Source organism: Gemmobacter nanjingensis, from assembly GCF_014652195.1.
Lineage (GTDB): Bacteria > Pseudomonadota > Alphaproteobacteria > Rhodobacterales > Rhodobacteraceae > Gemmobacter > Gemmobacter caeni.
Map to the genome: position 1 here is coordinate 112764 of NZ_BMYI01000004.1, position 56754 is coordinate 169517.

Here is a 56754-nt window from a genome sequence, read left to right on the forward strand (position 1 = left end):
ACGCGCGGCCCGCAGCGCCGCCTCGTCCAGCGCGGGCTTGCCCGAGGAGGCGACGAGGCGGATGCCCAACACCTGCCCCGAGCGGGCGACCGTCACCTGAATCGTGACCCTGCCGACGCCCGGATACTGGCGCAGGCGGCGCTCGATCCGCGCCTGGATCGCCGCCCCCCATTGCTTCGCCAGATTGGCGGTCTGCGCCTGCGAGGGTTTGCTTGCCGCCGCCGTATCGCCACCGCCGCTGCCTGCGGCACGGCTGGCCTTCTGACCGGGCGCGGCCTTGGGAGCGCCTGCTGCCTTCGGTGCTCCGGCAGGTTTGGCCTCTGTCGTCCTGGCGGGCTTGGGCGGTTCCGCCGCCTGTTTCTGCTCCGGTCGTTTCGGCGCAGGCTTCCGGGCCGCCTCGGGCAGCACCTCGGGCGGCGGCGGGGCGGCGGGGCTGGCATCAAGGTTCGGGGCAGCCTCCGCCACCTCTGGCACCGCCAGCGCGGATGGTGCCAGCGGCACAGGTGGTGCCGCCTCTGGCGCGGGCAGATCCGGCGCTTCGGAAAGTAACGGGGCCTCGGGCGCATCCGGGAGCGACGGTTCCGCAACGGGCACGGGCGGGCGATCCCATTCCGCCACCAGCCCGGCAATCGCGGGATCAGCGGCTTGCAGCGTCAGCAGATCCAGCCCGCCTGCCCCGGACGACGCCGCCCCCGCAGCCCCGGGCCGCAGCGCAAAAGCCGCCAGATGAAGGCCCACCGCCAGACACAGCGCCAGCACGGCTTGCAGGCGCCCGCTCACTCTGCGCCTCCGGGCCGCGCCACCAGCTCGATTGCCGCAAAGCCCAGCGAAGACAGCCGGGGCAGCAAGGCCGCAAGATCGGCGGCAGGCAATGCCGCATCGGCGCGCAGGGTCAGCCGGGTCGGAACCGCGGCACAATCCACCCCGGCGCAATGTTCCACCCGGGCAGAAGCGAGGGCCTCAAGCGCCTGGTCGCCTTCGGCATCGCGATAACCGATCTTGCCGTCTGCTGACAGGAACAGCGTGAACTCCCCCAGCGCCTCTGCCCCGGATCGGGCCTCAGGTGGTTCGACCGCGAAAGGTTCGGGCGCAGTCAGCCGGGCAGCAATCAGGAAGAAGATCAGCAGCAGGAAGACCACGTTGATCATCGGCAGCAGGTTTTCATCGCCACGACAGCGGGGCGGGTCCGAGAAATCCATCTCAGGGCACCAGAACCAGACGGCTGAAGCCCGCCGCCGACAGCCTGTCCATCACCGCGACCAGCGCCTGAAGATCAGCACCGTCGCGGGCACGCAGCACGATCACATCCGATCCGCTTTCGGTCAGCCGTTCCAGCCCGGCCACCAGCGCATCGGGCGTCACGGTGACACCGTTCAGCCGCAGGCCAGCCGGTGCAAGCTCCACCAGGCGCGGGGGGCCGCTGTAACTGCCCCCCGTTCCTGCGGTGGCGACGGGCAGGGCCCGGTCGGTGCCAAAACGCGAGGCGAGCATGAAGAACACCAGCAGCAGGAACACCACGTCGATCATCGGCGTCAGATTGGGCCTCCGGCGCGGCCGGTCAGGGCCGAAGCGGATCATTCCGCCGCCTGTCGCAATTTCGGCGCGGCGGGCGGTGCGCCATGCAGGATCTGCGTCGCCGCATCCTCCATGTCGTGCCGCAGCGCATCGACCACACTGTCGAACCAGGTCAGCGCCACCTGCGCCGGAATGGCCACCGCCATGCCGGCGGCGGTGGTCAGCAGCGCCTCCCAGATGCCGCCTGCCAGCGTGGCCGGATCAGCGCGGCTGCCCGCCTCCTGCAATGCCTGAAACGCCGCGATCATGCCGGTCACGGTGCCCAGCAGCCCCAGAAGCGGCCCGATGGTCGAGGCAAGCTCCAGCCCCCGCAAACCCGCCCGCGCCTGCGCCAGCAGCTTGCGCGCCACCCGCGCGGTTTCCGCCTCGGCTGCCTCACGATCGAGGGCGGGGTTCTGCGCCGCCCGCATTGCGGCCAGTGCGAGCTGCGCACGAAGCGAGCTGCGCCCGGCCAGCAGCTGCATCGCCGCATCCCGCTGCCCTGTGTGCCAAAGCTCCAGCGCCTCGGCCGTGCGCCGCCCGCCGGACCAGGCCCCGAAGGACAGAAGCCGCATCACCTTCCACAGGATCAGGGCCAGCGCCAGAACCGACAGCACGGCGATGGCCCACATGGCAGGGCCGCCCATGGCGATGAAGGACATCAGCGCAGGGGCCGTGGCGGTGATGGGTTCCTGACCGGACATCGGCGTTTCCTCAAACGTGCGGCACGGCGTCAGCCTGAGCCATGGTTAGCAAAAATCCCCGCCCGGAGAAAGCCTCGCCCCCGTGCGGCGCCGTGTTCACGGCGGATAGCCGTCGGCCACCCTGCCGTTTTCCAGCATCCAGTCCTCAGCCCCCACGGCAACGGCCTGCCGCACCGCGCGGCCAAGTGCCTCGCCCAGGGCGGTATGCAGCCCGGCGAAACGCATCTCTCCCGGCCGGGCGGCCAGCGCGATGCAATCCGTGCCGGTGCCGGTGGCTCGGGCACCATTCCCGAGGCGCAACCCGCTGTCCATCACCGCCGCCGTGCGCGCCTCGGCCACGATGGTCAGCGCCTCAAACTGCGCAGTTTCGGTCAGCCCGGCCCCGACCACCACAGCGAGGTTGATGGTGCCCACCGGCGCGGGGGCCGTCGCGCGGCGGGCGCCCGCCGTTTCGGCATTGCCAAGCCCGACCGTGGCAATACAGGTGACGGCGATCCCCTCCACCTCTGCCTGCGCGGTGAAATGTCGCCCGATATCGCGCGAGGTCAGCATGCCGACATCCCCCGACGCGCCCTGCCCCGCCATTTCAGCCGCGAACCAGCGGTCCACGTCCAGATCCGGCGTCAAATCAGCATTACGCACCTCGCGCCACAGGATGCGGCGCGCAGTGGCAAAGCCCGGCCGCCACGGCGCGAAGCTGAGCACGCGCATCTCCTGCCCCAGATCGGCGATCAGCCAGGGACGGGCAAGGGTGAGCACAGTCATTCCGACACCGTAGCGAGCGGCTGGAAACTGGGGCCTTCGGGCGTATCGGCACGATAGGCGATGATGTCGAACACCCCGGCCAGAAGTTCAGGCGTCAGCACCGCCTCCGGCGTGCCATCGGCCACCAGCGCGCCCTGATGCAGCACCAGAAGCCGGGTGCAGTGTCGCGCCGCCAGCCCGAGATCGTGCAGCGAGACCACAACACCGCGCCCCTCGTCCGCCAGCGCGCGCAGCACCCGCATGCTGCGGATCTGCTGGGCAGGGTCGAGGCCCGCGACGGGCTCATCCGCCATGAGGAGCGGAGTATCCTGGGCCAGCGCGCGGGCCAGCAGAACCCGCGCCTGCTCCCCGCCAGAAAGGGCCGTTGCCACGCGGTTGCGGAATGGCTCCAGCCCCATGCGGGCGATGGCAGCCGCGACCGAGGGGTGATCTCCGGCCCGGCCACGCGCCATCGCGCCGAGCGAGACCAGATGGGCCACGCTGACCGGCCAGGCGATTTCACGCGCCTGCGGCAGCCAGGCGACCTGCGCCGCGCGCTCCGCCGGGCGCAGCCGGGCGAGCGAGCTCTGGCCACTGGCCTGCACCAGCCCCAGCGCCGCGCGCATCAGCGTGGATTTCCCGGCGCCATTCGGCCCCAGCAACCCCACGCATTCGCCGGGCGCGATGGTCAGGGAAATCTCGCGCAGAACGGGCGTGCTGCTGCGGGACAGGCTCAGACGGTCGAGCGTCAACAGGCTCATGTCTGCCCCCGCATGCGCCAGATCAGATGCAGGAACACCGGCGCGCCCACCAGCGCCATCAGAACGCCGAGTTTGAGATCACGCCCCGGCAGGATGACGCGCACGCCGATATCGGCCGCCAGCACCAGCGCCGCCCCTCCCAGCGCGGCCGCAGGCAACAGCCGCGACGGGCGCCCCCCGACCGCGCCACGCAAGAGATGCGGCACCACCAGCCCGACGAAGCCCACCGCGCCTGCCACCGCCGTGGCGGCGCCGACCGAGGCCGCGACGCCCGTCACCACCAGCAACCGCAGGCGGCGGAGATCGGTGCCCATGGCGGAGGCGGCATCCTCGCCCAGCGTCAGCGCCTCCAGCCCCCGACCTGTCCGCGCCAGTGCAAGCCAGCCCGCCGCCATGATCGGAAGGGCGATCCAGACATGGGCAAAGCTGCGGTCAGCCAGTGATCCCATCATCCAGAACACGATTTCATTGGCTGCAAAGGGGTTGGGCGACAGGTTCAATACCAGAGAGGTCATCGCGGCGGCCAGCGCCGACAGCGCCACCCCCGCCAGGATCAGCGCCAGCGCGCCACCGCTGCGGCCCGCCAGCAGCAGGATCAGCAACACTCCCGCAAGCGCCCCCGCCAGCGCCGAAAATGGCAGTGCCAGGGTGAAGGCCGCCGCAAAGCCGGTCTGCAATGCCAGCACCGCGCCGAGGGCCGCCGAGGCCGAAACGCCGATCAGACCGGGTTCGGCAAGCGGATTGCGCAAGAGCCCCTGCATTGCCGCCCCCGAAAGGCCAAGGCTCACCCCCACCATCACCGCAAGCAGCGCACGCGGCAGCCGGATTTCCCGCATTACCAGCGTCAACGGCCCGCCATCGCCAAAGACCAGCGCGCGCAGGGATTCCCCTGGACCCGCCGCCGCAACGCCCGTCACCAGCGAGGCGAGGAACAGCAGCGCAACCAGCACGGCCAGCAGGGTCAGCAGCCGCGCAAAGCTCATGGCCCGACCCCCTTGCGGGTCGCGGCAAGCCGTTCGGTCGCATCCAGCAGCGCGGGCAGGCCACAGACCCAGTCATTCTCCTCCAGCACCGTCTGCCCGCCGGTCAGCGCGGCAAGCGCGGGGTGGTGCAGCACCTCTTCGGCGCGCGAGGCGCCGGGATAGGGATCGCCCGCAATCACCAGATCGGGGTCGGCCATGATCAGCGCCTCCAGCGGCAGGAAGCCGCCCATGGGCATGCCCAGATCCTCGGCCAGATGGTGATAGCCCGCGCGTTCGATGATCTCGCCCGCAAGGCTCCGGCTGCCCGAGGCATAGCCGTTGGCCGCGAAGGTCGCGGCGGTTGGGCGCTGCGACGGGGCCGGTGGCAGCCGCGCGAGACGGGCATCGAACGCCTCCAGCATGGCCTGCGCCGCCGCCTCACGGCCCAGAGCGCGGCCCATCTCGATCATGCCCTGCCGCACCTCCGCGATGGAACTCGCAGGCGGGAAGGTGACCACGCGGATACCCAGCCTTTCCAGCATCGATACCGTGGCACGCGCCGTATAGGCTCCGGCCAGAACCAGATCGGGCTTCATCAGGTAAACCTCCTCGGCCTGACCCTGATTGGCCGGATAGGCCATGGCCGCCTCGACCATGGTGGAGGAGCGCGGGTCCTGCGCCAGATCGGAGACGGAAATCAACTGCCCCGGCGCGGCCAGGAGGATAGCAAGCTGATCGGTACAGAGATTGATCGAGACGACGCGCCGGGGGGCGTCCGGCGCGGCGAACCCCGGCCCGGTGCTTACCGGACCGGCCAGCAGCAAAAGCAGCGCAAGCTGCCTTACCATTTCGCCTCCAGCCCCAGCCATGCGGTGCGACCTGGCGTTGCATAACCCCAGGTTTCCACATTCTTGCGGTCAAAGAGGTTGGTGACGCGCCCGGTCAGCTGCACGCTGTCGGTCAGATCATAGCGCGCGGCGACATTCACGGTGGTCCAGACCGGGGTCTTGCGGGTTGCAAAGGCGCCCCAGTATTCGGTGCTGTAATTCCCCGCCGCATAGCGGATGTCCGCCGTAACCGAACCGCGGCCGCCAAAGGTCTGCCAGGTGCCTGACAGGCCAAGCTCGTGCCGGGGGCGCAGGATCTCGACCGAGCCGTCGGGGTTCTTTGCGTCCAGATAGGTGTAGTTCATCCCCAGAGACAGCGTGTCGGTGGCTTGCAGGCGACCGCTGAGCTCGATCCCCTGACGCGGGCTTTTGCCCGACTGGTTGACATAGGTCGCCCGGCCCGAGCCATCGGGTGCCGCGCCATAGGCATAGGTGATCTCGTCTTCCAGCTTCTCGTTGAAATAGGTGATGTCGATCAGGCCGCGACCGCCCAGAACCTCGGTCTCGATCCCCAGATCGAAGCCGGTGTTGCGTTCGGGTGCCAGACGGGGATTGCCCAGCGTGTAGCTGTCATCGGCATAAAGTTCGTAATAGGACGGGTTGACCGAGGCGCGGCCCGCCGAGGCATGGACGCGCAGCCCGGTATCCGGCACGCGCCACGACAGGCCGATGTTCCAGCTGGTGAAATCCTCGAAGGTCTTGTTGTTGTCGCGCCGGATGCCAGCCTGGATGTCCAGCCCGTTGTCAAGAAAACCGCGATATTCCAGCGCGACCGAGGTCATGCCGCGCTTGTAACCCGGCGCCGCCGAGGATTCATCATCCTCCTTTTCCGCAAGCAGGTTCAGCAGGTGCGACGCATCTTCCACCGCCTGTCCGTCCAGCGCGTAGCTGAGCCGGTATTTCAGCTTCCCGGTCTCACTCCGCGTGGTCGGGCCGCCGTTGAAGCTCTGCCTGAACAGCGTGTTCTGCCATTCCAGCCGATGGGTCATCCGGCCATCCAGCATCGAAAATTCCGCCCACAAAGCGCCGGTCTGTTCATCGCGGTTGCTGTAGGGCGCCGGGTCATCCACGACGTAGCTGTCGGCATCGGTCGCGGCCCAGTTTTCGGAATCATAGTCGTAGCGCTCTTTCGAGCGGCGCAGGGTGAAGCCCAGCGTCAGATCCTCGGTCGCCTGCCAGTCGCCCGACAGGTTCAGGGTGCGGCGGCGGATACCGTCCTTCTCGCCGCCATCGCCGGACTGGTCATAGCCCTTGTCATCACGATCCGAGAGGCTCAGCTTGAGCCCGCCGCGCGCACTGCGCTGCGACAGGAAGGCCGAGGCGGCAGTGCCGTTGCCGAACTCGATCCGGCCGCCGTAATGCGTGCCCTCATCGCCCTTTTTGGTGATGATGTTGATCACCCCCGTCGAGGCATTGGAGCCGTAAGAAGCCGATTGCGGGCCGCGCAGCACCTCGATCCGGTCGATATCGGCGGCTTCCAGCCCGGTGAAGACATATTCATCGGACCCGGCACTGGCCTCGATCCCGTCGATCAGCACAAGCGTATGGCTGGCCTCGCCGCCCCGGATACGCACCTGCGTATAGGTGCTGCCCGAGCCGGTCACGGAAACCCCTGGCAGCGCGCGCAGGGCATCCTGCACCGTCGCGATGCCGCGATCCGCGATTTCGGCGCCATCCAGCACGGTGACCGACCGGCCATAGGCATTGGCGGCAATGCCGGTCAGGCCGCCGGAAATGATGATCTCATCCATTTCGGTGACCTCCTGCGCCACGGCAGCGCCCGGCACCAGAAGGCAGGTGGTGGCCAGAAGACCAAGATACGACACGCGTTTGGAACCCATGTTCCGTTCTCCCAATCGCGGGCAAATGCCCGACAGACCCGATGTGTCGCGGAAAGGGTTCCGCAGACAGTGCTTGCTGTCACCGCTGCGGTTAAGGCCGCTTCCATGGCGCCCCTCGCGCCCGGAAAGGGTGATCCTCCAAGCAGGTCTCCTGGCTCGCGGGTCGTAGCGTTGCCGGCCTTCCCGGGGCTTTGCCGCCCCAGTGGCATGATCGACGTCGCTCACCGCTGACAGTTGCGGGGGCAGCTACGGCCAGAACGCAGGCGTTCCTCCGTATTCCCTTTTCATCCGGCGGGCCGGAACTTGGTCCTGCGATCTAGGGTCCGGGGGCTGCGCGAGTCAAGGCCGCGCCGCAGCGCGGCGGGTGGATCGCATTCCGCTGTGGCACCATGCACGCACCCAGCCTGCTTGACGGGACCGGGCCAAGCAGCAAAGCTTTGCCCACCCGGGGGAGGAGCGCAGATGACCACGCCGCAGGATGCGGGCTGAACGATCCGGAAAGCCCAGCCCCACAGGCACAATGCGGTAAGCTCTGCGCCATCCCCGAAGCCACGACCAAGGAGCCCCGATGAACTGGACCGATTTCGCCCGCTGGGGCGCCCGTATCGCCGATTGGGGCGCACACTATCATCAGGGTCTGCGCGAGCGCCCGGTCCGCGCCGGCACCCGTCCCGGCGAAGTGGCCGCCGCCCTGCCCGCCTGTCCGCCGGAAACGCCCGAGGCGATGGAGGCAATCTTCGCCGATTTCGAACAGATCGTGATGCCCGGTATGACGCACTGGCAGCACCCGCGCTTCTTCGCCTATTTCCCCGCCAATGCCACGCCGCCTTCGATGCTGGCCGAGTTTCTCGCCAACACCGTCGCCGCGCAATGCATGCTGTGGCAGACCTCGCCCGCCGCGACCGAGATGGAGACGGTGATGATGGACTGGCTGCGTCAGTCGGTTGGTCTGCCAGAGGGATTCAAGGGGGTCATTCAGGACAGCGCCTCGTCCGCCACGCTCGCCGCTGTGCTGACGATGCGGGAGCGCGCACTGGATTGGGCCGGCAATGAACAGGGCCTGAGCAGCCAGCCGCGCCTGCGGGTCTATTGTTCGGGCGAGGTGCATACCTCCATCGACCGGGCGATCTGGATTTCCGGCATCGGGGCCGCGAACCTCGTCCGCATCCCGACGCAAGGCCCGCGGCGCAGCATGGACCCGGCGGCGCTGGATGCCGCCATCCGTGCCGATCTGGCGGCGGGGTTGCACCCCTGCGGGGTGATCGCCTGCACCGGAGGCACCGGAACCGGCGCCTGCGACGACATTGCGGCGACGCTTGCCGTGGCGAAGGCGCACGGGCTTTACACCCATGTCGATGCAGCCTGGGCAGGCGCCGCGATGATCTGCCCGGAGTTCCGCGAGTTGTGGACCGGCATAGAAGGCGCCGATTCCATCGTGTTCAATCCGCATAAATGGCTGGGCGTGCAATTCGACTGCGCGGCGCATTTCCTGCGCGACCCCGAGCCGCTGGTGCGGACGCTGGCGATCCGGCCGGAATACCTCAAGACCCATGGCGCGGACGGGATCGTCAATTATTCGGAATGGTCGATTCCGCTGGGCCGCCGCTTCCGTGCGCTGAAACTCTGGTTCGTGCTGCGGCATTACGGGCTGGAAGGGCTGCGCACCCGCATCCGCAACCATGTGCGCTGGTCGCAGGCGCTGGCAGACAGGCTGCGCGCCGATCCGCGGTTCGAGATCATGACCGAGCCGGTCCTGTCACTGTTCACCTTCCGGCTGAAAGGCGCGGATGAGGCGGCGCAGCAGGCCTTCATCAACCGGATCAACGATGATGGCCGCATCTACATCACGCAGACGCGGGTGCAGGATGGGCTGGTGATCCGCTTTCAGGTCGGCCAGTTCGACGCGACCGAGGCCGATGTGGCCACGGCCTTCGAGGTGATCACCGCACTGGCCGGGAACGGTTAACTCCGTTCCAGAAGGCCCCGGATCAGAAACATCTCCGCCTCGTGGATGCAGCCCATCTGCTCCCATTCCGCATCGGTCTGGGTGGCCAGCCGCCATGTCAGCAGCGTCACCACGCATTTGTCGGCGCCGATCTTCAGCACGTCACCGGGGATCACCCGCGACATGTTGCGAAACTGCATGGCCTCTTTCGACGGGCCGACGTCGTAATCTACCTGAAACCGTGCCGGATCAGCGTTCAGCCGGACCCAGGTTTCCTTGCCCGAAAAGACCGAGGTGCCTACAAACAGCCCCGGCTCCGCCTCGCGCCGGTTGGCGCTGCCCCAGGCCCACTGGCCCTGCGCTATCCCGTCGGACATGATGGCAAAGGCCACCTCTGCCGGGCGGTTCACCACGATGCTGCTGGTGTGACAATGATGATCCTGCATGGCGCCCCCTCCTGTTCGCGGGGTCAGGCTGCGCAGCACCCGGCCCGCCTGTCAAGCATCGCCAGCCTGCCTGCGCCAGTCGGTCGGGGTCAGGCCGAACAACGCCTTGAACAGCCGCGAGAACTGCGCCTGATCGGAGAAGCCGAAGCGATAGGCAATCTCGGCCATCGGCAGATGCCGCGAGGCGCCGATCACATCCCGCGCCGCGATCAGCCGTTCCTCGCGGATGAATTGCGAGACGGTCTTGTTGGTATCGCTGAACAGTTCGTGCAGATAGCGTTTGGAGATGCCGCAGGCATCGGCCACATATTCCGGTGACAGGGCGGTGTTTGACAGGTTCTGCCGGATGACATGCTCTGCCCGCCGCAGATGACCCGCCCGCACGGCGGTGCGCACGCCCGCCTCGCCATCTTCGGTATTGCCCTCCAGCGCCAGCGCCAGCACCTCGACCGTCTGCCGCCCCAGAATGGCCGCCGCCCGCGCCTCGGTTTCCGGCAGTACCTGCAGCTGCCCCATCATCGCCGAAAACAGCGCGGGCAGGCCACTGCCCGCGTCTATGATGCGCGCGCAGAACCGATCCGGGTCGCGCAGCTTTTCCGCCAGCATGCGCTTCGAGATTTTCAGCACCGTCAGTTCGTTCGCAGCGCCATAGGAGAACCGATAGGGTTCGTCCCCGCGTTCCAGGATAAACCCGCCGGGATCACAGCGCACCTGACGGCCAAGCTGATGAAACTCCACCGGGCTGCGGCGCGGAATGGTGACCAGATATTCCTCCTCCCGCGTATGCGAGATGTGGTCGGGCAGGCGTTCGTATTGCAGGGGTTCCGTGCAAAGCCGCGACAGGGACACCTGCCCCATCTCGCGCCGCTCCAGCGTGCCGGTGAAGCTGCGCGCATCCCGATAGGTCAGATGCAGCGGAAAATAGGTCTCGGCAATGACACGGTTCCAGTGCACCGCCCGCTGCGCGGGGGCCGTCAGGGCCGTGCTGTGGGCAATGATGTCCATGGCGATCTCCCCCGGAGGGCCTGCAAGAATCGCTAACCACGAACGCCCTTCCGTTCAAGAAAATTTCGCGGCGACGCGCCCGGCCTGCACGGAATGACAAAGGGTCATGCGCAGGGCGTCAAGGCCCTGCCCATCCCTGCGCCGGTTTGCAAATGATCCCGCGCCGGTCTGCAAGATCGTGGCCGCGTCCCGCGTCATCCTGTCTGCCATCTTGAGAGGCCGGCGAGCGGCCCGGAAACAGGGAGAAGGACAACCGCGCCCCCGGCGTGCCTGTTTTCGTGGCTGCTTCCCAACGGGAAGGACCGACATGACCAAACGCAACGTGGACCCGATCACCCTTTCGGTGGTGCGCGGTGTGCTGGAAACCACCCAGCGCGAAATGACCCTGACGCTGGAACAGACGGCGCGCAGCTCTGTCTTCAACCTCGCGCATGATTATTCGACGGCGCTGTTCAACCACACGCCCGAGATGATCCTGCAAGGACAGGACATCCCGATCCACCTCGGCTCGCTGATCCCCGCGATGAAATCGGTGGCGAAGTTCTTCGAGGGCGAGATCCACGAGGGTGACCTGATCCTGCACAACGATCCGGCCTATGGCGGTTCGCATATCATCGACACCTGCATGTATTACCCGGTGTTCTATGAAGGTGAGCTGGTATTCTGGACCGTCTGCAAGGGCCACCTGACCGATATCGGTGGCCCGGTTCCGGCGGGCTACAACCCCAATGCGACCGAGATCTTCGCCGAAGGCCTGCGCATCCCGCCGGTGAAACTGTGGGACAAGGGCAAGCCGCGCCATGACGTGATGAACCTGCTCCTGACCAACATGCGCGCACGCCGCGACCAGGAGGGCGACTTCAACGCGCTGATCGGCGCCTGTCAGGTGGGCGCGCGCAACCTCATCAACCTGATGAAGAAATACGGCAAAGACGTGGTGCAGGACTGCATCGCCGAACTGCTCGACATGGCCGAGGCGCATATGCGCAAGCTGATCGCGGGCGTGCCCGACGGCACCTATACCGGCACCGCGATCCTTGAGGATGCCGGTCACGGCTTCGGCGATTTCGACATCACCGCCACCGTCACCATCAAGGGCGATGCCTGTCATATCGAGATCGCCTCGCCGCCGCAGGTGCCCTATTTCATCAACAGCTACGAAGGGAACAGCCATTCCGGCGTTTATCTCGGGCTGATGATGTTTGCCCAACTGCCGCCACCCTATAACGAGGGGCTCTATCGCTGTGTCACCACCGACATGGGGCCGAAGGGCACGCTGTGCAACGCAAAATCCCCTGCTCCGCACATGAACTGCACCACCACGCCGATGGAAACCCTGACCGACGCCGTGCGGCTTGCCTTTGAACAGGCAGCGCCCGCCAAGGTCTCGGCCTCTTGGGGCCATGCCAATGGCTGCAACATCGCAGGCTGGGACAAGCGCCATGACGAGGAATATGTGACCATGGTGCTGGCCTCGATCATCTCGGGCGCGGGAGCCACGGCCGCACAGGATGGCTGGCATGCCTGCGGCCCGGAATGCTGCTTCGGCGCGCTGACCAGCGGCGACATCGAGATGCTGGAACACAGCTACCCGATCATCATTCACCGCTATGGGCTGATGGAAGATTCGGGCGGCGCGGGAAAGAACCGCGGCGGCTCCGGCACCTGCTGGGAGGTGGAGCCGATGGACACGCCCATGACGCTCGTCACCTTCGGCGAAGGCCGCCGCATCCCCGCCATGGGTGCCGCCGGCGCGAAATCGGCGCTGATCCAGCCCAAGGTTGGACGGCTGGAGGTCACACGCAACGGGCAGACCCGGATCATCACCGAAAACGTGATTGAGACGATCCAGCCCGGCGAACGCGCCGCCAACAAGAACCCCGGCGGCGGCGGTTACGGCAACCCGTTCGAACGCGACATCCAGAAGGTGGTCGAAGACGTGCGCAACGGCCTCGTCAGCCTCGAAGGCGCCCGCCTCGACTATGGCGTCGTCATCACCGACCGCGACAGCCTGAGCGTCGATCACGCCGCCACCGCGAAACTCCGCGCCGCCTGATCCCCATTTTCTGTCGAAAAATATCCTCGGGGGGTTCGGGGGGCAGACAGCCCCCCGTCCGGCCCCACCATCCCAAAGGACCGCAACCCATGCAGAACCAGTATCGTCTCGGCATCGACGCCGGCGGCACCTTCACCGATTTCATCCTCGCCGATCGCAAGGGCGGCGTGCGCATCTTCAAGGCGCTCTCCACCCCCAACGACCCGACCGCCGCCATCCGCAACGGCCTCGCCCTGATCGAAGAGGAAACCGGGCTTTCCCCCGAAACCATCGTCTCCAACGCCGATCTCTGCATCAACGGCACCACGGTCGGGTTGAACGCGCTGATCACCCATAACGGCGCCAAGACCGGCCTGATCGCCACACGCGGCCATGAAGACAGCATCGAGATCCGCCTTGGCCACAAGGAAGACGGCTATCGCTACGACCCCGACTATCCGCCCGCCACCATGCTGGTGCCGCGCTATCTGCGCCGGGGCGTCGGTGAACGGGTGCTGTCGAACGGCCAGGTCCACACACCCCTGAACGAGGATGACGTGCGCGAGGCCTGCCGGCATTTCCTGCGCGAGGGCGTCGAATCCGTCGCCATCAGCTTTGTCTGGTCGGTGCTGTACCCCGAACATGAAAACCGCGCCGCAGAAATCGTGCGCGAGATGATGCCGGATGTCCGGCTGACCGTGGGCAGCCAGCTTTACCCGCAGGTGCGCGAATATACCCGCACCTCCACCGCCATCGTGAATGCCTATCTCGCCCCGATCCTGCAACGCTATGTCGAGGCAGTGGACGCCTATTTCCGCAGCCTCGGCGCCCGCCACCCGGTGCGCTACTTCCAGTCGAACGGTGGGCTGGCGCTTGGCAAGGTTGTGTCGGACCAGTCGGTCTATGCCATCAATTCCGGGCCCGCTTCGGCGCCGCAGGCGGCGCTCTGGCTGGGTCAGCCCTGGGATATGAAGGACATCATCACCGTCGATATGGGCGGCACCTCATTCGACATCACGCTGACCCGCGACGGCCGGGCGAATGTGTCGAAGAACGTCGATTTTCTGCGCTATCGCATCGGTATTCCGATGATCCAGGTCGAAACGCTGGGCGCCGGTGGCGGTTCGATCGGCTGGATCGACAGCATGGGCCTCATGCAGATGGGGCCGCAATCGGCGGGGTCCGAACCCGGCCCGGCCTGTTACGATCAGGGCGGCGAGAAACCCACCACTACCGACGCCAATCTGGTGCTGGGCTATCTGAACCCCGATGGTCTGGTGGGGGGCCGCCTGCCGCTGAACGTCGAAAAGGCACGCGCCGCGATCAAGACCCATCTGGCCGATCCGCTGGGCATCAGCGTGGAAAAGGCCGCCTATGGCATGTTCACCATCGTCAACAACAACATGGTGAACGCGATCCGCCGCGTCTCGGTCGAGCGGGGCTATGATCCGCGCGATTTCGTGCTGAACTGCGCGGGCGGCGCGACGGCGGCGCATATCACGGCGCTGGCACGCGAGATGGGCACCCGCAAGGTGCTGATCTCGAAGCTGGCCTCGGGGCTTTGCGCCTTTGGGCAGATCATTTCCGATGTGAAATACAACTACATGGCCCCCGCCGCCGCCCGTCTGGAAGGCGCCGAATCCGCCGCAAAGCTGAACGGCCTGTTCAACGGGCTGGAGGCACGCGGCCGTGCCGATCTGATGGCCGATGGCTTCACCGATGACACGATCAGCATCCGCCGCAGCCTCGACATGCGTTATGTCGGGCAGGTGCATGAATGCACCGTGGACGTCGACCCGTTCGAGGTGACCGAGGCCGCGCTGGAACGTCTGAAGGCCGCCTTCCACGCCCGGCATGAGGAGCTCTACACCTATGCCGAGCCGAACAGCGCCGTCGAGGTGGTCAATGTCGAAAGCGCGATCACCGGCGCGGTGGACAAGCCCGGCCGCATGACCGTCGTCCCCGGCAAGGGCGCGCATTCGGCACTGAAGGGCACGCGCGAGATGATCTTCAACGCCGACGGCATCGCGCATGAAACCCCCGTCTATGACGGTGCGGCACTGGGCGCGGGCGACCGCATCACCGGCCCGGCTGTCATTCAGGAGGTCACGACCACCATCGTGATCGAACCCGGCTGGCTGGCGGAGCTGGATGCCTCTGGCGTTTACGTTCTGACGCTGGCAACCCAGACCGGCGCGGCACAGCCGCAGCGCGCGACCGAGGTCGCCTGAGATGGCCCTGACGCTGGAACAGGTGGGGGTCGCCTTCGGCGGCTTCCGGGCGCTGACCGAGGTCAGCCTTGCCATTGCGCCCGGACAAGTTACCGGGCTGATCGGGCCGAACGGGGCGGGCAAGACGACCTGTGTCAACACGCTCACCGGCTTCCAGCGTCCGGACACCGGCCGGGTGGTGCTGGAAGGGCGCAACATGTCGCGCCTGCCCGCCCATGGCTTTCGCCGCGCGGGCGTGGCGCGCACCTTTCAGGCCGGGCGGCTGTTCGGGGGCCTTGATGTGCTCGATAATCTCGCCTGCACCGGCGTGGGACTTGGCATGCGCCGCGCGGCGGCGGAACAGGCAGCGGCAGAAGTGCTGCACTGGATGGGGCTGGAGGCGCTGGAAAGCCGCCCCGCCGCCGGTCTGCCCTATACCGACGAGCGCCGCATCGCCATTGCCCGCGCGCTGATCGGAAACCCGGATTACCTGCTGCTGGATGAACCCGCCGCCGGTATGTCGGAAAAAGAGGCCGCCGATCTGGCCGGCCTGATCCGCCGCATCGCCACCGAAAAGGGCATCGGCTGCCTGCTCATTGAACACAATGTCGGCCTCGTGCTGTCGGTCTGTGCGCATGTTGTCGTGCTCGATGGCGGGCGCGTCATCGAACAGGGCGACCGTGCCACAATCCTTGGATCTGCTGCCGTGCGCGAAGCCTATTTCGGCGCAGACCAAGCGGAGGCCGCATGATGGCGAAGCTGGGCATCCATGACCTTGCGGTGCGCTACGGCAAGCTGACCGCGATTTCCGATCTGTCCTTCACCGTGGCCGAAGGGGAGCGGCTGTTCATTTCCGGCCCCAATGGCGCGGGCAAATCCTCGCTTCTGGGCGCGATCTCGGGCGCGGTGCCTGCGGCGCATGGCCGGATCGAGATGGATGGCGACATCCTGTCCGGCCTCGGCCCCGAACGCATCGCGCGGCGCGGGCTGTCGATGGTGCCGGAGGGGCGGCGTATCTTTGGCGGGCTGACCGTGCAGGAGAACCTGATGGTCGGCACCGGCATCCGCCGTGACCGGGCCGCTGTCGCCGACGATCTGGAGACGGCCTTTACCGCCTTTCCCATCCTGCGTACCCGCGCCCAGGCCCCGGCGGGCGCGCTGTCGGGCGGCCAGCAACAGATGCTGGCCATCGCCCGCGCGCTGATGACCAACCCCAAGGTCATGCTGGTTGATGAACCCTCGCTCGGCCTCGCGCCCAAGGTGGTGGACGAGGTCTATGACCGGCTGTGCAGCCTGCAAGCCCTGCGCGGGCTGACGCTGGTGATCGTCGAACAATCCTCGACCCGCGCCGCGCGGGTGGGCGGGCGCATGATCCTGATGCGTGGCGGACGCATCGTCGCCGATGGCGATGCCGCCGGTTTCGCCGCCGCCGACCTGCTGTCGGAAGCCTATTTCGGAGACCCGGCATGAGCCTGCAACTTCTGTTCGACGCCCTGTCACTGGGCGGTATCTATGCCATTGCGGCGCTGGGGATCGCGCTGATCTTCGGCGTGATGAAGCTGGTGAACTTTGCCCATGGCCAGTTCATCGCCTGCGCGGTCTTCGCGCTGATCCTGCCCTCCACCGATGCGGTGGCGGCGCTGGGGCTGGGCCTGTTGCCCACGCCGCTGCTGATCCTGGCGATCCTTGGCTTCGGCGCGGGGCTTGCCGTGGCAGCCGAAGCGCTGGTGTTCCGGCCGCTGCGCAATGCCTCGCCCGTGGCGTTGATGGTGGGCAGTTTCGCGCTTGGCGTGGCGCTGCAAAACTTCTTGCTGGTGCTTTATGGCGGGCGGCCCAAGGCGATCAGCCTCTGGGCAGGGCTAGGCGCCCCGGTGCGCATTGGCCCGGCCGAGGTGCCCTTGCTGCAACTGATCGTCATTGCGGCGGTCATCGCCATCCTGCTCGCACTTGGCCTGATGCTGAAACGCTCGCGCCTCGGGCTGGAGATGCGCGCCGCAGCGGCAGATTTCGGCATGGCGCAACTGCTGGGCGTGCGGGCGAACCGCGTGATCTCGGGTGCCTTCGCGCTTTCCGGGGCGCTGGCGGCAGTGGTCGCGCTGGTCATGGTGGCACAGACCGGGGTCGCCGATGTGCGGATGGGTGGGCAGATCATGCTGATCGCCTTCATCGCCACCGTGGTTGGCGGCATGGGCAGCCTGCCCGGCGCCGTGGCGGCAGGGCTGGCAATCGGCGCGGCCTCCGCCCTGCTGCAAGCCGGTCTGCCCGATGCGGCGCGACCGTTCCGCGATGCCTTCCTTTACGCGCTGGTCATCGTCGTCCTGCTGTTCCGCCCGCAGGGCCTGTTCGCCGCCGCCGACGCCAAACCAAGGGTCTGAGCCATGATTACCCAACACCGTATCCGCCGCCGCATGGCGGCCACCACGCCGATCCTGCTGGCGCTACTGCTACTGGCCTTCGTGGCACTGACCCTTGCGCTCGGCGACCGCGCCGCCGCACGCATGGCGTCAGAGACCCTGATCCGGGTCACGCTGGTCGTAGGATTCTGGATCTTCGCCGGCAATTCCGGGGTCATCAGCTTTGGCCATGCCGCCTTTGCCTGCGTGGGCGCCTATGTCTCGGCCTGGACGACGCTGAACCCCGCGATGAAGGCGACGCTGCTGCCCGGCCTGCCACCCGCACTGGCCGAGGCGCACTGGCATGTCCTGCCCGCCGCGCTGACCGCCGGGCTGGTGGCAGCCGCGCTGGCGCTGGTGACCGGGGCCGCCATCCTGCGCCTTTCGGGCATCGCCGCCTCCATCGCCACTTTCGCCTTTCTTGCCATGGTCAACACGATCTGGGCGAACTGGACGCCCGTCACCGGCGGTACTTCGTCTGTCGTGGGGCTGGCGCGCTATGTCACCCCCTGGGTGGCACTTGGCTGGGCCATCGCCGCGATCCTTGCCGCAAGCCTTTACGCCGCCTCTGCCTCAGGCCTCGCCCTGCGCGCCACGCGCGAGGATGAGGTGGCGGCCTCTGCCTCCGGTATCGACCAATACCGCCACCGCCTGCTGGCCTATACGCTGTCGGCTTTCTTCTGCGGCGTGGGCGGGGCGCTGGCCGGGCACTTCATCGGTGTCATCAATCCTGACGGGTTCTACCTGAGCCTGACCTTCCTCATGCTTGCCATGCTGGTGGTCGGCGGCATCGGCTCGCTTTCGGGCGCGGTGATCGGCGTGCTGGCAGTGTCGCTGGCGGTGGAGGCGCTGGTGCGACTGGAGAAGGGCTTCACCCTGGGCGCCACCACCTTCGCCCTGCCCCCCGGCAGTCAGGAAATCATCATCGCCGTTGCGATGATCCTCGTCCTTGTCTTTCGCCCCGCCGGTCTGATGGCCGGGCGCGAGATCATGCTGCCCGCCCGCTGGGTCACCGGGCGCGGCACATCGCAAAACTGACCCGGATCCAACAGGAGACTTGCCATGAAATACGCCTGCTCTTTGCTGGCCCTGCTGGCGCTGACCGCGCCCGCCTGCGCCGCCGATGACATCACCGTCGGCTTCGCCATCGCCAAATCCGGCTGGATGGAAGCCTATGACACCCCTGCCGCCACCGCCGCGAAAATCCGTATCGAGGAAATCAACGCCGCGGGTGGTCTGCTGGGCCAGCAGATCAAGGTGGTGGAGGCCGACACCCGCACCGACCGGGCCGAGGCCGCCAAGGCCGGGCTCGACGTGCTGGATCAGGGCGCGCAGATGATGGTCGTGTCCTGCGACTACGACTTTGGCGCCCCCGCAGCGCTGGTGGCGGAGGGCGAGGGGATGAACAGCTTCTTTCTCTGCGCCGAGGATGTGAAAGCCGGGTTGCAGGGTGTTGGCCCGAACAGCTTTTCGTCGTCTGTCCTCGCGCCGGTGCAAGGCGCGACCATGGCGGAATGGGCTTATGCGAAACGCAGCGCCCGCACCGCCTTCGTGCTGGAAGATACGTTCATCGAATATAACAAGGGCATTTGTACCGGCTTTGACTGGATGTTCCCGCAACTGGAAGGCGCAGAGATCCTCGGCCGCGACACTTTCAAGAACGACGATGCCTCCATCGCCAGCCAGATCACACGCATCAAATCGCTGGAAAAGACGCCCGATGTGATCATGCTCTGCTCGGTCATGCCCGGTGCAGCGGCGGCAGTGCGCCAGATCCGCGCGGCGGGGATCGAGGCGCTGATCCTCAATGGCTCGGCGGTGGACGGGTCTTACTGGCTGGATGCGGTACCGGGGCTTTCGGGCTTTGCGCTGCCGGTGCAGGGGGCGATTTACGGCGACGATCCGCGCCCTGAGGTCGAGGCCTTCAACGCCGCATATGAGGCCAGGACCGGCGCGCGTCCGGCCAGCCAGTATGCCTATCCCGGCTATGTGCTGATCGACCTCTGGGCCAAGGCGGTGGAACGCGCGGGCACCGTGGATGGCGCCGCCGTCACCGCCGAACTGGAAAAGATGCAGGCCGAACCCACCGCCTTCGGCCCGCGCAGCTTCAGCGCCGAGCTGCATCACCAGAACACCGCGCTGATGCAGATTGTCGAGATCACCGGCGGCAAGCCCGCGCGGGTCGATGAATGGCAGATCTCTCAGCCCGTTCCGCTGGATGTGCTGCTGGGCAAGTGAGGCAATGGCGCGCCCCGTTACGGGGTGCGCATCTTACAGATAGGGCGGCGTGCAGGCCGAAACCACCAGCGCCTCGCGGTCGCCGATGTTGCGAAAGCGGTGTGGCAGGGTCGAATCGAACAGATAGCTGTCGCCCGCCTTCAGCACCGCGCAATGGTCGCCCGCCGTCACCTCGATTTCCCCCGCCACCACCACGCCCCCCTCATGCGAGGCATGTTCCAGCATCTGCTCGCCGGTATCGGCGCCGGGCTCATAGCGTTCGTAAAGGATTTGCAGGTTATGCGCCCGCGCGTCCCCGACCTGTTGCAAGGTGATCCGCCCGCGCGGACCTTCCAGCGTCGAATAAAGCCGGGTGGTCAGATCGCGCAGCTCGTGCGGCTTGAAGAACAACGCTTGGGTGACCGGGGCATCGGGTTCAAAGAATTCCGACATGGTGACGCCCAGACCGCCCAGAATCTTGCGCAGGGACGAGACCGAAGGGCTGGAGCGGTTGGTCTCGATCATCGAAATCTGGCCATGCGGCACATCCGAGGCCTCGGCCAATTGCCGTTGCGACAGGTTTGCTGCCTGCCGCATCTGCTTCAGCCGCGCGCCCACATCGAAATCCTGCATGCCGAACCCCTTGGTTTTGCACAGCATAGTCAGCCCACCGAAAGCGCGCAATCTTTTGCCATGCAGCGCATTGCCACACCGCATTATATTGCTCAATATATTGAGCATTGATACACAGAATCACCGTATAGCCCCGGAGAGTGCAATGTCCGAATCCGCCCGCCTTGCCAGCCGCAAATCCGCCGCCGTCGCCCGTGGCGTCGCCACGCGCGGTATCTATGCAACCCGCGCCGAAAACGCCGAACTCTGGGATGCCGAGGGGCGCCGCTTCCTCGATTTCGCCGCCGGGATCGCGGTGAACAACACTGGCCATCGCCACCCGCGTGTGATGGCCGCCGTCGCAGAACAGGCGCAGGCGTTCACCCATACCTGCTTCCACGTCGCGCCCTATGAGGGCTATATCGCGCTGGCCGAGCGGCTGAATGCGGCAACGCCAGGCAATTTTGACAAGAAAACCATGCTGGTAACGACTGGCGCGGAGGCGGTGGAGAATGCCATCAAGATGGCACGCGCCTTCACGGGGCGGTCTGGCGTCATCGCCTTTTCGGGCGCCTTCCATGGCCGCACCCTGCTGGGCATGGCGCTGACCGGCAAGGTCGCACCCTACAAGAAGGGCTTCGGGGCCATGCCGCCCGAAATCGTACATGCCCCTTTCCCGAACGCCTTCCACGGCGTGACCGAGGCCGATGCGCTGGGACATCTGGAGCGGCTTTTCGCCTCGTCCGTGGACCCGGAGCGGGTAGCCGCCATAATCATCGAACCTGTGCAGGGGGAAGGCGGTTTCAATATCGCTCCGTTCAGCTTCCTGCGCGCGCTGCGCGAGATTTGTGACCAACATGGCATCGTGCTGATCGCAGATGAGGTGCAGGCCGGCATGGCCCGCACCGGCCGCATGTTCGGCTTTGATCATTCAGGCGTCGCCCCCGATCTGGTGACCATGGCCAAGGGGCTGGCCGGTGGTTTCCCGCTTTCGGCGGTGACCGGCCGCGCCGGGATCGTCGATGCGCCGAACCCCGGCGGTGTCGGTGGTACCTATGCCGGCAACCCACTGGCGGTGGCCGCGGCCCATGCCGTGCTGGATGTGATCGGGGATGAACAGCTTTGCCTGCGCGCCGCCGAGATTGGCGAGGTGATCCGCGCCCGCCTGACCCAGATCGCGGCCCGGCAGGGAATGGAGTGTATCGGCGACGTGCGCGGGCTTGGTGCGATGAACGCTTTCGAACTGGTGACCGACCGCGCCACCAACGGCCCCGACGCCGCCCTCACCGCCGCCGTCGTGGCCGAAGCCGAGGCGCGCGGGCTGATCCTCTTGTCCTGCGGCACGCGCTACAACGTCATCCGCCTGCTGCCGCCACTGACCATCCCGATGGATCAGCTGAACGAGGCACTGGACATCATCGAAGCCTCGATCGAGGCCGCCGTGATGGCCCGCGCCGCCTGATCCCCAGCCACCCTTGCGCGACGCCCGCCCTGCCCCACCGGCAGGGCGCGGCCCCGCTTTGCCCGGAGCCTGCCATGCCTGACCCGCATCTGAACCTGATCAACGGCGCATGGGTGCCTGGCGATCATCTGAGTGAAAACCGCAACCCCTCGGACCTCGCGGATCTGATCGGGCTTTATGCCGCAGGCACCGCCGGGGATGTGACTGCGGCAGCCGGGGCGGCGGCGGCTGCGCAACCCGGCTGGTTTGCCGCCGGTCCGCAGGCGCGCGCCGATCTGCTGGACCGCATCGCCACCCGGATCGAGGCCGAGGCGACAGACATCGCCACCATGCTCGCGCGCGAGGAGGGCAAGATCCTGCCCGAAGCGCTGGCCGAGACCCGCCGCGCGGCGCAGATCTTCCGCTTCTTCGCGGGCGAGGCGCTGCGCATGTCGGGCGAGGCGCTGGCCTCTGTCCGCCCCGGCGTCGACATCGAAGTCACACGCGAGCCGGTAGGCGTGGTCGGTCTGATCACCCCATGGAACTTTCCCGCCGCCATCCCGGCGTGGAAGATCGCGCCCGCGCTGGCCTATGGCAATGCAGTGGTGCTGAAACCCGCTGAACTGGTGCCCGGCACCGCCCATATGCTCGCCCGGATCATCCATGAGGCGGGCTGCCCGGCGGGGGTGTTCAACCTCGTCATGGGGCCGGGCTCGGTTGTGGGCCGCGCCATGGTCGAGGCGCCGCAGATCGGGGCGATTTCCTTTACCGGCTCGGTCCCGACGGGGTGCGCCATCGCCCGCGCGGCGGCCGAGAGGATGAAGAAAGTGCAGCTCGAAATGGGCGGCAAGAATCCGATGGTGGTGCTGGATGACGCCGACCTGCCCACCGCCGTTGCAGCCTGTCTGAACGGCGCGTTCTTTTCGACCGGGCAACGCTGTACCGCTTCGTCGCGGCTGATCGTGCAGGCGGGGATTCACGATGCCTTCGTGGCGGAATTGACGCGGCAGATGATGGCGTTGCGTGTCGGCCCGGCGCTGGCGCCTGACAGCCAGATCGGCCCGGCGGTTTCCGCACAGCAACTGGCCGGAAACCTGTCTTATGTCGATCTGGCCCGCGCCGAGGGCTGCGAGGTGGTCGGCGGCGAACGGCTGGACCTGCCGACCGAGGGGTACTTCCAGCACCCCGCCCTGTTCCTGAACGCCCGCAACTACATGCGCGTGGCGCGGGAGGAAATCTTTGGCCCCTGCGCCGCCGTCATCCGCGTCGCGGATTTCGACGAGGCGCTGGCGGTGGCGAATGACAGTGATTTTGGCCTGTCCGCCGGGATCTGCACCACCTCGTTGCGGCACGCGCGGGCGTTCCGCCGTCAGGCGCGGGTGGGCATGGTCATGGTGAACCTGCCGACCGCCGGGGTGGATTACCATGTGCCTTTCGGTGGAACCAAAGGCAGCTCGCTTGGCCCGCGCGAACAGGGGCGGCACGCGGCGGAGTTCTATACCACGGTTAAAACCTCTTATAGTTTCGCGGGTTAGGCCATGGATGCGATCCTGACCATCAATCCCGGCACCACGACGACGCGGCTGGGCCTGTTCACCTCGGATGGCGCCGGGGTGCGGGCGCTGGCTGAAGTGACGCTGGACCATGACGAGACGGTCATGGCCGCTTTCCCCGACATCGCCGCACAACTGCCGTTCCGGGCCGAGGCAATTACGGCTTTCCTGCGCGGCCGCCCTTCGGTTCGGCTGGTGGCCGTGGCAGGGCGTGGCGGGATGCTGACGCCGGTGCCGCCAGGGGTGATCGCCGTCGATGACGCGCTGGTGGATTTTGCGCTGCACCGGCCACTGCATCCGCATGCCTCGAACCTCGGGGCGCCGCTGGCGCAGCGTATCGCGGCGGCGGCGGGCTGCCCGGCCTTCATCGTCGATCCGGTGTCGGTGGATGAACTGCCGCCTGTCGCCCGTATATCGGGCTGCCCGGACATCCCCCGCTTTTCCTTCGTGCATGCGCTGAATATCCGGGCCTGCGGACGCAGGCTGGCAGGCGAGTTGGGCAAGCCTTTCGCCGCGCTGGATGCCGTGGTCGCCCATCTGGGTGCGGGCATTTCGATTGCCGCGCTGAAGGGCGGGCGGATCGTCGACAACACCAACCGCATGGAAAATTCGCCCTTTTCCCCGGAACGGGCGGGCGGACTGCCACCGATGGCGCTGATCGACCTGTGCTACTCTGGCGGTTATGACAAGACCGCGCTGAAGCGGCGGCTTTACGGACAGGGCGGGGTTTTCGCCTATCTGGGCACCAAGGACATGCGCCGGGTCGAGGCGATGATCGACGCGGGCGACGCGCGGGCCGATCTGGTCTGGCAGGCCATGGTCTATCAGATTGTGAAGGCCATCGGCGCCATGGCGGCGGTGCTGGACTTCCGGCCCGATGCGGTGCTGCTGACCGGCGGCATGGCGCAATCGGCCCGGCTGCGCGCGGCGATCACCGCCCGCTGTTCGGCACTGGCACCTGTGGTCTGCTATCCCGGCAGTCACGAAAGCGCGGCACTGGCCGAGGGGGCGGCCCGTGTTCTGGCCGGGCAGGAGATTGCGCGGGTCTGGCCGCCAACCCCCGAGGTGGAGCCGATGCCATGGTGATCCGCAGCTTCACCGAACTGGAACGCGCACTGAAAGGCAGCCGCCCCCTGCGCCCCGCTGTCGCCGGGGCCGCCGATCCTGCGGTTCTGGAGGCGCTGGCCGAGGCGCAGGCGCGCGGGTTGATCGCCGGTGCCTTTCTTGCCGATGACGCGGCCCTGTTGCGCCCAATGTTGCCCCCTGGTCTGAGGGTGGAAATCGCCGATACCCACGACCCCGCCGCTGTTGCGGTGGCCGAAGTGCGGGCGGGGCGCGCCGATGTGCTGGTGAAGGGCCAGATCGACAGCGCCGCCTATCTGCGCGCCGTGGTGGCGCGGGAAACCGGCCTGCGCGCCTCGACCACGCTGTCAAACCTGACGCTGGCCGAAATGCCCGGCCTCGACCGGCTGATAGGCGCCACTGACAATGGCATTGTGCCCTTGCCGACACTGGACCAGAAGCGCGCCATGATCCTGAATGCGGTGCCGCTGTTCCGGGGTCTTGGCGTCGCGCCGCTGCGCGTGGCCGCCATTGCGGCGTCTGAAAAGGTCAGCGCCGGCCAGCCTGCAACGACGGATGCCAGCACCCTGGCCACCGAGGCCGCCGCCGGGCAGATCTCCGGTGCACTGGTTGACGGGCCATTCGGCTATGACGTGGCGCTGTCGGCAGCCGCTGCCACAAAGAAGGGGCTGGCCTCGGCGGTGGCCGGTCGCGCCGATCTGATCCTGTTTCCGTCCATCGAGGCGGGCAATGCCACGGTCAAGGCGTGGAAACTGCATGGCCATGCCCGCACCGCCAGCCTTGTGCTGGGCGGGTGCGTGCCGATCCTGCTGAACTCGCGCGCGGATGGGGCAGAGCAGCGCTGGCTGGGTCTGCTGCTGGCCGCTGCGCTGCGGGCCGGACAGGCCGCCCCGCTATAGCAGCTTTCGCAGCGCGGGCAGCATGTCATCCAGCGCCGCGCAGGGCGTGGCGCCAAGGGCCGCAATCTCCGCCGTCACATCAACCGGGAGGCCGGTGTTTGACGCATCGGGGATCTGGTTCAGCTTGCCGCCGATCAGAACCGGAAGCGTCGCCCCGCTCTGGTTCAGCGCCGCCATCACAGCCTGCGCGTAACCAAGCGCCACGCCGTTATAGGTGCTGATCGCCAGCGCCTCGGCCCCTTCAGCCAAGGCTTGCGCGACCAGCGCTTCGGGATCTGTGCTGACGCCACCGTCCAGAACCTCGACGCCCATACCTTCCAGCGCCTGTTCGACCAGATACTTGCCATGTTCATGCACATCGCTGGTGCCGACACAGACCCGCAGACGGCGCGGCAGCGCGGTTTGCCCGGCGACCCAGCATTCGGCCTTTTCATCCAGTTCGCGCGCCCATTCGGCGGCGACCAATGGCGCCCGACCGCGCGCGGCCAGCGGGCCTTGCCCAAACAGCGCCTCCAATCGTTTCGGCCCCATACGGCGGATCGCCAGCAACAGGGCCGCGGGGTCGTCCTCCGGCACACCCCGGTCGGCCAGCCCGGCCAGCACCGCCTGCGCGAAGGCGCGTCCCCCGGCGACCAGCCGGTCGGCCAGCGCCTCGACCCGGTGCCAGTCGGTCAGCGCGGCGTGATGCGGCGCGTGATCGGCCAGGCGACGGGCAAAAGCCTGAGCCTCGACAATTTCATCGACATCGGGAATGCGCTGGTTCTCTGTCACCGGCACAGGGTTCACCGCATGCCCCGTGGCCCAGCGACCCAGCGCCATCATGTCAGCCAGAAGATAGCTCGCAAGGCTTGCATAATTCCCCGCAGACCCAGCCTGATAGGCGACGGTATTGCCAAAGATCATGGTGCCCGGCGTGTCTGTCACCCGCGCCAGCGCGGCATGGAAGGCCATGCGCGACAGCGGGTCGCTGAAATGGTGGCCATAGCAATGCGCCAGCCGTGCGCCGATCAGCCCTTCGACGATGTGCTTTTCCACCAGCACCATGCCAAGCGCCGAGGCCATGTCCAGAAACAGCCCCGCGAAGCCGTCATCGAGGTTTGAATGCACCAGCACCTGCGTTTCTTGTGCGGCAATCAGGCCAAGGGCGGTAACGGTCGCCTCGGTCGTCGCCACGTCATCGTTCCAATAGGGCAGGCGGAAGGTGAAATACTGCCCCAGATTGCCGACCGAGGTGGCGCCTGCCGCCAGCGCGGCGCAGGTGTTTTCCACACAGCCCGGCAGGCCGATCATGAAATCGCCGAAATGCGCGGCGGCGGGGGCGGCATGGGTGATGCGGGCGAAATCTTCCGGCCCCGTCAGCACGATGCCGGTGCCACGCGCAGCCTTTTCCCGCAGCGCCTGCGGATAGCCCATCGACCAGTCGAGCGTGATGCCGAAGCGATCCACCGTCATGCTCTGGGCGGCACAGCGGTCATGCACCTCGGCAATGGCGCCCAGCGTGCGGTCGACATTGCGAAAACCGATATGGGCGTGCTGCATGATGCGGCTGTTACCGATGCGGCGCTTCCATTCCGCCTCGGACGTCACAGCCTTCTCGGCGAAGAACGGGCAAGGGCCGACGCGCCAGTCACGGGCAAGCGCGCGGCCACGCGACAGAAGTTCAGCACCGGAAGGAAGGCGCGGGTCAGGGAGCGGCGGGGATTCGGGCATGATCGCTCTCGCAGGGGTCAGCGGCAGGATAGCGCGGCGCAGCCTACGCGCCAGCCCTTGCCTGGGCCGTTTCTGCGGACGAGGATACGGCAAGGAAATTGGGGGCAAGATGCTGGGGATCATCGGAGTCGGGCATCTGGCGGCGGCACTGCTGGCGGGGCTGCACCGGGCGGGGTTCGCGCCAGGCGAGGTGCTGCTGTCGCCGCGTGGCCGGGCGGCAGAGATGGCGGTGCGATACGGGCATCCGCTCGCTCGCGACAATGCCGATCTGGTGGCGCGCTGCGATCTGATCCTGCTCGCGGTGCGGCCAGCGGCGGCACCCGGCGCGGTGGCGGGGCTGCCGTGGCGCGCAGATCATCTGCTGGTTTCGGCCTGCGCCGGTGTGCCACTGGCAACGCTGGATACAGGCCCTGCCCGGCGCATGCGCATCATGCCCCTGACGGCGGCCGAGGTCGGTGCCAGCCCGACCGCCTGCTTCCCTGATCTGCCAAGGGCGCGACGGTTACTGGAGGCACTTGGGCCCGTCATCCCCTTGACCAGCGAGGCGGAGTTTGAAATCGCCACGGTTTCCGCCGCGATCTATGGCTGGGCGCAGGATCTGATCGGGCGAAGCGCCGAATGGGCAACCGCGCAGGGCCTTGACCCACTGGTGGCGCGGCGGCTGAACGCGCTGACCTTCGCGGCGGCCGGGGCGCTGATCGACAGCAAGCCCGAGCCGATGGCGCAGATGCTGCACGAACTTGTCACCCCCGGCGGCATCACCGAGCGCGGCTTTCAGATACTGAAAGCGCATGGCGTCAGTGCGGGATGGGAGGCCGCCTGCGACGCAGTGATGGACAAGCTGAAAGGGCGTTAAAGCGCCAGTTTCAGCCGCCCCTCGCCGCGCGAGCGGCAGCACATCATCCGGGTGCCCGCAGCCCTTTCCGCAATGCTCAGCACCTTGTCGCGATGATCGACCGTGCCATCCAGCACCGCGACTTCGCAGCTGCCGCACAACCCTTCCTCGCAATCCGAGGCGATGTCGATGCCAGCCGCGCGCAGAACCTGCAACAGGGTACGGTCGGCGGGCACGGGCAGGGTGAAGCCGCTGTCGGCCAGTTCGACCTCGAAGGGACGGTTGTCGGCAAGGTCGGTATCGTCGCCCGCGCTGAAATGCTCGATGGCCAGCACCAGATCGGGGCGCGTGGCCGTCAGGCTTTGCAGGGCCTCAAGCATCCGCGCCGGGCCGCAGGCGGAAATGCGGGTGCCCGGCGCAGCAGCGGCGACCAGTGCCGCCAGATCGGCGCGTGGTACGCGGTCGCGCGGATGCGCCGTCACCTGCCCCGCGTGATCGCGGCTCAGCCGCGCCAGATGCGCCATCCGCGCCTCGGCCGCGCCAAGGTAATGCAGATGATAGCGCGCCCCGATCCGTTTCAGCCGGTCAGCCATGGCCAGGATCGGCGTGATGCCGATACCGCCCGCAATCAGCAGATGCGCAGGCGCCGCCTCGTCCAGCGGGAAGTGATTGCGCGGCCCGCGCAGCCGCAGCACCGTGCCGGGTGTTACTGCGTGGAAACGGCGCGAGCCGCCGCGCCCGGCCTCCTCGCGCAGAATCGAAACGGTATATCCCGGCTCATCCGGATCACCGCAAAGCGAATAGCTGCGGTCGAAGCCGTCAAGCTCCAGATCCACATGTGCACCAGCGGTCCAGCGCGGCAGCGGGCGCCCCTGCGGATCGGCCAGATGCAGAGAGATGACGCCTTCAACCTCCGTCTGCACCGCTGTCACCACCACGCTGCGGGCGATGTCCTTGCGACGCGGGGCGCCGATCTCGAACCGCGCCCGCTCGGCCCCCTCTGCCGGATTGGCGGCAACATCCCATTCCACCCAAAGGTGATCCGGCCCCCGGAACGAGGTATTGGGCAGATAGGTGAATTCCTGTTCGGCCAGGCGCAGATGCGGCAGGCGGCGGGACAGTTCCTCAAGGATGATGCGCAGTTCCAGCCGGGCAAGGTTTTTGCCCATGCACTGATGCGCGCCATAACCGAAGGTCAGATGATCGGTGGCATTATCTCGGTAGATGTCGAAACTGTCGGCATTCTGGAACTGGCGTTCGTCATGGTTGGCGCTGGCCATGACGATCAGCAGCTTCGCTCCCGCAGGCAAATCGGTGCCACCCACTGTGGCGGGCGAAGTCAGTTGCCGCCGCCAGGCCACTACAGACCCAGCATAGCGCAGACATTCCTCCACCGCATTGGGGATCAGCGCCGCATCCTCGCAGATCGCGCGCCAGCCCGCGCCATCGGTCAGCAAGAGCTTGATCGCATTGGCCGCTGCATGGGCGGTGGTCTCATGCGCCGCGACGATAATCGCCATCATCATCGAATGAAGATAGCTGTCGGTCACGATGTCAGGGTGCAGGGCGTTCTGCCGGATCGCCTCATGCATCCAGCCCTGGCCGTGGGGTTCCGCCCGCATCCGGTTCAGCACCTCGCCCGCGAACTGCCAGAACCGGCCCACCTCATGCGCCAGCGCGATCTGATCCTCGCGCGAGGGTCGGCCCCAGGTGTTGACGGTATGCGCCATGGAGAACTCGCGAAGGCGGGCCATGTCACTTTCCGGCACACCAAGGAAATGCAGCGCCACCGTCAGCGGGATTTCCCACAGCATCTCCTCCACCAGATCGGCACGGCCTTTGGCGATGAAAGCATCCACCTTCTCGCGCGTCAGCACCCGCACACGGTCGCGGTGCGCCTCAATATTGGCGGGCAGGAAATGCGCCATCAGCACGCGACGGCGTTCGGTATGGGCGGGTTCGTCCTCGTTCACCAGCGTCCGGTTCATCGCATAGCCATAGGAGGCCAGCACAGCCATCGCTTCGTCGGGGAAGGGGGTGATCTTTTCCAGCACATTGCACGGAGAAAATAGCAATGGATCGCGGAACACCGCCTTCACATCGGCATAGCAGCTGACCACCCAATAGCCGGTCTCGGGGCTGTAGAACACGGGCTCCTCCGCCCGTGACCAGGCCAGCGCGGCGGCGGGGTCGATCTGATATGCGCCGGTGAACGGGTCGAAGGCGCGGGCGCGGTCCGACACGGGGCAGGCAGCGCCATCAGCATGGGCCGGGCATCCGGTGGTCATTGGCGATCCTCCCCTGCGGCTTGATATATGAGCGATAATAGCACATAAATGTGCTATATTTGACGCTACAGAAAGGGCGGCGCTCGTGTCAACTGCAACGACTCCCGAACGGGTGCAGACCCTCGACCGCGGCTTGCAGGCGTTGAGCGTCATTGCCGCGCGCGGGCCGATTGGCATGGCGGCGCTGGCGCTGGCGCTGGGGGTGGACCGGCGTATCTGTTACCGGCTGGTCGCCACGCTGGAGGCGCATGCCTTCGTCACCCGGCTGGCGGATGGCACGGCGATCCTTGGGCCGGGGCTGCTGCCGCTGATGCAGGGAGTCCATGCCCGCCTGCGGCTGCACGGGCAAGAAGCGGTGGATGCGCTGGCCCGCGATACCGGGCAGACGGCCTTCCTTTCGGTCGCGGCGGGCGAGGACTGTCTGGCGCTGCTGACCAGTCCGGGCAAGAGCGGGCTGCTGGAGATTACCTATCGCGTCGGCGCCCGCCATCCCATCGGGCGCGGCGCGGCGGGCATCGCGATCCTGTCAGCCCGGTCACAGCAGCCCGGTGACAGCGCGCAGGTGGTGCAGGCGCGGCAGGACGGATGGTCGGCCACCAGCGGCGAGTTGCAGCCGGGCGCGCATGGTATCGCCGTGCCGCTGCGCGCTGGGTTCCTGAGCCGTGCCGGGATCGAAGCCTGTCTGGGCGTGGTCAGCGCCCAGCCGCTCGACCTGTCAAGTACCGTAGCCGCACTGGACGCCGCCACCACATGCCTGGTCGCGCAACTGGACGGCGCCTAGGCGAAATCGACAAACTTGCCGAAGGGCATTTCGCGCAGCCGTTGCCCCGTGGCAGCGAAGATCGCGTTGGCCAGCGCGGGCGCAGCGGGGGGCACCGGCGGCTCGCCGATGCCGCGCACCTCTGGCGCGTTTTCCAGTACGCGCACCACAATCTCGGGGCATTGGTCCAGCCGCATCCCGCTGTGGCTGTCGTAATTCGTCTGCTCGGCCATGCCATCGGCATAGGTGATTTCGCAATTCATCGCATGACCCAGACCCCAGATCACCGCGCCCTGAATCTGGTTCTCGATATTCACCGGATCGACGACGCGGCCCACATCGGCCACGCAGAACACCCGGTCGATACGCAGCCCGGCGTCGGTCATGCGCACATCCACGACTTCGGCCACATTGACCCCGAAGCTCTGGACAAGCGCGACGCCCCTGCCCTGCCCCGGTGCCGGGCCGGGGCCTTGCCAGCCAGACAGTTCCGCCACCGCCTCCAGCACGCCCCGCGCCACCGGGTCATTGCAAAGCCGCAGCCGTTCGGCCATCGGATCCGCCCCGGCGGCGTGGATCAGCTCGTCCAGAAAGCTTTCAAGGAAAAACCCGCCGAGCGAGGCGCCGACCGAACGCCAGCTGGAGACCGGCGCCAGCCCTTCCACCGCATGCGCCCGCACCCGAAAGGCGGCGGGCGCGTAAGGCGCGTTCCAGATCCCGGCGGGAAGCTGGTTGTCCGGCCCCGGCACCGAATAGCCCGCGCGCCCGAGTTGCGAGCGACTGGGAGAGGGGCCGGAGGTCACGATCTCCACCGCCTGCACCTGCCCGTTTGCCACCGTGCCACGCCCGCGCGCCATGCCCGGCGGGCGGGTGAAATCCTGCGCGAAATCCTCTTCGCGGGAATAGGTCAGCTTGACCGGGGTGCCCGGCATCTGCCGCGCAATCTCGGCCGCGCGCAGCACATGGTCAAACTCCAGCCGGTGTCCGAAACTGCCGCCCGCGAACTGGTTGTGCAGCGTGATCTGGCCAGAGCCCTGCCCGGTGACACCCGCCACCAGATCCTGCAACATCCGGGGAAGCTGATGCGCCGTCCAGACCTCGGTTTCCGCCTCCAAATAGCGGACAATCGCGTTCAGCGGCTCCAGCGGCTGATGCGCCAGATAGGGCGCGCGATATTCGGCGCTGACGACATCAGCGGCGGAGAGGCCCGCGTCCATATCGCCGTCGGCCCGCCATTCCTTGTCCAGATGCGCGGGATCAAAGCCTGCCTCCACTGCCGCCCAGTGATCGGCCATTTCGGCGGGGTAAGGCGCGGGGCCCCAGTCACAGACCACCGCCTGCGCCGCCTGCATGGCGCGCCATGTGTTGTCGGCGATGACCGCCACGCCATCGCGGATCGGCAGCACCTGCGCAACGCCGCGCATCGCTTTCGCCGCCGTCGCGTCATGGCTGAGCAGCACACCACGCCGGGGGTTCAGCCGCACCGCCGCATGGACCATACCCTCGACCTTCAGGTCGATACCATAGACCTGCGTGCCGGTGGATTTTGGCAGTATATCCAGCCGCCGCATCGGCTTGCCGATCAGCCGCCAGTCGCTGTCGGGGCGCAATGGCACTTCCTGCACCGGATCGGACTGCGCGGCATCAGCCGCCAGCGCGGTATAGGGCACCGCCGTGCCATCAGGCAGGATCACGGCGCCGTTCTCGCTGCGCAGCAGGGCCACATCGACACCGTGGCGCTGTGCCGCCACCCACTTCAGCGTCTCGCGTGCCATGGCCCCGGCTTGTCGCAGCTTCACGAAACTGTCCGGCACCGCGCTGGAGCCTCCCGTTCCCTGCATCCCGACCAGTTTGAACGCCGCATTCATCGCGCCGCGCGTGGCACGGGCCGCGAGGCCGGTATCGCCCGGCAGGAAGGGCGCGCTTTCAGCACCCAGCGCAGTATTCCAATAGGCCGCAGCGGGCGGACCGAATTCGGTGGCGACCTGCGCGGGATCAACGTCCAGCTCCTCGGCGATCAGCAGCGCCTGCATCGACATGGCTCCCTGCCCCAGATCGGCATGCGGGGTGATCAGGGTGATGCGGTCAGCGGTAATCTTGACCCAGGGGTTGAAGCTTAACTCCCCCGGCGCCAGCCCAGCCAGCAGCGGGTTTTCAGGGGTCTTGCGCACAGCGTAAAGGCCGAAAGCAACGCCCCCCGCGATAGCAGCGGAACCGATGAGAAAGCTGCGGCGCGCGATCTTGCCGATCCGGGACATGATTCAACCCTCCCGCATCAGTTGCGCCGCGCGATACACCGCCGCACGGATGCGCGGGTAGGTGCCGCAGCGGCAGAGGTTACCCGCCATCACTTCATCAATTTCGGCGTCGCTCGGGTTCGGGATCTGCGTCAGCAGCGAAGCCGCCTGCATGATCTGGCCCGACTGGCAGTAGCCGCATTGCGCCACCTGCCCTTCGACCCATGCCGCCTGCACCGCATGCAGCGCGGCGGGCGTGCCCAGCCCTTCGATGGTGGTGATCTCGGCGCCCTCGGCATCGGAAGCCGGGATCTGGCAGGACCGCATCGCTTCGCCGCCCAGCCAGACAGTGCAGGCCCCGCATTGCGCGATGCCACAGCCGTATTTCGTGCCGGTCAGGCCCAGTTCATCGCGCAACACCCACAACAGCGGCATGTCGGGTTCGACATCCACCTCGTGCATGGTCCCGTTCACATTCAGTCGCATCGGCTGCCTCCTGCTTCGGCGCAATCATAGCATGGGCCGAAGCGAAGGGCCGGGTCACGTTGCGTCACGCAGGGCAGCGGCGGGCGGGGGCAGGAAAGCCCCCGCCCTTCCCGTCAGAACGGGCTGTCGGGGAAGTAGAACTGCGCCGCATTTTCAGGCGTCACCAGGGTCGATCCGATGATGAACCGCCCCGAGACCGGCGCCGCCGATACGAAATGCAGTGTCGTCATCTCGATGGCCGAAGAGATCTGCGCAGGCGGATAGGTCACATCCACCGGAACCTGCTTGTCGCCGTCCATGACGCGCTTGATGATTTCCTTCATCCCGGCGCCGCCGACAATCCACATCTCATCCGTGCGCCCGGCGGCGGCGATGGCCTCCATCACACCCAGCGCCATATCGTCATCCGCCGCCCAGACGGCGTCGATCTTGGGATACTTCGACAGGTAATCCTGCATGACAGTGAAGGCGTCGTCGCGGTTCCAGTTGCCGTGCTGCTTGTCCAGCACCTCGATCCCCGAGCCGTCAATGGCCTTCTCGAAGGCGTCCACCCGCTCGTTGTCCAGTGTCGTGGGGATGCCGCGCAGGATCACCACCTTGGCGCCGGAGGGCAGGTTGTCGCGGAAATATTCCCCAGCGACCTGGCCAAAAGCGGTATTGTCGCCCGCGACATAAAGATCTTCGATCCCCGGCTGCGACAGCCCCCGGTCGACCACGGTCACCCATTTGCCCGCGTCTTTCACCGCCTTGACCGGCCCGGTCAGCGGCTCGGATTCAAAGGGCAGCACCACCAGCCCGTCGATATTGCGGGTGGCCAGCATATCCTCGATGTCATCGACCTGCTTGCCCGGCTCTCCCGCCGTGGCCAGCACGAATTTGACGTTGGGATAAATGGCCTCCAGCCGCTTGATCGTGTCCTGCGCGTGCCAGTTCAGCCCGCCCATGAAGCCATGCGTGGCCGAGGGGATGGAGACGCCGATGGTATAGGTCTTGTCCTCGGCCACCGCCATGGTGGCAAGGCTAGCGGACATGGCAAGCGCTGCGGTGGCACCGAAGAACTGTCTGCGTTTCATGGTCTTTCCTCCCTGAGCGCCGCCCTCCCCGGCGGCGGATGGTTACCGCCCTTCGGCGGAAGATTTCCCGCGTTGCAGCACAACGGCGAGCACGATGATAACCCCCTGGATGGCCCCGTTCAGATAGGGCGACACGAGGTCGGCAAGGTTCAGGATATTGTCGATGAGGCTGAGGATCAGCACGCCCACCACCGTGCCCCAGACCCGGCCATAGCCGCCCTTCAGCGCGGTGCCACCGATGATGACGGCGGCGATGGCCTCAAGTTCCCACAGAAGCCCGGTGGAGCCGGAGGCAGAGCCAAGGCGCGGGACGTAAAGGATGGTCGCTAGGCCGACCAGCACGCCAAGCGCGACATAGGTCATCAACTGCACCCGTTCGACCTTCACCGCCGAATAGCGCGCCACGCGGTCGTTCGATCCGATGGCCTCGCAATAGCGGCCGAAACGGGTGTGGCGCATGGCAAGTTCGCCCAGCACGGCCACCACGGCGAAGACCAGAATGGGCCATGTGATGCCGAAAATACCGCCGTAGTAGACCGGGCGATAGAATTGCCGCGCCTCGAAATCGAGGCTGAGCGTGCCGCCGTCGGCAATCCAGGTCACGAGGCTGCGGAAGATGCCCATGGTGCCCAGCGTGACGATGAAAGGCTCGATCCCGGCACGGGTGATCAGCAAGCCATTCGCCAGCGCCGCCAGAAGCCCGACGCCAAGCGCAACAGCCATACCCGCCAGCACGAGCGGCACGCCAATCCCCAGCGTGGGCAGCATGGCGTTCATCGCAAGGATCATCATGCCCGCGATGAAAGCCGCCATCGACCCGACCGACAGGTCCAGCCCGCCCGAGGTGATGACGAAGGTCATACCCACCGCGATCATGCCGATGAAGGCGGACCGCGCCAGCACATTGGTAATATTGCCCGCCGACAGGAAGTTGGCGTTCAGAAAGGTCCCCAGCACCACCAGAAGGATCAGCGCCGCCAGTGGCCCGAGGGTTGAAAGCGAAAGATTACGCATCGGCTGTGGCCTCTTCGGTTGTGCCCATGACCAGCCGCACCACGGCGGTTTCGGTAATCGCATCGCCCTGCAGCTCACCCGCCACCCGGCCCTGCCGCATCACCAGAACGCGGTCGGAGAGGCCGAGGATTTCCGGCATGTCAGAGGAGATGACGATGACGCTCAGCCCGTCGCGGGCGAGGCGGTCGATGAAATGATAGATCTGGCTCTTGGTGCCGATGTCGATACCGCGCGTGGGCTCGTCGATGATGACGATCTGCGGATCGGGCAGCATGGTCTTGGCCAGCAACAGCTTCTGCTGGTTGCCGCCCGACAGGTTGCCCACCGCCATGTCGCGGCGCGGGGTGCGTATGTCGAAATCCTCAATGGCACGGGTCAGCGCGGTTTCCTCGGCGGGCCGCGAGATCATCAGGCGGCCAAAGCGGCCCAGCGTCGAAAGCGTCAGGTTCTCGCGCAGGGATTTATCGAGTAGCAAGCCCAGTTCCTTGCGATCCTCGGTCAGATAGGCAAGGCCATGCGCAGCCGCATCGGCAGTGGAATGCAGCGTGATCGCTTGGCCCTCGCGGCGCAGGCTGCCACGGTGCGTGCGCAGGCCCACCAGCCCTTCGGCCAGTTCAGTACGCCCCGATCCCACAAGGCCGGAAATCCCCAGCACCTCGCCCCGCCGCAGGGTGAAGCTGACATCCTGCACCACCGGCGGGACGCTGAAACCCTGCACCTCCAGCACCACGGGGCCGAAACTGTCGCGCCGGGGCGGGAAGATGTCTTTGAGATCGCGCCCGACCATGGCAGTGGCCATGCCGTCCTCTGTCAGCTCGCCGCGCAGCGCCTGCCGCACCACGGCGCCGTCGCGCAGAACGGTGATGCGGTCGGCCAGATGGCGCACCTCGTCCAGTCTGTGCGAGGTGTAAAGCAGCGCGACGCCACTGGCGCGCAAGCGGTCGATCTGACGGAACAGCACCTCGACCTCGCGGTGGGTCAGCACGGCCGAGGGTTCATCCATGATCAGGACGCGCGCCTTGCGCCCCAGCGCCTTGGCGATCTCGACCATCTGGCGATCCGAGACCGCCAGATCGCGAATGCGGGCATCCGGGCTGACCCGGCAATCCAGTTGATCCAGCAGCGCCTGCGTCTCGCGCCGCATCGCGCGGTGGTCCAGCAGGAACCGTCCCGGCTCGCGTCCCAGGAACACATTCTGTGCCACCGTCAGATCGGGGGCGAGGTTGAATTCCTGATGGATGACGACGACGCCCGCCGCCTCGGCCTCCGCTCCGCTGCGATAGGGCGCGGGCTGGCCGTCCAGCAGCACCTGACCGGAGGTCGACGTCAGGAAGCCACCGAGGATCTTCATGATGGTCGATTTGCCGGCGCCGTTTTCGCCTATCAGCGCATGAACCTCGCCGGGACGCAGCGCGAAGTCGATGCCATGCAGCACCTCGATCGGGCCGAAGCTCTTGTGCACATCCTGAAGCGCCAGCGCCGGGGTCATGGCGCGACCCAGGCCGCGTTGCGTTTCGCCGATTGCACGCAGGCCGCGACGAAGCGCATACCGGAAATCCCGTCCGAGAGGCCGGGGAACAGCACGCCCTCGGGAAGCGCTTCGCCCGCCTCATGCGCCCGGATCGCACGCGCGGCCTCGGTATAGATATTGGCGAAACCCTCCAGATAGCCTTCGGGGTGACCGGGCGGCACGCGGGAGACCCGCTGCGCCTCGGGCAGCGCCCCGGCACCATTGCGGGTCAGCAGGCGTTTGGGTTCGCCGAAGGGCGTGAACCACAGGCGGTTGGGGTTCTCCTGCTCCCATTCCAGCCCGCCTTTGGCGCCATAAACCCGCAACCGCAACCCGTTCTCGTTCCCCGGCGCCACCTGACTGGCCCAAAGCATCCCCTTCGCCCCGCCGGGATAGCGCAGCATCACATGGGCATTGTCATCCAGCGCCCGCCCCGGCACGAAGCTGGACAGATCGGCGGCCAGCGCTTCCGGCTCCATCCCCGTCACGAAAGCTGCGAGATTCCAGGCATGCGTGCCGATGTCCCCCAGCGCACCGCCAAGGCCGGACCTTAGCGGATCGGTGCGCCAGTCGGCCTGTTTGCTGGCCACCGCCTCGGTCAGCCAGTCCTGCGCATATTCCACCTGAACCAGCCGCAACGCGCCCAGATCGCCCGCCGCGATCATTGCACGGGCCTGCCGGATCAGCGGATAGCCGGTGTAGTTATGGGTCAGGATGAACAGCGCCTTCGAGGCTTCGGCTACCTTGGCGAGCCGCTTCGCCTCGGCCATGGTCGCGGTCAGCGGCTTGTCACAGATCACATGGATGCCGCGCTTTAGGAACTCGATGGCCGGCCCCGCGTGCATGTGGTTCGGCGTGACAATGGCCACCGCCTGAATGCCGTCCTTGCGTCGCGCCTCGCGCGCCGCCATCTGGCGGTAATCGTCATAGCTGCGCGCCAGCCCAAGCTCCGCCGCCGAAGCCGCCGCCCGCGCGGGATCGGAAGACAGCGCCCCCGCCACCAGCGCATATTGGCCATCGAGCCGCGCCGCTATGCGGTGCACCCCGCCGATGAAAGCCCCCTGCCCGCCGCCCACCATGCCCAGCCGGATCGGCTCCATCGCCTCAGCCCCCCAGCCCGAGCATGCGGCGATTGGCGGCGCGGTCGGTGCCCGCATCCGCGAAATCGTCGAACGCCTTTTCGGTGATGCGGATGATATGGGCCTGCACGAATTCGGCACCTTCCCGCGCGCCATCCTCGGGGTGTTTCAGGCAACATTCCCATTCGACGACCGCCCAGCCATCGAACCCGTATTGCGTGAGCTTCGAAAAGACGCCGCCGAAATCCACCTGCCCGTCGCCAAGGCTGCGGAAACGCCCGGCGCGGTTGACCCAGGATTGATAGCCGCCATAGACCCCCTGCCGCCCGGTCGGGTTCAGCTCGGCGTCCTTGACGTGGAACATGCGGATACGGTCGTGATAGATGTCGATGTGTTCCAGATAGTCGAGATGCTGGAGCACATGATGCGACGGGTCATACAGCATGCAGGCCCGCGTGTGATTTCCGGTGCGTTCCAGAAACATCTCGTAGCTGATGCCGTCGTGCAGATCCTCGCCGGGGTGGATTTCATAGCAAAGATCCACGCCGCAGTCCTCGGCATGGTCGAGCAGCGGGCGCCAGCGGCGGGCAAGCTCGTCAAAGGCTTCCTCGATCAGCCCGGCGGGGCGCTGCGGCCAGGGGTAGATATAGGGCCAGGCCAGCGCACCCGAGAAGGTGGCCATCGCCCCAAGCCCCAGACGGCGCGAGGCGGTCAGCGCCTTCTTCACCTGATCCTGCGCCCATTCCGCCCGCGCCGCCGGATTGTCGCGCACGGCGGGCACTGCGAAGCCGTCGAAGGCCACATCATAGGCCGGATGCACCGCAACCAACTGGCCTTGCAGATGGGTGGAAAGCTCGGTGATCGAGAGACCCGCCTCGGCGGCGATGCCCTTCACCTCGTCGCAATAGTCCTGCGAGGCGGCGGCGCGGTCCAGATCAAACAGCCGGGCGTCCCATGTCGGGATCTGCACCCCCCTGTAACCACAATCGGCAGCCCAGCGGGTAATCTCGGCGAAACTGTTGAACGGCGCCGCGTCCCCCGCGAATTGCGCAAGGAACAGGCCGGGGCCTTTGATCGTCCGCATCAGCTCCTCCCAAAACTGGTGACGGGACCGATTATGTAATCGGTTACATCAACGATAGACATGCGATGTAATCGTTTGCAATATGATTCTTGCACATCTGAACGGATTGAGCCCGCCGCAGCCCCGGCGTATGAAAGGCCATGAAGCACGACCGCCCCAAGATCAGCGACGTTGCCCGCCTTGCCGGGGTTTCCACCGCCACGGTCAGCCGGGCGTTGTCGACCCCCGAGCGGGTCAGCGAGGACACCCGCGCCGCCGTGCAACAGGCGGTGGAGGCGACGGGATACCGGCTGAACCTCGCCGCGCGCAATCTGCGCCACCGGCGAACGGGCGGCATCGTGGCGCTGGTGCCGAACCTCGCCAACCCGTTCTTTTCGCAGATCCTGTCCGGCATCGCCTCGGTCCTTGGCCCGGCCGGTTACAACCTGCTGATTGCCGATACCCGCACCGCTGACGCGCAAACCCTGCTGGATTACGCCGAACCCAGCCGGGCCGACGGGCTGATCATTCTTGACGGCACGCTGCCCGCCGCCGCGCTGCAAGGGCGCGTGCCGGTGGTCGAGGCCTGCGAATGGGTGCCCGGCCTGCCCGCGCCGCGCGTGAAGATCGACAATCGCGCTGCGGCGGGACTGGCCGTAGATCATCTGGCCGATCTGGGCCATTGCCGCATCGGCCATGTCGCCGGGCCACGCGGCAACGTGCTGACCGAGGCGCGGCTGTCCGGCACGGTCGAGGCTCTGGCGGCGCGCGGCCTGCCCTTCCCCGAGGACTATCTTTATCCTGGCGATTTCTCGCTGGATTCCGGGCGCGCGGCAGCGCGCATCTGGCTGGATCAACCCGCCGCCACCCGCCCGACCGCAGTATTCTTCGCCTCCGACGCCATGGCCTGCGGTTTCATCGGCGAGGTGCAGCGCCACGGGCTGCGCGTGCCGGGCGACCTGTCGGTGGTGGGCTTTGACGATATCGAACTGGTCGCCCATATCTCGCCACCACTGACCACGATCCGCCAGCCCCGAACCGAGATCGGCCGCGCCGCAGCCGAACGCATGCTGGCCTGCCTGAAAGGCGAGGCCCGCGATGCCGATACCGTGCTGCCGGTCGAGCTGATCCTGCGCGCCAGCACCGGCCCCGCCCCGGCCTGACCGTTTCCCCGGCCCTTCAGGACGCGATTGCCCGGAACGCCTGTTCGCCCTCGATCACGAAGCGCAGCATCCGGTCCGAAGCCGCAACCGCGTCGCGGGCCTGAAATGCGGCCAGCAGATCACGTTGCCCCTCGACAATGATGCGGTTGGTTGCATCGTCACGCATCGTGGTCAGCCGGACGGTCTGCACCTGCACCAGGTAACGGCGGATGGTGTCGACCAGCACCCGGTTCGGCACGATGTCGAGCCAGCGGTTACGGTAAACCTCGCAGGCGTGGAAGAACAGCGGCACGTCGCCCGACACCAGCGAGCCCTGCGTCTGCGCGACCGCATGCGTCAGATCGGCCAGCACCTCGGACGTCATCGCCTGCGCGGCCATGGCGGCAGCACGGGGGTCCAGCATGCGGCGCAGCTCGAACACCTCCAGCACCTCGGCGCGGCTGAGGTTCGGCAGCGTGAAGCCACGCGTTGTCGGCACCAGATAGCCCTCGGCAGCCAGCCGCATCAGCGCATCGCGCGCAGGCATCCGCGACACCCCCAGTTCAGTCGCAATGACGGTGTCGATCAGCCGATCCTCCCAGCCGACCTCGCCGCGCTGGATACGCGTCATCAGCACGTCATAGATCCGATCACGATGACTTTGTCTGGACATTTGCATACTCTTTGGAAGCCGATTGACTGTATAAAAACTGAATTTCATCAATATATAAAGGGTATTATTATATCTTGGCGACATTTTGAATCCGAAATATTTCTTGAAAAGTATACAGTTTATGGCACCATTCCCTGCAGAATCGGGCCGATGAGAGACCCGAAGTCCAACAGGGAGGTTCCCATGAAAATGACCCGCCGCACCGGCATCGTCGCCGGTCTGATGCTTGGCCTGAGCTTGTCGACCGCCGCTTTCGCGCAGGATGCGCTGCGCGTTGGCGCCTATCCGGCCAACCCGCCATGGGAAAACAAGACCGAGGCGGGCACATTCGAGGGGTTCGAGGTCGATATCGTCAACGAAATCGCCAGGCGCATGGGCACCACCGCCAATATCGACGGCATGGATTTCAAGGCGCTGTTCGTCGCCTCTGCCTCGGGCCGGGTGGATATGGTGATTTCCTCGCTGACCATCACCAATGAACGGCTGGAAAGCCAGTCTTTCACTCAGCCCTATTTCCAGGGCGCGCTGGGGATCGGCGTCAAGGACGGGTCCGACATCGCGTCGGTCGAGGGGCTGAAGGGCAAGGTTGTGGGGTCGGTTGCCACCTCCTTCCCCGAAAACTGGCTGAAAGAACGCGAAGCCGAAATCGGTTATGCCGAATACAAAAGCTATGACACCACTTCGAACATGCTGACCGATCTGCTGAACGGGCGGATTGACGCGGCGGTGAACGATGTGGTCGGCCTGCGCTATGCCTTCACCCAGATGAAGGGCCTGACCGTGGGGGCAGAGATCGCCACGGGCGAGAAATTCGCCATGATGATGCCGAAGGGTTCGGACAAGCTGGAACAAGTGAACCAGATCCTGTCCGACATGAAGTCGGATGGCACCATGGCGGCGATCTATGAGAAATGGATGGGCGTCGCCCCGGCGGCGGACAGCTATACTGTGACGCCGATGCCGGTGCCGACCTCGGCCGACTGAGATGCAGGATATCGCACATCTGGCCTCGGTGCGCGTGGAGGCGCCTTCTGATTTCACCTTCGGCCATCTGGCAGATGGGCGAAAGCTGGGCCGTTGGGCACTGGGGTCGATGGATTTGCAGCCGGAGGCCGAACCCGGCCTCTGGCGCGGGGTATCGCTCTTCGACGGGTCGGAGGCGGCGGTGGAAATCCGACCGCATCCCGATCTGGGGCTGATCGACTTTCACCTTGGCGCGGCGGGTGCGCGGGCGCCGCGGGTCTCTATCCGCGTGACGCCCGGGCCTGATTGGGGGTTGCCTGCGGGCGCCTGCCTCGTCGCGATGACGACCTGGCGCGCAGGCTGGATGGATGACGACCGCTGGATGCGCACCCGCAAGACGCATGAGCTTGAGGTGCTACTGTTCAAAGCGCAGATCGAAACCGACTGGCACGCGGCATGACCCCGGCGGACTGGCGGCAACGATTTCGCGCGGGCGAGGTGCGGCAGACGGCGGCGCTGTGTCCGGGCTGGACACAGGCCAATCTGGCGCTGATCCCCGCCGCCTTCGCCGATGATTTCGAGGCGTTTCTGCACGCCAATCCTGCCGCCTGCCCCTTGCTGGCGCGTGGAAGTGCGGGCGATCCGGCGCTGCCGGATCTGGGCGACATCGACCTGCGCCACGACCTGCCGCTTTACCGGACGTTCCGCGACGGGCAGCCAACCGGCACCCTGCCCGACATCGCCGCGCATTGGCGCGACGATCTGGTGCCCTTCGCCATCGGCTGTTCGCTGAGTTTCGAAGCCGATCTGGTGGCGGCAGGCGTTACCCTGCGCTGCCATGCTCCGGGGCGAAGCTGTTCCGCCTTTGATACTGCGCTGCCCAACCGGGCGGCTGGGTTGTTCGGCGGCAATCTGGTGGTGACGATGCGGGCGGTCGCGGCGGATCAGGTCGCGCTGGCGACCGAGGTCACACGCAACCATCCCCAGGCGCATGGCGCGCCCGTCCATACCGGCGATCCGGCGGTGATCGGGGTCGACCTGTCACGCCCGATCGACGGGCTGGGGCTGACCGACGTTCGGTCCGGCGAAGTCGCGGTGTTCTGGGCCTGCGGCGTGACGATGGAACGCGCCATCGCCTCCGCCCGGCTGCCCTTCGCCATCACCCATGCACCGGGGCACATGCTGATCACCGACCTTCCCGCCCAGCCGCATGGAGCGAGCGCATGGACGCCGTAGACATCTTCTTCAACGCCGATGTGATGCGACGCGCTTTCCCGATCCTGTTGCGCGGACTGGGAATGACGCTGGCGCTTGGTGTCACCGCCATCGTGATGGGCACGGCGCTGGGGGTCGGCATCGCGCTGATGCGGCTTTATGCGCCGAAACCGCTGCGGCTGTTCGCGGTGCTGTATACCGATCTCATGCGCGCCATGCCGGTTCTGGTGGTGCTCATCCTGATCTATTACGCCCTGCCCTTCGCGGGGGTCGTGCTGTCCTCCTTCGCCGCCGCCGCCATCGCGCTGTCGCTGGTGCTGGGCGCCTATACGGCAGAGGTGATGCGGGCGGGCATTCAGGCGGTCCCGAAGGGTCAGTTCGAGGCCGCAGCAGCGCTTGGCATCCATTTCTGGCTGGCCATGCGCAAGGTCGTGCTGCCGCAGGCCATGCGCATCGTGATCCCGCCGCATGCCTCGAACTGCGTGAGCATCATCAAGGACACCTCGCTTGCGTCGGTGGTGGCAATGACCGACCTGCTGAAACAGGCCACCGATGCGCAGGCCCTGTTCGCCAATCCCACGCCCCTGATCGGCGCCGCGCTGATCTATGTGGCGATCCTCTGGCCGCTGGTGCGGCTGACCGGCTGGCTGGAGCAACGCTTCCAGCGCGCCTATCAACGGTAAGACCTATGCAAGACAGCTATTTCCTTTATCACTCCATCGGCCAGTATCCCGGCAAGGCCGAGGATCTGGCCCACGCCATGGCCGAATTTGCAGCCGTCTGGGCAGCGCCGGATGACGCGCAATGGGGCTACCTGCTGGGCAAACGCGCGGGCTTCATCGAACACTGGCGCGGCATCATCGGCGCCCCGGAAGGCAGCCTGACCACCTGCGAAAATGTCACGCAGGGCCTGCACATGCTGATGACCGCGCTGCCGCCCGAGCGGCTGTCCGGCAAGCGGGTGCTGGTGGCGGCAGATTGCTTTCCGTCGAACCACTTCCTCCTGACGAAATTGCAGGACCGGCTGGGGTTCACACTGGAAACCGTGCCGATGCGGCAGGGTGCCGCCTGGGTGGAGCCCGAGGATTTCCTTGCGCATTGGGGGCCGGATGTGGCTGTAGCGCTGCTGACATGGGTCACCTCAACCACCTCGCACCGGATCGACCTGCCCGCGATGGTGGCGCATGGCCGGACTATGGGCAGCCTGATCGGGGTGGACATTACACAGGGCGCGGGGCTGCTGCCCTTCGACGTCGCCGATCCGGCGGTGGATTTCACCATCTCGACCAGCCTGAAATGGATGTGCGGCACGCCCGGCGCGGGCATCCTGCATGTGGCGCCGGATCTGATCAGCCAGTGTCAGCCCGAGCTGCGCGGCTGGTTCAGCCAGCCCGACCCGTTCAACTGGGCGCTGGACCGCTTCGCCTATGCCCCCGACATCCGCCGCTTTGACAACGGCACGCCGGGCTGCATGGCGGCCATCGCCTCGCTGCCCGCGCTGGACTGGCATGCCGCGCAGGATCGCGCGGCACTGCTGGCACAGAACCGGCGGCAGACCGCGCGGATCATCGCCGCCGCGGATGAGATGGGGCTGGACCTGATCACCCCGCGCGCGGAAACCGCACGCGGCGGCTCGGTCATGTTGCGGCTGCCCGACAGCCACCCGGCCCCAGAGATCGTAGCGGCGCTGCGTTCGGCAGGTATTGCCACCGACGGGCGCGGGCAGATTCTGCGCACCTCGCCCGGTCCCGTCACCACCGATGACGGGGTGCAAACGTTGGTCACGGCGCTGCGCCACCTGCTGCACTCCTGATGCGAAAAAGGGCGCCACTGGCGCCCCCTTCCATCATTCTGCCGGAACGCGCGCCAGCTTTGGTTCGTCGTGATGGTGATGTTCCTTCACCGGCCGCATCAGCATGTTGGCAATGAAGGCAATCACCAGCAGCGCCGCCATCGCATACATCGTCGTGTTGTAAAGGCTTGGCGTCGGGTCAATGGTGCCCGCGGGTGCAATCTCCATCAGCCGGGCGATAGTCACCGTCTTGGCGGCGACAAGGCTGTCTAGCTGATCGAGCGGCGCCCCGAACTTTTCGGAAAAGGCCGCCGGATCGACGCGCGAGGCCAGATCCCGGATTGCGCTGCCCACCGACATGTCGCGCAGGCTGGTGATGGCCAGCGGCCCCAGCACCCCGGCGGTGGACCAGGCGGTAAGGATGCGGCCATGGATGCCGCCGACATGCATCGTCCCGAACAGATCCGCGATATAGGCCGGGATGGTGGCGAAGCCGCCGCCATACATGGTGAAGATAACCATGGTGGCGATGTAGAACCCTACCAGATAGAACATCGACGGGCTGGCGCTTCCGGTGCTGGCGAAATAGGGGATCGACAGATACAGCAGCGTCCCCAGCAGGAAGAAGATCATATAGGCCGGTTTGCGCCCGATATAATCCGAGGTCGAGGCCCAGAAGAACCGCCCCAGCATGTTGAAGACCGAGATCATCAGCACATAGGTCGAGGCGAAGGCGGCGGTGACGACCAGCGGCATGGTGGTGCCGAAGATTTCCGACATCATGGTCTTGGCGACGCCGATCACACCGATCCCGGCGGTCACGTTGAAGCAGAGCATGATCCAGAGCTGCCAGAACTGCGGGGTTTTCAGCGCCTGATTGATGTCAACATTGGCAGAGGTGATGAGGCCATTGGCGGCGGCGGGTTTCGGCTGCCAGCCGGCGGGCTTCCAGCCCGGTGCGGGCACGCGATAAAGGAACGCCGCCACGATCATCACGACGAAATAGCCGATGCCAAGCGCAAGGAAGGTGGCCGCCGCGCCGGTATTGCCGGTGCCCACGGCGTAAACACCCGCCTCGCCGCCGCCCGGCAGTGCCGCCGCCTGCGCGGCGGAGGCCACCACAACCTCGACCTTGCCTGCTGCGGTTTCCGCGAATTGCCGGCCGCCTTCGGTAACGAGCGTCACCGTCTCCTGCGCACCCAGAAACTCAGGCGCCTTGGCGAAAGTCTGCATCAGCCAGCCCTTCAGCGGCGTGGCAATGATAGCCCCGCCACCAAAGCCCATGATCGCAAGCCCCGTCGCCATGCCGCGCCGGTCGGGGAACCAGCGGATCAGGGTAGACACCGGCGAGACATAGCCAAGCCCCAGCCCGCAGCCGCCGATCACGCCATAGCCAAGATACACAAGCCAGAGCTGATGGGTGGCAATCCCGACCGAGCCGATGACAAATCCACCGCCCCAGCAGATCGCCGCGACCACGCCCACCATGCGGGGGCCCACTTCTTCCAGCCACCGCCCTGCAAAAGCGGCGGAAAGACCAAGAAACACGATCGCGACCGAGAAGATCCAGACCACCGAGGCCAGCGACCAGTCGTCAGCCGCCGGGGCCACGACACCAAGCTGCTTGGTCAGCGCCGGATTGAACACCGACCATGCGTAGACCGATCCGATGCACAGATGAATGGCGATGGAAGCCGGTGGCACCAGCCAGCGGTTGAAGCCGGGCTTGGCGACGATGTGGTCTTTCCGCAAGAAGCCGAAAGCGCCGCCTGACTTGACGTTGCTCATGGGTTTTCCCTCCCTTTTTAGCGGGGGATGACGCGCCGGCCCCTCCTGCCTTGCGCCTCTCCCGATCTGGCATGCGACAGCATGCCGCTTCAGCCTTGCGAGGGAATCATTTGCAGGTCAACAAAATTTATTAATAATTTCAATGAGTTAAGTTGTCATTTTGGCTGAAATGATTTCTCTGATCCGCCAAAACAGGGACATTCTGTCCGCAACGGTGCAGGCCCTGCGCTGAATGTGGGACATTTTGTCCATTTACGGACTTTCCACGACCGGCAGGCGGATCACGAAGCGGCTGCCCTTTCCCGGCGCCGAGCGGACCCCGATCCGCCCTCCGGCGCGGGTGATCAGCGTCTGGCTGATCGACAGACCCAGCCCGGTGCCTTGCGCCTGCTTGGTGGTGAAGAACGGGTCGAAGATGCGGCGCTGGATCTCTGCACTCATCCCGGTGCCGCTATCGGCCACGCCGATCTCGACCCTGCCCTGCCGCAGCGCCACAGACAGGGACAGCACGCCACCGCCCGGCATGGCGTGAACGGCGTTGAGGATCAGGTTGACGACCACTTGCTGAAGTTCGGTCCGTTCCATGAACACCTGCGCCTCCGTTGCCAGATCGGTGCGGATTTCGATGCCTGCCCCCTCGATCTGACGACGGGTCAACACCAGACAGTCCCGCACCACCTGCGCGGGCGAGATGATGTTGGCCGCGCCGGAATATTCGCCGGGCCGCGCGAATTGCAGCAGCTTCGAGACGATGGTACCGATGCGGTAAACCTGATCGTCGATCAGGTCGAATTCGGTCTTTACCGGCGCCGCGCCTTCGCCCAGCACCATGCGCGCCACATCCAGATTGCCCTGGATGACCGCGATGGGATTGTTGATCTCATGCGCGACGCCTGCCGTGATCTCGCCCACTGCGGCAAGCTTTTCCGACATGATCAGCCGTTCGGTCGTGCGTTCCAGCCTCCGGTTGGCGTCGCGCAGGTCACGGGTGCGTTCTTCGACTTTCTGGTTCAGTTGCTCGTTCCAGTCGCGCAACTGGCGATCACGCTCCTGCACAGTATCCAGCAACCCGTCGAGGTGATCGGCCACGCGCGAGATTTCGTCATCCCCGGCGCCGATCCGGTTACGGGCATCCATCTCGCCCGCCTCGACCCGTGCGATAGTCTGGCCCATCCGCTCCAGCGGCAGGAAGATGCGCCCCGCCCATCGCAGGAAGATCGGCACCGACAGCGCGGCGATGGCCAGGAACACCAGCGTGGCAATCAGGTAAGAGCGGGTTTTCTCGGCCCGGAACGGCGCTTCCAGAAAGCCGACATACAGCATCCCGATCCGCGCACCGTGGCTGTCGATGATCGGCTCATAGGCCGAGATATACCAGTCGTTCACCACGAAGGCGCTGTCGAGCCATGTCTGCCCCTCACCCAGAACCCGCGCGCGCACCGCCTGCGAAACACGGGTACCAAGGGCCCGGACATTCTCGAACAGGCGCACATTGGTCGAGATGCGCACATCGTCAAGAAACAGCGTCGCGGTGCCCTGGCTGCCCTCGGGCAGGCTGCGCGACTGGTAGACCAGTGCGTTGATCGTGTCGATGAAATCGAGGTTACGGTTCAGAAGCAACCCACCCACCAGCGCCGCCGCACGGCCGTCGGGCAGGCGCAGCGGCGCTGCGGAATGGATGATCATGCCACGATCCTCGGTCAGCCGGTCGGTCGGCGCGGCATTGGGAGTGGCCACCAGCGGCACCGCCGCCCGTGCCGCCAAGCCGGGGGTCAAAGCCTCCATCGCGGCAGGTGACAGGATATCCACCGCCGCCTTGCCCTGCCCTTGCAGCGCGGCGCCGATCACCGGCCAATCGGCAGGCAAAAAACCGGCCGGGGCGTCAGTACCATCGGTCACATACAGGAAATCCAGCCCCAGCGTCTGCTTCTGCACCGCAATCAGTGCCGTCAGATCGTCCGGCCGCTGAAGCGCCCGTTCCATCGCCACCGATTGCGCCAGCGCATCCAGCCTTTCGCCCGAAAGCTCCAGCAGGCGCGCAAGATACTGGTCGGCAATGGTCAGGTCGCCATTCACCTTGACGATCAGCAAATCGTCCACCTTGCCCGACCAGCGCTGCATCGTGGCGCCAAGCAGAAGCGGCAGCAGCACCAGCATGGGCAACAGCGCAATCAGCAGCAGCCGCACCCGGACCGAGCGCAGGAGCCGCGCCACTAAAGCCCCCAGCCCGCGCATTTGCGGTCAATCGTCTTGCGCGAAATGCCCAGACGCCGCGCCGCCTCGCTGCGGTTGCCGCCGGTCAGATCCAGCGCGCGCAGGATCAGGCGGCGTTCCACCGCATCCAGAGGCTCGATGGCCTCGGCCTGCCGCTGTGGCGGAGCCAGCGTTTCCAGCGGAAACCGCCCGAAGATCAGGGCGCGTTCGATGAAATTGCGCAACTCGCGGATATTCCCGGGCCAGTCATGCCGCAACAGGGCCGCGCGGGTCGTGCTGTCCATCTCCAGCGGGGCAAGGCTCTGACGTTGCGCGATCTCGGTCAGGAACAGATCCGCAAGGTCAATCACGTCGGTTTCACGATGGCGCAGCGGTGGCATGTCGATCTGAAGCACATTGATGCGGAAAAACAGATCCTGCCGGAAGCGCCCCGCTGCCACTTCGGGTTCCAGCGGGCGGCTGGAGGCGAGGACGAAACGCAGGTCCAGCGCCAGATCCCGCGCCGCCCCCAGCGGACGGATCCGGCCATCCTCCACCACCCGCAGCAGCGCCGATTGTGCGGCGGGGCTGAGTTCGGCGACCTCGTCCAGAAAAACCGTGCCTCCTTGCGCCGAAGGCAGAAAACCCTCGCGCCCTTCGGGAATGCCGGGCAAAGCACCGGCGATATGGCCGAACAGTTCCGCCTCGATCCGGTCGGACGGAATTGCGGCGCAGTTGATCGGCACGAAGGGCCGGTCGGCGCGGTCGGAGATCCCGTGCAGATGCCGCGCTGCGACTTCCTTGCCGGTACCCGATGCCCCGGTGATCAGAAGCGGCGTGGTCACTCCCGCCACCCGTGCCAGCATGTCCCGCACCGCGGCGACGCTGGCGGAACTGCCGATCAGCCGGTTGCGCCGCCCCGGCCCGGTATCGCCGCTGGCCAGCTCATGCCGCAGAAGCAGATTCTCACGCCGCAGTTGCGCCATCTGCAAGGCCCGCCGCACGGCGTTCAGCAACTGGTTCGACCGGAAGGGTTTCAGCACGAAGTCCGACGCGCCCGCCCGCAGCGCCTCGATGGCGGTTTCCAGATCGGCGTAGGCGGTGATCATGATGGTTTCGGCAAAGCCGCCGCGACGGCGCTGTTCGGCCAGCCAATCCAGCCCTTTCAGGCCGGGCATGATATTGTCGAGGATCACGATGTCGAAATTGCCGCGATCCAGCTGGGCATCGGCCTCGGCCGTGGTGCCCGCGACCTCGACCGCCTGACAGAAGGGCGCCAGCGTCTTCATCAGGAAGTTGCGCATCCCGGCTTCGTCATCCACCACCAGAACGCGGGCACGCGACAGAAGCCGCGTCAGCGCCGCATCCTCGATGGCCACGGGTGGCATGGTCATGTCGGCGTCTCCCCTCGCTGCGACGGGGCGAGCCTAGCGGGCAATCGGCGCGAGGTCGAGAACCCGGCTTGAGGGCGGTCCCCGCGCACCTTAGGCTGCGGGAATGAACCCGCTCGCACCGCTTGCCGAAACGACAGATCTGCACCAGTTGCGTGCGCCCTGGGCGCCCGCGCTTTGCGTGGTCTTTGCACGACATGCCAGCGGCCAGCCCGGCACCGGAACCGGACCTTCCGCCGGGAGCGCCCGCCTGCGCGCGCTGGGGGAGGTGGCAGAGGGCCTGTCATTGGGACCGGAGGCGCATCCTGAACCCGTACCCGCGCGGGATGCCACGGGCAGGATCGTGCTGGAAGATGCCCGCGCCCTGCCGGGGCCAGAGGGGCTGGGCAGCGAAGGGGCGGCGGCGCAGGACAGCGACGCGGCGGCCCGGCTGGCGGCTTTCTGCGAAGCGGCCGAACGCGCGGCGCTGGCGCTGTGGTGGCAGGGCAAACTGCCCGGCCACGCCTGCGCCGAGCCGCCCGAACTCGCCGCCTACCGCGCGGGCCATACGGGACGGCGGGTACTGTGTCTGGCCTTGCCCTTTCTTCCGGGTCTGTCTGTACGGCTGATGCTGGGCGACGACGGCACGGGCGGGCAGATCGCGCTTGGCAGCGCCGCCTCTCCCGATCCGGCCCGCGCCGCCGAGGCCGCCACGCGCGAGATGTTGCAGGCCGAACTGGCCTGGCTCGCCCCGGCGCATCACCCCGATACACCCTTCCGCGACCATGTGCAGACCGCACTGGCTCCGCGTCTGCCCGCGTTGCATACAGCGCAGGCTGCCGCACCGGAACCGGCAGGCGGATCGCTGGAAAAGCTTCTTGGCGATCTCGTTACAACTTATGGATTTTCTGACCTGACATCACCACAACTCCGGGTACCTGTCTGGCGCTTTGTCTGTCCGGCCTGGCCCCGCTCCCGCCCGTTGCTTGCCCCCGCTGACTGACGTTACGCTGACGCATCGCGCGACATATTCCCCGTGACAAGGGAGAAACCGATGCCGAATCCACCCGGAGGGACCAGCCCTTACATGGCATGGCGTATGCTGAAAGCGGCGGCACAACTGCCGCCGCCTGCCCTGCCCGCGGGGCGGCGCAGTTTCGGCTGTCCGAAGATGGCAGAGTCCGCATCGCTCTATTGCGGTGGGCAATCGCTGCTGGGGTCGGTGCGCGACCTGCCGGATCTGGCGGCGCGGCTGGTCAAACCCGTGCAGGCCGGTGCCGAAGGCGAGATGCCTGCGGGGTATACCTACCTCGGGCAACTGCTGGCCCATGACCTGTGCACGCCGACGGAAGGTGAATTCGATTATGCGCTGTCCGACCCCGCGCCAGAGCTTACCCGCACAACGGTGACACAGGCCGAGCGGACCCAGCCGCTGCATCTGGAAAGCCTGTTCGGCCCGGTTTCCGCCGATCTGTCCCTGCCCGAATTGCACAGGTTTCCCCCGGCACCGCTGTTCTATCCGTATTTCGCCGCCGACATCACGCGCCGGAAACCTGCAAGCGGCCTTGGCCGGACGCTGGGCGCGCTGCCTGATACGCGCAATGACGACAACCCGATGATCGCACAGCTTTCGGCGCTGTTCATCGCCCATGCCGGGGCGGTGACCACCCGGCTTGCCGCACGCGGTCATTCGCCTGCCGACAGCCTGCGCGGGGCCAAGACCGCCACGGTTCGGATGTGGCACGGGCTGTTGCTGCGCGATCTGCTGCCGCGCCTCGCCCTGCCCGCGCTGGCCGATACGCCTGCCGACCTGGGACCGCCCGGCGCCGCCGATATCCCGGTTGAAGTGATGGCGGCCATCCTGCGCGCAGGACACTGGCTGGTGCGCAGCCAGTACAGGCTGAACGTCAACACCGTTCCCGTGCGCCTGTTGCTGCGTGGCGATCCCGATATCGCCGCCCTGCGCGCCCGGCCGGGGGCAGAGAATTTCTGGCGCATCGACTGGCGCAATTTCTTTGATCTCGATCTGCTCTCACCACCGCAAAAGGCCATGCGGATGGAAGGCGGGCTGGCGGCCATGTTCGGCAGTGATTTCGGCCTGCCGGATGCGATGGAGATTCACTCCTCGCTTGTCACCAGCGACAACGATCTGGCGTTGCGCGATCTGGCCCGCAGCACCGATGGCGGCCTGCAATCCGTGTCAAGCCTCGCCACCCGGTTGGCCCCTGCCCTGCGGAGCCGCTTTCCCGACTGGCTGCTGTGGGATGGCCCCGCACGGGCAAAGCTGATCAGCGACTGGTGCAACGCCTGCGGGCATCTGGCGCCACCGCATCTGGCTGCCGATCCGCCGCTATATCTTTACACGCTGCTTGAGGCCGGTCGCGGGCCCGCCACGCAGGGCTTTGGCGACGGTCTGCGACTGGGCGCGCTGGGGTCGGCACTTCTGTGGGGGGCGATCCGCGCGGCGGTTGAAACTGCCGAAGCCGCCCTGCCAGACGCCCCCGTCGACCCTGACATGCCGGATATCCCCGACATGCCCAGCCTGATACGATTTCTGACCCTCAACAGCGGAGTGTGACAATGACCACCGGAAGCCCGGCCCAGCCGGATGTGAAATACAATACCATCGACTTTGAAACCGTCGGCGCCTTCATGATTGCCATGACGCGGCAGCCCGCGGCGAACTACCCGACAACGGTCGAGGCATTCTGCAATCTGCTGGCGAATTATGCCCGCAAATTCGCCGCGCAGCTCGCCGAGGGAGAGGGCAGCCTCGCCCGTTCGCCCGACATCGTGACCGAAACGGTCAAGTCGCCGCTGTTCGCCGCCTATTTCAAACCGCTGGACGGGGACACCTCCGATGATCCGCTGGGGCATTGGGTTGTCGACGGGGTGCTTGAGGTCCAGCATGTCCACAAAGCCGCGACGATGAGCCTGTTCCAGAACACCGCCGACCATGTGAATATCCGCCTGCCCGAAAAGAACAACATCGCCGCCAAGGAGGATCTGGCGCTCCAGCACCAGGCTGAGGGCAGCAGGTTCCAGAACCTGACCTATCTGGACGATTACTTTGCGGGCAAGACAACCGCGATGCAGTTCGTCTGGGGCAATGTGGGCGATTATACCACGCGATCCTGCCGCTGACCGGCGATCTGCCACAGGGCCTCGCCGATGCGGTCCAGCCCGTAGGCTGACCGCATCGACGTCGCCGCCAGAAACCACGACAGCGGATCTGGCGCACCTGCGCCCTGCCAGCGGCCGGAAATATCGGTGCTGAAACGGTGCCAGAACCCGGCCGCCCGCGCCATATCCCCCGCCATCACGGCGGCGGCGCAGCCATAGGCATAGGTAAAGGGAATGGCCCCGGCGGCCCGGTCGGCCAGATCCATCGCTGTGGCATAATCGCCCGACAACAGCGCGACCGGCGTCCGATAGCCCATCGACACCCGGCACACCCCGGCATCAAGCGCCGAAGCCGCCTCGGCCAGACGGGTCGCGCGGGTCACCTGCCCGGTCAGCGCCATCATTTCCGAAGCCGCCGACAGGCGGCGCGGATTGCTTTGCGACAGGTCGGCCACCACATTCGCGGCCTCGGCCGCAGCGTCGACGTGATCCAGCAGGATCGAGCTCCAGCCGAAGGCAAGCCAGGCATCGCCACGGTCGGGCGCCTCGGCGGTGCAGGCCCGCCCGATTTCCAGCGCCTCGGGTACACCGGCATGAACCGGACCCGAGCCCGGAAAGATCAGTTCGCGGCTGTTGAGCAATTCGGCCAGCCCGATACGCGCGCGCAGCCCCAGATCGCCGCCGGAGGAAACCGAGCGCAGCAGCGCCTCCGCCCGCCGGTCCGCATCGGAAGACCAGTCGCGCATCAGCCAGCCCGCGCGCATCAGCTTGCGATAATCGGCAAGCTGGGCGTCGGACAGGCCTTCCAGCCCGCTGATGTAATGCGACTCCAGCTTGCCGGTCAGGCGCATGGCGATACGCTGCACCGCGAAACCCGAGTTGCGCACCCAGTCGCCGCGCCGGATATGCAGCGGCCATGACCAGATAATCGCGCCGGTGGACAGATCCTTCAGCGACAGGATCAGCCGCATTTCCTCCAGCCCCGGCGACAGTGAACCACGCAGTTCGTAATTGCCGGGGCGGGCGGGCAGTTGCATTCCGGGGCTGGTTTCGATGGTCACCCAGTCTTCGACCGCATAAAGCGCCGATCCCAGTTCGGCCTGCACCGCAGCCACCAGAATCTGTTCGTCATCAGGCAGCGCGGACAAGGCGAAGGACTGGACGAAAATCGTGATCCGTTCGTCATCAAGCTGCGCCGGCAAGGGCGCAGCCGAACCGGAAAGCTTGAGCGAAATCGCAAGCGCCTGGGTTTCCTCGGCGGGTTCCAGATCGAATTCCTCGTCCAGAAGCGTCCAGAGCTTGCGATAATGTTCCATCGCAGCAGCGTTATTACCCGCCGCGATATCCAGACGCATCAGCGCCCGCGTCGCCTCTTCATCCTGAGGTTCCAGCTCGCGCAGGCGCTCGGCCAGCAGACGCGCGCCGGTTTTTTCGCCAGCCGCGTGCAGACGGGAGCGCAGCTGCGCTGAAAGATACGCCAGATAGGCTGCCTTGCGTTCGGTCAGGAAGCCATCGAACTCCGGGTCCAGCCCCCACAGATCGGCGGCGAAGCGGATGTCGGCATCGGCAAGCGACCGCGCCGCAAGCGGTGCTGTATCCCCCGCGTCGAAAGCCGCCAAAGCCTGCGATATGTCACACGGCGCGCCCGCGAACCGTGCCCGCACCGCCAGACGGTCAGCCTCGAACAGCGAAATCCCCGCACAGTCGCGTGCCAGCACATGCAGGGTATTGCGCAGAGAACCACGAGCCTTTTCCGCACCGGAATCGGACCACAAAAGATCAGCCAGCCGGTCGCGCGCGATACCGCTTTCGCCGGTCAGGCTGAACCATGCGAGAATAGCCTTCTGCTTCTGCCCCTTTACGGGCAGTTCCTGCCCGTCGACCGACAAGCAAAATCTGTCAAGGATGCGGAAGTAGGTGCACCCGGCCATCTTCGATACATCCCCAGAAATCGAAGTCTGATTCTAGGGATAGCCGTGTGCGGTGCGGGCGTAAACCCGTGGCAGATGCGGATCGGCCAAAGACGACATTCCGGGTTGCCCCGCCACCTGCCGTCATTGACCGATCCGCACCGATACAGTGGCCCTGAGGGGATCGTCAGGCCACCGCATACTGAAGCGCCGCACTGCGCGCATTTTCTTCGTCAAGCCGGGCTTTCGCCTCGCGGGCAATCGCCACGAAGCCATCGACCTCGCTGGTTCCGTGATCGGCGAGAAGCTTCAGCCGCCACAGCGCATCGGCGCTTCCCGGCGTCAGCGGCTCGGTCAGGTTGAGCAGCGCGCCCCGCGACAGCATGTCGGCCGTCAGCCGCCGCGCGCAGGCCAGCCGCCCGAGCCTGACGGTCACGACCGCGCCCGGCGCACCGGTGACCTCAAACCCTGCGTCCTCCAGCCCGGTGCGCAGCCTTTCGATGTTCTGCATCAGCCGGTTGCGCCGTTCGGCGCCTTCCTCGCTGTCCACGATTTCCAGCGCGGCCAGCACCACCGCTGCCTGAAGGGGCGATATCGCATTGCTGCATCCCTGCACCGAACTGCCCACCCGCATGGCAAGCCGCAGGGCCGGATGGTTGGAGGCGACAAACCCGCCATTCGCGGCGAAAGTCTTGGAGAAGCTGCCGGTGAGGATGTCGATACCGCCAAGGATGCCCTGCATCTCGCAGACACCACGCCCTGTGGCGCCAAGCGCACCCAGGTCATTGGCCACATCCACCAGCAGCGTCGCCGCATAGCGACGGCAAAGCTGCTGCAATTCGGGCAGGCTGGCGCTGCCCGGTTCCATGGCGAACAGCGCCTCGGTCACAACGATGATGCCGGCCTGCGGGTCTTCATCCCGCAGTCGTTCCAGCCGGCGGACCAGCGCCTCGGTCGAGCCGTGCTGGATCTGATGCACGGTTGCACCGGAAGCGGCGGCGCCGTCCTGAAGACATTCCCGGGCATGGGCGTCCACCAGCACATGATCGCCCGGTCGCACCAGCGCGCGAATGGCGCCGAAACCGGCGGTCCAGCCGCTTGGAAACACGATGGCCTGTGCCATGCCGACGAAAGCGGCAATCCGCTCTTCCAGCGAGGTGGTCAGCGTGGTCAGCCCCATCTGGACCGCAGTGCCCGCCGAATGGACCCCGTAGCGCCGTGCCGCCGCCGAAGCCGCC

General features: G+C 66.4%; 50 protein-coding genes and 1 riboswitch (2 of these 51 running past the window's edge). Of the genes, 23 read left to right on the top strand and 27 right to left on the bottom strand.

The genetic code is table 11. From position 1 onward, the window contains the following. The 9 genes from IE126_RS09520 to IE126_RS09560 form a co-directional block, all read right to left on the bottom strand. A protein-coding gene (locus IE126_RS09520) for a TonB family protein (protein ID WP_108129177.1) crosses the window boundary here: on the bottom strand, positions 1 to 780 show its 5' portion. 84 nt of this gene lie to the left of the window's left edge; only the first 780 of its 864 coding nucleotides appear in the window; it begins with the start codon at positions 778 to 780; its stop codon lies off the left edge, out of view. Continuing rightward, a complete protein-coding gene (locus tag IE126_RS09525; RefSeq protein ID WP_108129176.1) occupies positions 777 to 1199 on the bottom strand; it encodes an ExbD/TolR family protein in 423 nt (140 codons plus the stop codon). The genes IE126_RS09520 and IE126_RS09525 overlap by 4 nt, the downstream gene beginning before the upstream one ends. A gap of 1 nt (position 1200) precedes the next feature. Next, the gene (locus IE126_RS09530) at positions 1201 to 1578 is read right to left on the bottom strand and encodes an ExbD/TolR family protein (RefSeq protein ID WP_054302847.1); all 378 of its coding nucleotides are present in this window, start codon (positions 1576 to 1578) and stop codon (positions 1201 to 1203) included. After that, positions 1575 to 2258 (bottom strand): MotA/TolQ/ExbB proton channel family protein, encoded by a 684-nt coding sequence (locus IE126_RS09535; RefSeq protein WP_108129175.1) that lies wholly within the window; start codon positions 2256 to 2258, stop codon positions 1575 to 1577. Before IE126_RS09535 ends, IE126_RS09530 begins: the two co-directional genes overlap by 4 nt. Before the next feature lie 96 nt (positions 2259 to 2354). Further along, positions 2355 to 3023, bottom strand: coding sequence for an adenosylcobinamide amidohydrolase (locus IE126_RS09540; protein WP_189380809.1), 669 nt, complete (start codon positions 3021 to 3023; stop codon positions 2355 to 2357). Next, positions 3020 to 3763, bottom strand: a complete 744-nt coding sequence (locus tag IE126_RS09545) for an ABC transporter ATP-binding protein (protein WP_189380810.1) — start codon at positions 3761 to 3763, stop codon at positions 3020 to 3022. Before IE126_RS09545 ends, IE126_RS09540 begins: the two co-directional genes overlap by 4 nt. Next, complete coding sequence (locus tag IE126_RS09550; protein ID WP_189380811.1) at positions 3760 to 4746, bottom strand: FecCD family ABC transporter permease; 987 nt, start codon at positions 4744 to 4746, stop codon at positions 3760 to 3762. Before IE126_RS09550 ends, IE126_RS09545 begins: the two co-directional genes overlap by 4 nt. Next, entirely contained in the window at positions 4743 to 5573 is an 831-nt protein-coding gene (locus IE126_RS09555; protein ID WP_189380812.1) for an ABC transporter substrate-binding protein, read from the bottom strand. The genes IE126_RS09550 and IE126_RS09555 overlap by 4 nt, the downstream gene beginning before the upstream one ends. After that, entirely contained in the window at positions 5567 to 7453 is a 1887-nt protein-coding gene (locus tag IE126_RS09560) for a TonB-dependent receptor plug domain-containing protein (RefSeq protein ID WP_189380813.1), read from the bottom strand. The genes IE126_RS09555 and IE126_RS09560 overlap by 7 nt, the downstream gene beginning before the upstream one ends. A 124-nt stretch (positions 7454 to 7577) precedes the next feature. Beyond that, positions 7578 to 7775: riboswitch (cobalamin riboswitch) on the bottom strand. Between the two features lie 246 nt (positions 7776 to 8021). Between IE126_RS09560 and IE126_RS09565 the strand changes: the two genes are divergently transcribed. Continuing rightward, complete coding sequence (locus IE126_RS09565) at positions 8022 to 9419, top strand: pyridoxal phosphate-dependent decarboxylase family protein (protein WP_189380814.1); 1398 nt, start codon at positions 8022 to 8024, stop codon at positions 9417 to 9419. Here IE126_RS09565 and IE126_RS09570 read toward each other — a convergent pair. Both IE126_RS09570 and IE126_RS09575 read right to left on the bottom strand, forming a co-directional pair. Next, positions 9416 to 9844, bottom strand: a complete 429-nt coding sequence (locus tag IE126_RS09570; RefSeq protein WP_054301313.1) for a hypothetical protein — start codon at positions 9842 to 9844, stop codon at positions 9416 to 9418. The genes IE126_RS09565 and IE126_RS09570 overlap by 4 nt on opposite strands. A gap of 51 nt (positions 9845 to 9895) precedes the next feature. After that, complete coding sequence (locus tag IE126_RS09575; RefSeq protein ID WP_189380815.1) at positions 9896 to 10849, bottom strand: AraC-like ligand-binding domain-containing protein; 954 nt, start codon at positions 10847 to 10849, stop codon at positions 9896 to 9898. A gap of 307 nt (positions 10850 to 11156) precedes the next feature. On the opposite strand from IE126_RS09575, the gene capB reads away from it, so the two are divergent. The 7 genes from capB to IE126_RS09610 all read left to right on the top strand — a co-directional run bounded on the left by capB (position 11157) and on the right by IE126_RS09610 (position 19725). Continuing rightward, complete coding sequence (capB, locus tag IE126_RS09580) at positions 11157 to 12905, top strand: caprolactamase subunit beta (protein WP_054301311.1); 1749 nt, start codon at positions 11157 to 11159, stop codon at positions 12903 to 12905. Between the two features lie 89 nt (positions 12906 to 12994). After that, positions 12995 to 15115: a caprolactamase subunit alpha gene (capA, locus tag IE126_RS09585; RefSeq protein WP_189380816.1), complete on the top strand. Its 2121-nt coding sequence runs from the start codon at positions 12995 to 12997 to the stop codon at positions 15113 to 15115. Between the two features lies 1 nt (position 15116). Then, a complete protein-coding gene (locus IE126_RS09590) occupies positions 15117 to 15845 on the top strand; it encodes an ABC transporter ATP-binding protein (protein ID WP_189380817.1) in 729 nt (242 codons plus the stop codon). Next, positions 15842 to 16564 (top strand): ABC transporter ATP-binding protein, encoded by a 723-nt coding sequence (locus tag IE126_RS09595; RefSeq protein WP_229825369.1) that lies wholly within the window; start codon positions 15842 to 15844, stop codon positions 16562 to 16564. Before IE126_RS09590 ends, IE126_RS09595 begins: the two co-directional genes overlap by 4 nt. Continuing rightward, the gene (locus tag IE126_RS09600) at positions 16561 to 17469 is read left to right on the top strand and encodes a branched-chain amino acid ABC transporter permease (protein WP_054301308.1); all 909 of its coding nucleotides are present in this window, start codon (positions 16561 to 16563) and stop codon (positions 17467 to 17469) included. The genes IE126_RS09595 and IE126_RS09600 overlap by 4 nt, the downstream gene beginning before the upstream one ends. A gap of 3 nt (positions 17470 to 17472) precedes the next feature. Further along, positions 17473 to 18525: a branched-chain amino acid ABC transporter permease gene (locus tag IE126_RS09605; RefSeq protein WP_189380818.1), complete on the top strand. Its 1053-nt coding sequence runs from the start codon at positions 17473 to 17475 to the stop codon at positions 18523 to 18525. Between the two features lie 24 nt (positions 18526 to 18549). After that, the gene (locus tag IE126_RS09610) at positions 18550 to 19725 is read left to right on the top strand and encodes an ABC transporter substrate-binding protein (RefSeq protein WP_189380819.1); all 1176 of its coding nucleotides are present in this window, start codon (positions 18550 to 18552) and stop codon (positions 19723 to 19725) included. Between the two features lie 33 nt (positions 19726 to 19758). Here IE126_RS09610 and IE126_RS09615 read toward each other — a convergent pair whose 3' ends face one another. Beyond that, a complete protein-coding gene (locus IE126_RS09615) occupies positions 19759 to 20337 on the bottom strand; it encodes a cupin domain-containing protein (RefSeq protein WP_108129222.1) in 579 nt (192 codons plus the stop codon). A 145-nt stretch (positions 20338 to 20482) separates the two neighbouring features. Between IE126_RS09615 and gabT the strand changes: the two genes are divergently transcribed. The 4 genes from gabT (at position 20483) to IE126_RS09635 (ending at position 25292) form a co-directional block, all read left to right on the top strand. Further along, positions 20483 to 21778, top strand: coding sequence for a 4-aminobutyrate--2-oxoglutarate transaminase (gene gabT, locus IE126_RS09620; protein ID WP_189380820.1), 1296 nt, complete (start codon positions 20483 to 20485; stop codon positions 21776 to 21778). Between the two features lie 74 nt (positions 21779 to 21852). After that, positions 21853 to 23292 carry an aldehyde dehydrogenase family protein gene (locus IE126_RS09625; protein ID WP_189380821.1) on the top strand — a complete coding sequence of 480 codons (1440 nt, stop codon included), beginning with the start codon at positions 21853 to 21855 and terminating at the stop codon, positions 23290 to 23292. A gap of 3 nt (positions 23293 to 23295) precedes the next feature. Beyond that, the gene (gene buk / locus IE126_RS09630) at positions 23296 to 24396 is read left to right on the top strand and encodes a butyrate kinase (protein WP_189380822.1); all 1101 of its coding nucleotides are present in this window, start codon (positions 23296 to 23298) and stop codon (positions 24394 to 24396) included. Beyond that, complete coding sequence (locus IE126_RS09635) at positions 24390 to 25292, top strand: phosphate acyltransferase (protein ID WP_189380823.1); 903 nt, start codon at positions 24390 to 24392, stop codon at positions 25290 to 25292. Before buk ends, IE126_RS09635 begins: the two co-directional genes overlap by 7 nt. Here IE126_RS09635 and IE126_RS09640 read toward each other — a convergent pair. Next, complete coding sequence (locus IE126_RS09640) at positions 25287 to 27002, bottom strand: cobalamin-dependent protein (protein ID WP_189380824.1); 1716 nt, start codon at positions 27000 to 27002, stop codon at positions 25287 to 25289. The two genes, IE126_RS09635 and IE126_RS09640, sit on opposite strands and share 6 nt — an antisense overlap. Before the next feature lie 109 nt (positions 27003 to 27111). Between IE126_RS09640 and IE126_RS09645 the strand changes: the two genes are divergently transcribed. Further along, positions 27112 to 27858, top strand: coding sequence for an NAD(P)-binding domain-containing protein (locus IE126_RS09645; protein ID WP_189380825.1), 747 nt, complete (start codon positions 27112 to 27114; stop codon positions 27856 to 27858). Here IE126_RS09645 and IE126_RS09650 read toward each other — a convergent pair. Then, entirely contained in the window at positions 27855 to 30125 is a 2271-nt protein-coding gene (locus IE126_RS09650; protein ID WP_189380826.1) for a cytochrome P450/oxidoreductase, read from the bottom strand. The genes IE126_RS09645 and IE126_RS09650 overlap by 4 nt on opposite strands. Positions 30126 to 30210: 85 nt before the next feature. On the opposite strand from IE126_RS09650, the gene IE126_RS09655 reads away from it, so the two are divergent. After that, positions 30211 to 30906 carry an IclR family transcriptional regulator gene (locus IE126_RS09655; RefSeq protein ID WP_152968331.1) on the top strand — a complete coding sequence of 232 codons (696 nt, stop codon included), beginning with the start codon at positions 30211 to 30213 and terminating at the stop codon, positions 30904 to 30906. On the opposite strand, the gene IE126_RS09660 is transcribed toward IE126_RS09655, so the two are convergent. The 7 genes from IE126_RS09660 to IE126_RS09690 form a co-directional block, all read right to left on the bottom strand. Further along, positions 30903 to 33143, bottom strand: coding sequence for a xanthine dehydrogenase family protein molybdopterin-binding subunit (locus IE126_RS09660; RefSeq protein WP_189380827.1), 2241 nt, complete (start codon positions 33141 to 33143; stop codon positions 30903 to 30905). The two genes, IE126_RS09655 and IE126_RS09660, sit on opposite strands and share 4 nt — an antisense overlap. Positions 33144 to 33146: 3 nt before the next feature. After that, positions 33147 to 33608 (bottom strand): (2Fe-2S)-binding protein, encoded by a 462-nt coding sequence (locus tag IE126_RS09665; RefSeq protein WP_189380828.1) that lies wholly within the window; start codon positions 33606 to 33608, stop codon positions 33147 to 33149. A 113-nt stretch (positions 33609 to 33721) separates the two neighbouring features. Then, on the bottom strand, positions 33722 to 34681 hold the full coding sequence (locus tag IE126_RS09670) for an ABC transporter substrate-binding protein (protein ID WP_189380829.1): 960 nt from the start codon (positions 34679 to 34681) through the stop codon (positions 33722 to 33724). A 42-nt stretch (positions 34682 to 34723) separates the two neighbouring features. After that, entirely contained in the window at positions 34724 to 35695 is a 972-nt protein-coding gene (locus tag IE126_RS09675; RefSeq protein WP_189380830.1) for an ABC transporter permease, read from the bottom strand. Beyond that, complete coding sequence (locus IE126_RS09680) at positions 35688 to 37184, bottom strand: sugar ABC transporter ATP-binding protein (RefSeq protein WP_189380831.1); 1497 nt, start codon at positions 37182 to 37184, stop codon at positions 35688 to 35690. Before IE126_RS09680 ends, IE126_RS09675 begins: the two co-directional genes overlap by 8 nt. Beyond that, positions 37181 to 38305, bottom strand: coding sequence for a Gfo/Idh/MocA family protein (locus IE126_RS09685; protein WP_199750675.1), 1125 nt, complete (start codon positions 38303 to 38305; stop codon positions 37181 to 37183). The genes IE126_RS09680 and IE126_RS09685 overlap by 4 nt, the downstream gene beginning before the upstream one ends. Positions 38306 to 38309: 4 nt before the next feature. Further along, complete coding sequence (locus IE126_RS09690) at positions 38310 to 39368, bottom strand: sugar phosphate isomerase/epimerase family protein (protein WP_189380832.1); 1059 nt, start codon at positions 39366 to 39368, stop codon at positions 38310 to 38312. A gap of 140 nt (positions 39369 to 39508) precedes the next feature. Between IE126_RS09690 and IE126_RS09695 the strand changes: the two genes are divergently transcribed. Further along, positions 39509 to 40510 (top strand): LacI family DNA-binding transcriptional regulator, encoded by a 1002-nt coding sequence (locus IE126_RS09695; RefSeq protein WP_189380833.1) that lies wholly within the window; start codon positions 39509 to 39511, stop codon positions 40508 to 40510. Positions 40511 to 40526: 16 nt separating this feature from the next. On the opposite strand, the gene IE126_RS09700 is transcribed toward IE126_RS09695, so the two are convergent. Then, a complete protein-coding gene (locus IE126_RS09700; RefSeq protein ID WP_211317730.1) occupies positions 40527 to 41162 on the bottom strand; it encodes a GntR family transcriptional regulator in 636 nt (211 codons plus the stop codon). A gap of 183 nt (positions 41163 to 41345) precedes the next feature. Here IE126_RS09700 and IE126_RS09705 point away from each other — a divergent pair, with 183 nt between their 5' ends. The 5 genes from IE126_RS09705 to IE126_RS09725 are packed head-to-tail and all read left to right on the top strand — an operon-like array spanning position 41346 to position 45153. Continuing rightward, on the top strand, positions 41346 to 42146 hold the full coding sequence (locus IE126_RS09705) for an ABC transporter substrate-binding protein (protein WP_189380834.1): 801 nt from the start codon (positions 41346 to 41348) through the stop codon (positions 42144 to 42146). A 1-nt stretch (position 42147) separates the two neighbouring features. Further along, positions 42148 to 42585 carry a hypothetical protein gene (locus tag IE126_RS09710; protein ID WP_189380835.1) on the top strand — a complete coding sequence of 146 codons (438 nt, stop codon included), beginning with the start codon at positions 42148 to 42150 and terminating at the stop codon, positions 42583 to 42585. Continuing rightward, positions 42582 to 43361, top strand: coding sequence for a D-glutamate cyclase family protein (locus tag IE126_RS09715; protein WP_189380836.1), 780 nt, complete (start codon positions 42582 to 42584; stop codon positions 43359 to 43361). The genes IE126_RS09710 and IE126_RS09715 overlap by 4 nt, the downstream gene beginning before the upstream one ends. Beyond that, on the top strand, positions 43349 to 44023 hold the full coding sequence (locus tag IE126_RS09720) for an amino acid ABC transporter permease (RefSeq protein ID WP_054301286.1): 675 nt from the start codon (positions 43349 to 43351) through the stop codon (positions 44021 to 44023). Before IE126_RS09715 ends, IE126_RS09720 begins: the two co-directional genes overlap by 13 nt. A 5-nt stretch (positions 44024 to 44028) precedes the next feature. Continuing rightward, positions 44029 to 45153 (top strand): aminotransferase class V-fold PLP-dependent enzyme, encoded by a 1125-nt coding sequence (locus IE126_RS09725; RefSeq protein ID WP_189380837.1) that lies wholly within the window; start codon positions 44029 to 44031, stop codon positions 45151 to 45153. A 33-nt stretch (positions 45154 to 45186) separates the two neighbouring features. On the opposite strand, the gene IE126_RS09730 is transcribed toward IE126_RS09725, so the two are convergent. The 3 genes from IE126_RS09730 to IE126_RS09740 form a co-directional block, all read right to left on the bottom strand. Beyond that, a complete protein-coding gene (locus IE126_RS09730) occupies positions 45187 to 46920 on the bottom strand; it encodes an OFA family MFS transporter (RefSeq protein ID WP_189380838.1) in 1734 nt (577 codons plus the stop codon). 252 nt (positions 46921 to 47172) lie between these two features. Further along, positions 47173 to 49077 carry a sensor histidine kinase gene (locus tag IE126_RS09735; RefSeq protein WP_229825391.1) on the bottom strand — a complete coding sequence of 635 codons (1905 nt, stop codon included), beginning with the start codon at positions 49075 to 49077 and terminating at the stop codon, positions 47173 to 47175. Positions 49078 to 49133: 56 nt separating this feature from the next. Next, positions 49134 to 50507, bottom strand: coding sequence for a sigma-54-dependent transcriptional regulator (locus tag IE126_RS09740; RefSeq protein WP_229825371.1), 1374 nt, complete (start codon positions 50505 to 50507; stop codon positions 49134 to 49136). Positions 50508 to 50610: 103 nt separating this feature from the next. On the opposite strand from IE126_RS09740, the gene IE126_RS09745 reads away from it, so the two are divergent. From IE126_RS09745 to IE126_RS09755, 3 genes are read left to right on the top strand one after another with little or no spacing between them, the layout of a single operon-like run. Continuing rightward, on the top strand, positions 50611 to 51486 hold the full coding sequence (locus IE126_RS09745) for a YcaO-like family protein (RefSeq protein ID WP_108129146.1): 876 nt from the start codon (positions 50611 to 50613) through the stop codon (positions 51484 to 51486). A 51-nt stretch (positions 51487 to 51537) separates the two neighbouring features. Next, positions 51538 to 53061, top strand: coding sequence for a peroxidase family protein (locus IE126_RS09750; protein WP_189380840.1), 1524 nt, complete (start codon positions 51538 to 51540; stop codon positions 53059 to 53061). 2 nt (positions 53062 to 53063) lie between these two features. Continuing rightward, positions 53064 to 53627, top strand: a complete 564-nt coding sequence (locus tag IE126_RS09755; protein WP_054303030.1) for a hypothetical protein — start codon at positions 53064 to 53066, stop codon at positions 53625 to 53627. Here IE126_RS09755 and IE126_RS09760 read toward each other — a convergent pair. After that, entirely contained in the window at positions 53603 to 55537 is a 1935-nt protein-coding gene (locus tag IE126_RS09760; protein ID WP_189380841.1) for an AfsR/SARP family transcriptional regulator, read from the bottom strand. The genes IE126_RS09755 and IE126_RS09760 overlap by 25 nt on opposite strands. Before the next feature lie 166 nt (positions 55538 to 55703). Further along, positions 55704 to 56754: the 3' portion of an aminotransferase class I/II-fold pyridoxal phosphate-dependent enzyme gene (locus tag IE126_RS09765; RefSeq protein ID WP_054303028.1), read on the bottom strand. It continues 272 nt past the right edge of the window; the window shows 1051 of its 1323 coding nt (coding positions 273-1323); its start codon lies off the right edge, out of view; the stop codon is at positions 55704 to 55706.

Coding starts and splice junctions, on each gene's coding strand:
- IE126_RS09525 (WP_108129176.1), bottom strand. CDS start 1,199: ATGGATTTCTCGGACCCGCCCCGCTGTCGTGGCGATGAAAACCTGCTG.
- IE126_RS09530 (WP_054302847.1), bottom strand. CDS start 1,578: ATGATCCGCTTCGGCCCTGACCGGCCGCGCCGGAGGCCCAATCTGACG.
- IE126_RS09535 (WP_108129175.1), bottom strand. CDS start 2,258: ATGTCCGGTCAGGAACCCATCACCGCCACGGCCCCTGCGCTGATGTCC.
- IE126_RS09540 (WP_189380809.1), bottom strand. CDS start 3,023: ATGACTGTGCTCACCCTTGCCCGTCCCTGGCTGATCGCCGATCTGGGG.
- IE126_RS09545 (WP_189380810.1), bottom strand. CDS start 3,763: ATGAGCCTGTTGACGCTCGACCGTCTGAGCCTGTCCCGCAGCAGCACG.
- IE126_RS09550 (WP_189380811.1), bottom strand. CDS start 4,746: ATGAGCTTTGCGCGGCTGCTGACCCTGCTGGCCGTGCTGGTTGCGCTG.
- IE126_RS09555 (WP_189380812.1), bottom strand. CDS start 5,573: ATGGTAAGGCAGCTTGCGCTGCTTTTGCTGCTGGCCGGTCCGGTAAGC.
- IE126_RS09560 (WP_189380813.1), bottom strand. CDS start 7,453: ATGGGTTCCAAACGCGTGTCGTATCTTGGTCTTCTGGCCACCACCTGC.
- IE126_RS09565 (WP_189380814.1), top strand. CDS start 8,022: ATGAACTGGACCGATTTCGCCCGCTGGGGCGCCCGTATCGCCGATTGG.
- IE126_RS09570 (WP_054301313.1), bottom strand. CDS start 9,844: ATGCAGGATCATCATTGTCACACCAGCAGCATCGTGGTGAACCGCCCG.
- IE126_RS09575 (WP_189380815.1), bottom strand. CDS start 10,849: ATGGACATCATTGCCCACAGCACGGCCCTGACGGCCCCCGCGCAGCGG.
- capB (WP_054301311.1), top strand. CDS start 11,157: ATGACCAAACGCAACGTGGACCCGATCACCCTTTCGGTGGTGCGCGGT.
- capA (WP_189380816.1), top strand. CDS start 12,995: ATGCAGAACCAGTATCGTCTCGGCATCGACGCCGGCGGCACCTTCACC.
- IE126_RS09590 (WP_189380817.1), top strand. CDS start 15,117: ATGGCCCTGACGCTGGAACAGGTGGGGGTCGCCTTCGGCGGCTTCCGG.
- IE126_RS09595 (WP_229825369.1), top strand. CDS start 15,842: ATGATGGCGAAGCTGGGCATCCATGACCTTGCGGTGCGCTACGGCAAG.
- IE126_RS09600 (WP_054301308.1), top strand. CDS start 16,561: ATGAGCCTGCAACTTCTGTTCGACGCCCTGTCACTGGGCGGTATCTAT.
- IE126_RS09605 (WP_189380818.1), top strand. CDS start 17,473: ATGATTACCCAACACCGTATCCGCCGCCGCATGGCGGCCACCACGCCG.
- IE126_RS09610 (WP_189380819.1), top strand. CDS start 18,550: ATGAAATACGCCTGCTCTTTGCTGGCCCTGCTGGCGCTGACCGCGCCC.
- IE126_RS09615 (WP_108129222.1), bottom strand. CDS start 20,337: ATGCAGGATTTCGATGTGGGCGCGCGGCTGAAGCAGATGCGGCAGGCA.
- gabT (WP_189380820.1), top strand. CDS start 20,483: ATGTCCGAATCCGCCCGCCTTGCCAGCCGCAAATCCGCCGCCGTCGCC.
- IE126_RS09625 (WP_189380821.1), top strand. CDS start 21,853: ATGCCTGACCCGCATCTGAACCTGATCAACGGCGCATGGGTGCCTGGC.
- buk (WP_189380822.1), top strand. CDS start 23,296: ATGGATGCGATCCTGACCATCAATCCCGGCACCACGACGACGCGGCTG.
- IE126_RS09635 (WP_189380823.1), top strand. CDS start 24,390: ATGGTGATCCGCAGCTTCACCGAACTGGAACGCGCACTGAAAGGCAGC.
- IE126_RS09640 (WP_189380824.1), bottom strand. CDS start 27,002: ATGCCCGAATCCCCGCCGCTCCCTGACCCGCGCCTTCCTTCCGGTGCT.
- IE126_RS09645 (WP_189380825.1), top strand. CDS start 27,112: ATGCTGGGGATCATCGGAGTCGGGCATCTGGCGGCGGCACTGCTGGCG.
- IE126_RS09650 (WP_189380826.1), bottom strand. CDS start 30,125: ATGACCACCGGATGCCCGGCCCATGCTGATGGCGCTGCCTGCCCCGTG.
- IE126_RS09660 (WP_189380827.1), bottom strand. CDS start 33,143: ATGTCCCGGATCGGCAAGATCGCGCGCCGCAGCTTTCTCATCGGTTCC.
- IE126_RS09665 (WP_189380828.1), bottom strand. CDS start 33,608: ATGCGACTGAATGTGAACGGGACCATGCACGAGGTGGATGTCGAACCC.
- IE126_RS09670 (WP_189380829.1), bottom strand. CDS start 34,681: ATGAAACGCAGACAGTTCTTCGGTGCCACCGCAGCGCTTGCCATGTCC.
- IE126_RS09675 (WP_189380830.1), bottom strand. CDS start 35,695: ATGCGTAATCTTTCGCTTTCAACCCTCGGGCCACTGGCGGCGCTGATC.
- IE126_RS09680 (WP_189380831.1), bottom strand. CDS start 37,184: ATGACCCCGGCGCTGGCGCTTCAGGATGTGCACAAGAGCTTCGGCCCG.
- IE126_RS09685 (WP_199750675.1), bottom strand. CDS start 38,305: ATGGAGCCGATCCGGCTGGGCATGGTGGGCGGCGGGCAGGGGGCTTTC.
- IE126_RS09690 (WP_189380832.1), bottom strand. CDS start 39,368: ATGCGGACGATCAAAGGCCCCGGCCTGTTCCTTGCGCAATTCGCGGGG.
- IE126_RS09695 (WP_189380833.1), top strand. CDS start 39,509: ATGAAGCACGACCGCCCCAAGATCAGCGACGTTGCCCGCCTTGCCGGG.
- IE126_RS09700 (WP_211317730.1), bottom strand. CDS start 41,162: ATGTCCAGACAAAGTCATCGTGATCGGATCTATGACGTGCTGATGACG.
- IE126_RS09705 (WP_189380834.1), top strand. CDS start 41,346: ATGAAAATGACCCGCCGCACCGGCATCGTCGCCGGTCTGATGCTTGGC.
- IE126_RS09710 (WP_189380835.1), top strand. CDS start 42,148: ATGCAGGATATCGCACATCTGGCCTCGGTGCGCGTGGAGGCGCCTTCT.
- IE126_RS09715 (WP_189380836.1), top strand. CDS start 42,582: ATGACCCCGGCGGACTGGCGGCAACGATTTCGCGCGGGCGAGGTGCGG.
- IE126_RS09720 (WP_054301286.1), top strand. CDS start 43,349: ATGGACGCCGTAGACATCTTCTTCAACGCCGATGTGATGCGACGCGCT.
- IE126_RS09725 (WP_189380837.1), top strand. CDS start 44,029: ATGCAAGACAGCTATTTCCTTTATCACTCCATCGGCCAGTATCCCGGC.
- IE126_RS09730 (WP_189380838.1), bottom strand. CDS start 46,920: ATGAGCAACGTCAAGTCAGGCGGCGCTTTCGGCTTCTTGCGGAAAGAC.
- IE126_RS09735 (WP_229825391.1), bottom strand. CDS start 49,077: ATGCTGGTGCTGCTGCCGCTTCTGCTTGGCGCCACGATGCAGCGCTGG.
- IE126_RS09740 (WP_229825371.1), bottom strand. CDS start 50,507: ATGACCATGCCACCCGTGGCCATCGAGGATGCGGCGCTGACGCGGCTT.
- IE126_RS09745 (WP_108129146.1), top strand. CDS start 50,611: ATGAACCCGCTCGCACCGCTTGCCGAAACGACAGATCTGCACCAGTTG.
- IE126_RS09750 (WP_189380840.1), top strand. CDS start 51,538: ATGCCGAATCCACCCGGAGGGACCAGCCCTTACATGGCATGGCGTATG.
- IE126_RS09755 (WP_054303030.1), top strand. CDS start 53,064: ATGACCACCGGAAGCCCGGCCCAGCCGGATGTGAAATACAATACCATC.
- IE126_RS09760 (WP_189380841.1), bottom strand. CDS start 55,537: ATGGCCGGGTGCACCTACTTCCGCATCCTTGACAGATTTTGCTTGTCG.